This window comes from Mesorhizobium sp. BR1-1-15, assembly GCF_020165475.1.
In the GTDB taxonomy this organism is placed as follows: Bacteria; Pseudomonadota; Alphaproteobacteria; order Rhizobiales; family Rhizobiaceae; genus Mesorhizobium.
The window spans coordinates 54,888-98,723 of the sequence record NZ_JAIUIF010000018.1 but is presented as its reverse complement, the minus strand read 5'-3'; the positions used below and the strand labels follow the sequence as shown (position 1 = coordinate 98,723).

At 63.8% G+C, this 43,836-nt stretch carries 40 protein-coding genes, 1 tRNA gene and 2 riboswitches (1 of these 43 cut by a window edge); of the genes, 11 read left to right on the top strand and 30 right to left on the bottom strand.

Annotated elements, in window-relative coordinates; genetic code table 11:
• Positions 1 to 78: 78 nt before the first annotated feature.
• On the bottom strand, positions 79 to 876 hold the full coding sequence (locus LB541_RS24730) for a CbtA family protein (protein ID WP_140516394.1): 798 nt from the start codon (positions 874 to 876) through the stop codon (positions 79 to 81).
• A gap of 15 nt (positions 877 to 891) precedes the next feature.
• Positions 892 to 1,071, bottom strand: a complete 180-nt coding sequence (locus tag LB541_RS24725; RefSeq protein ID WP_140495602.1) for a CbtB domain-containing protein — start codon at positions 1,069 to 1,071, stop codon at positions 892 to 894.
• A 35-nt stretch (positions 1,072 to 1,106) separates the two neighbouring features.
• Positions 1,107 to 1,303: riboswitch (cobalamin riboswitch) on the bottom strand.
• A 134-nt stretch (positions 1,304 to 1,437) separates the two neighbouring features.
• Here LB541_RS24725 and LB541_RS24720 point away from each other — a divergent pair.
• Positions 1,438 to 2,607: an aromatic ring-hydroxylating oxygenase subunit alpha gene (locus tag LB541_RS24720; protein ID WP_140555009.1), complete on the top strand. Its 1,170-nt coding sequence runs from the start codon at positions 1,438 to 1,440 to the stop codon at positions 2,605 to 2,607.
• A 3-nt stretch (positions 2,608 to 2,610) separates the two neighbouring features.
• Here LB541_RS24720 and LB541_RS24715 read toward each other — a convergent pair whose 3' ends face one another.
• Positions 2,611 to 3,810: an MFS transporter gene (locus LB541_RS24715; RefSeq protein ID WP_140648775.1), complete on the bottom strand. Its 1,200-nt coding sequence runs from the start codon at positions 3,808 to 3,810 to the stop codon at positions 2,611 to 2,613.
• 232 nt (positions 3,811 to 4,042) lie between these two features.
• On the opposite strand from LB541_RS24715, the gene LB541_RS24710 reads away from it, so the two are divergent.
• Entirely contained in the window at positions 4,043 to 5,047 is a 1,005-nt protein-coding gene (locus LB541_RS24710) for a DUF1624 domain-containing protein (protein WP_140648773.1), read from the top strand.
• Positions 5,044 to 5,520, top strand: a complete 477-nt coding sequence (locus tag LB541_RS24705; RefSeq protein WP_140555006.1) for a methyltransferase family protein — start codon at positions 5,044 to 5,046, stop codon at positions 5,518 to 5,520. Before LB541_RS24710 ends, LB541_RS24705 begins: the two co-directional genes overlap by 4 nt.
• 299 nt (positions 5,521 to 5,819) lie before the next feature.
• On the opposite strand, the gene LB541_RS24700 is transcribed toward LB541_RS24705, so the two are convergent.
• The 3 genes from LB541_RS24700 to LB541_RS24690 all read right to left on the bottom strand — a co-directional run bounded on the left by LB541_RS24700 (position 5,820) and on the right by LB541_RS24690 (position 8,030).
• Positions 5,820 to 6,206, bottom strand: a complete 387-nt coding sequence (locus LB541_RS24700; RefSeq protein WP_006203215.1) for a MerR family transcriptional regulator — start codon at positions 6,204 to 6,206, stop codon at positions 5,820 to 5,822.
• 125 nt (positions 6,207 to 6,331) lie between these two features.
• The gene (mgtE, locus tag LB541_RS24695) at positions 6,332 to 7,750 is read right to left on the bottom strand and encodes a magnesium transporter (protein ID WP_140521139.1); all 1,419 of its coding nucleotides are present in this window, start codon (positions 7,748 to 7,750) and stop codon (positions 6,332 to 6,334) included.
• A 195-nt stretch (positions 7,751 to 7,945) separates the two neighbouring features.
• Positions 7,946 to 8,030: transfer RNA gene (locus tag LB541_RS24690), tRNA-Leu, on the bottom strand.
• A gap of 180 nt (positions 8,031 to 8,210) precedes the next feature.
• Here LB541_RS24690 and lipB point away from each other — a divergent pair.
• Positions 8,211 to 8,954, top strand: a complete 744-nt coding sequence (gene lipB / locus LB541_RS24685) for a lipoyl(octanoyl) transferase LipB (protein ID WP_140516401.1) — start codon at positions 8,211 to 8,213, stop codon at positions 8,952 to 8,954.
• Positions 8,955 to 8,970: 16 nt separating this feature from the next.
• On the opposite strand, the gene LB541_RS24680 is transcribed toward lipB, so the two are convergent.
• The 24 genes from LB541_RS24680 to LB541_RS24565 all read right to left on the bottom strand — a co-directional run bounded on the left by LB541_RS24680 (position 8,971) and on the right by LB541_RS24565 (position 34,399).
• Complete coding sequence (locus LB541_RS24680) at positions 8,971 to 10,218, bottom strand: site-2 protease family protein (protein ID WP_140516403.1); 1,248 nt, start codon at positions 10,216 to 10,218, stop codon at positions 8,971 to 8,973.
• A 717-nt stretch (positions 10,219 to 10,935) separates the two neighbouring features.
• On the bottom strand, positions 10,936 to 11,616 hold the full coding sequence (locus LB541_RS24675) for an ABC transporter ATP-binding protein (RefSeq protein WP_140495870.1): 681 nt from the start codon (positions 11,614 to 11,616) through the stop codon (positions 10,936 to 10,938).
• Entirely contained in the window at positions 11,616 to 12,902 is a 1,287-nt protein-coding gene (locus LB541_RS24670) for a lipoprotein-releasing ABC transporter permease subunit (protein ID WP_140516404.1), read from the bottom strand. The genes LB541_RS24675 and LB541_RS24670 overlap by 1 nt, the downstream gene beginning before the upstream one ends.
• A complete protein-coding gene (gene proS, locus LB541_RS24665; RefSeq protein ID WP_140495593.1) occupies positions 12,899 to 14,227 on the bottom strand; it encodes a proline--tRNA ligase in 1,329 nt (442 codons plus the stop codon). The genes LB541_RS24670 and proS overlap by 4 nt, the downstream gene beginning before the upstream one ends.
• A gap of 631 nt (positions 14,228 to 14,858) precedes the next feature.
• Positions 14,859 to 15,143, bottom strand: a complete 285-nt coding sequence (locus tag LB541_RS24660) for a DUF1467 family protein (RefSeq protein ID WP_140495592.1) — start codon at positions 15,141 to 15,143, stop codon at positions 14,859 to 14,861.
• Positions 15,140 to 15,544, bottom strand: a complete 405-nt coding sequence (gene mce, locus LB541_RS24655) for a methylmalonyl-CoA epimerase (RefSeq protein ID WP_224619842.1) — start codon at positions 15,542 to 15,544, stop codon at positions 15,140 to 15,142. The genes LB541_RS24660 and mce overlap by 4 nt, the downstream gene beginning before the upstream one ends.
• Before the next feature lie 102 nt (positions 15,545 to 15,646).
• Positions 15,647 to 17,317, bottom strand: a complete 1,671-nt coding sequence (locus LB541_RS24650) for a ribonuclease J (protein WP_224619841.1) — start codon at positions 17,315 to 17,317, stop codon at positions 15,647 to 15,649.
• A gap of 94 nt (positions 17,318 to 17,411) precedes the next feature.
• A complete protein-coding gene (locus LB541_RS24645) occupies positions 17,412 to 18,233 on the bottom strand; it encodes a biotin--[acetyl-CoA-carboxylase] ligase (RefSeq protein ID WP_224619840.1) in 822 nt (273 codons plus the stop codon).
• Positions 18,234 to 18,237: 4 nt separating this feature from the next.
• Positions 18,238 to 19,683 carry an NADH-quinone oxidoreductase subunit NuoN gene (gene nuoN, locus LB541_RS24640; RefSeq protein ID WP_224619839.1) on the bottom strand — a complete coding sequence of 482 codons (1,446 nt, stop codon included), beginning with the start codon at positions 19,681 to 19,683 and terminating at the stop codon, positions 18,238 to 18,240.
• A 19-nt stretch (positions 19,684 to 19,702) separates the two neighbouring features.
• A complete protein-coding gene (locus LB541_RS24635) occupies positions 19,703 to 21,208 on the bottom strand; it encodes an NADH-quinone oxidoreductase subunit M (RefSeq protein WP_140521140.1) in 1,506 nt (501 codons plus the stop codon).
• A complete protein-coding gene (gene nuoL, locus LB541_RS24630; protein WP_140579847.1) occupies positions 21,208 to 23,181 on the bottom strand; it encodes an NADH-quinone oxidoreductase subunit L in 1,974 nt (657 codons plus the stop codon). The genes LB541_RS24635 and nuoL overlap by 1 nt, the downstream gene beginning before the upstream one ends.
• Before the next feature lie 10 nt (positions 23,182 to 23,191).
• Positions 23,192 to 23,500, bottom strand: a complete 309-nt coding sequence (nuoK, locus tag LB541_RS24625) for an NADH-quinone oxidoreductase subunit NuoK (RefSeq protein WP_019858930.1) — start codon at positions 23,498 to 23,500, stop codon at positions 23,192 to 23,194.
• Position 23,501: 1 nt separating this feature from the next.
• Positions 23,502 to 24,122, bottom strand: a complete 621-nt coding sequence (locus tag LB541_RS24620) for an NADH-quinone oxidoreductase subunit J (RefSeq protein ID WP_140495585.1) — start codon at positions 24,120 to 24,122, stop codon at positions 23,502 to 23,504.
• 226 nt (positions 24,123 to 24,348) lie between these two features.
• On the bottom strand, positions 24,349 to 24,840 hold the full coding sequence (nuoI, locus tag LB541_RS24615; RefSeq protein WP_140495584.1) for an NADH-quinone oxidoreductase subunit NuoI: 492 nt from the start codon (positions 24,838 to 24,840) through the stop codon (positions 24,349 to 24,351).
• Entirely contained in the window at positions 24,840 to 25,883 is a 1,044-nt protein-coding gene (gene nuoH, locus LB541_RS24610) for an NADH-quinone oxidoreductase subunit NuoH (protein ID WP_140553632.1), read from the bottom strand. Before nuoH ends, nuoI begins: the two co-directional genes overlap by 1 nt.
• Before the next feature lie 2 nt (positions 25,884 to 25,885).
• A complete protein-coding gene (nuoG, locus tag LB541_RS24605; RefSeq protein ID WP_140675286.1) occupies positions 25,886 to 27,967 on the bottom strand; it encodes an NADH-quinone oxidoreductase subunit NuoG in 2,082 nt (693 codons plus the stop codon).
• Positions 27,967 to 28,278: a pentapeptide repeat-containing protein gene (locus LB541_RS24600; protein ID WP_140516410.1), complete on the bottom strand. Its 312-nt coding sequence runs from the start codon at positions 28,276 to 28,278 to the stop codon at positions 27,967 to 27,969. The genes nuoG and LB541_RS24600 overlap by 1 nt, the downstream gene beginning before the upstream one ends.
• A 9-nt stretch (positions 28,279 to 28,287) precedes the next feature.
• Positions 28,288 to 28,995, bottom strand: coding sequence for an NADH-ubiquinone dehydrogenase (locus tag LB541_RS24595; protein ID WP_224619838.1), 708 nt, complete (start codon positions 28,993 to 28,995; stop codon positions 28,288 to 28,290).
• Between the two features lie 76 nt (positions 28,996 to 29,071).
• Positions 29,072 to 30,376 carry an NADH-quinone oxidoreductase subunit NuoF gene (gene nuoF / locus LB541_RS24590; RefSeq protein ID WP_140521143.1) on the bottom strand — a complete coding sequence of 435 codons (1,305 nt, stop codon included), beginning with the start codon at positions 30,374 to 30,376 and terminating at the stop codon, positions 29,072 to 29,074.
• Positions 30,377 to 30,386: 10 nt separating this feature from the next.
• A complete protein-coding gene (locus LB541_RS24585; protein ID WP_224619837.1) occupies positions 30,387 to 31,664 on the bottom strand; it encodes an NADH-quinone oxidoreductase subunit E in 1,278 nt (425 codons plus the stop codon).
• A complete protein-coding gene (locus LB541_RS24580; protein ID WP_140639102.1) occupies positions 31,665 to 32,855 on the bottom strand; it encodes an NADH-quinone oxidoreductase subunit D in 1,191 nt (396 codons plus the stop codon).
• Positions 32,855 to 33,457, bottom strand: a complete 603-nt coding sequence (locus LB541_RS24575; RefSeq protein WP_140495577.1) for an NADH-quinone oxidoreductase subunit C — start codon at positions 33,455 to 33,457, stop codon at positions 32,855 to 32,857. Before LB541_RS24575 ends, LB541_RS24580 begins: the two co-directional genes overlap by 1 nt.
• A 4-nt stretch (positions 33,458 to 33,461) precedes the next feature.
• Positions 33,462 to 34,043, bottom strand: coding sequence for a NuoB/complex I 20 kDa subunit family protein (locus tag LB541_RS24570; RefSeq protein ID WP_140495576.1), 582 nt, complete (start codon positions 34,041 to 34,043; stop codon positions 33,462 to 33,464).
• Entirely contained in the window at positions 34,034 to 34,399 is a 366-nt protein-coding gene (locus LB541_RS24565; RefSeq protein WP_140495575.1) for an NADH-quinone oxidoreductase subunit A, read from the bottom strand. The genes LB541_RS24570 and LB541_RS24565 overlap by 10 nt, the downstream gene beginning before the upstream one ends.
• A gap of 333 nt (positions 34,400 to 34,732) precedes the next feature.
• Here LB541_RS24565 and LB541_RS24560 point away from each other — a divergent pair, with 333 nt between their 5' ends.
• From LB541_RS24560 to LB541_RS24530, 7 genes are all read left to right on the top strand, one after another.
• The gene (locus tag LB541_RS24560; protein WP_140664623.1) at positions 34,733 to 35,932 is read left to right on the top strand and encodes a winged helix-turn-helix domain-containing protein; all 1,200 of its coding nucleotides are present in this window, start codon (positions 34,733 to 34,735) and stop codon (positions 35,930 to 35,932) included.
• A 29-nt stretch (positions 35,933 to 35,961) separates the two neighbouring features.
• A riboswitch (cobalamin riboswitch) is annotated at positions 35,962 to 36,166 on the top strand.
• A gap of 37 nt (positions 36,167 to 36,203) precedes the next feature.
• A complete protein-coding gene (locus LB541_RS24555; RefSeq protein WP_140495573.1) occupies positions 36,204 to 36,650 on the top strand; it encodes a DUF1636 family protein in 447 nt (148 codons plus the stop codon).
• 2 nt (positions 36,651 to 36,652) lie between these two features.
• Positions 36,653 to 37,705: a cobalamin biosynthesis protein CobW gene (gene cobW / locus LB541_RS24550; protein WP_140495572.1), complete on the top strand. Its 1,053-nt coding sequence runs from the start codon at positions 36,653 to 36,655 to the stop codon at positions 37,703 to 37,705.
• 16 nt (positions 37,706 to 37,721) lie between these two features.
• Positions 37,722 to 41,465, top strand: coding sequence for a cobaltochelatase subunit CobN (locus LB541_RS24545; RefSeq protein WP_224619836.1), 3,744 nt, complete (start codon positions 37,722 to 37,724; stop codon positions 41,463 to 41,465).
• Entirely contained in the window at positions 41,462 to 42,943 is a 1,482-nt protein-coding gene (gene cobG, locus LB541_RS24540; protein ID WP_224619835.1) for a precorrin-3B synthase, read from the top strand. Before LB541_RS24545 ends, cobG begins: the two co-directional genes overlap by 4 nt.
• A gap of 2 nt (positions 42,944 to 42,945) precedes the next feature.
• Positions 42,946 to 43,578 carry a precorrin-8X methylmutase gene (locus LB541_RS24535; protein WP_140495569.1) on the top strand — a complete coding sequence of 211 codons (633 nt, stop codon included), beginning with the start codon at positions 42,946 to 42,948 and terminating at the stop codon, positions 43,576 to 43,578.
• Positions 43,575 to 43,836, top strand: partial view of a precorrin-2 C(20)-methyltransferase gene (locus LB541_RS24530; protein WP_140521148.1) — the 5' portion only. 509 nt of this gene lie beyond the right edge of the window; the window shows 262 of its 771 coding nt (coding positions 1-262); it begins with the start codon at positions 43,575 to 43,577; its stop codon lies beyond the right edge, outside the window. Before LB541_RS24535 ends, LB541_RS24530 begins: the two co-directional genes overlap by 4 nt.

Sequence of the window (43,836 nt, the reverse complement as noted above, 5' to 3'; positions counted from 1 at the left end):
AAGGCGGTCATCAGGGTTGCGGGGTGCGCGCTCTTGCCGGAGCGCGCACCGCCGATGATGAAGGTCAGTCTTCCGCGATCAGGCAAAGCTGTCGCGCAGGCTCGTCGCGCTGCCGGTGAAGCGTCCACGCACCACGCCGACGGCAGCGCCGAGCACGAGCCAGAACACCAGGTTCGTCACTGTCACCGCCACCACGAACTGATGGTGCAGGCCTTCCGGGATCGGCGTCTCGAAACTGTCGGGCTGCGGCGCGCCGACGATATGCGGCGCGACGATCAACACCACACCCAGAATCGCCAGCGGCAGTGATTTGCGGAAGGCGATCAGGGCAAGGCCGATCGCCGTCGCCGCCACCGTCGCCGTCCACCAGATCTGGCGTGGCAGAAGCTCGGCGGCAGGCATGGCCGGCAGTTCCGGCGGCAGGCCGAGGCCCGGCGCCAGCGTGAACACGGCAAAGCCGGCCAGTCCCCAGAACACGCCCTGGCGCCAGTTGCCGATGCCGCCGGCGAATTCCGAAACCGCGACCAGGACCAGCGCGAAGCCGATGCCGGTGACGATGTTGGCAAGCACGCTGAAAGCGAAACGCTCGAAGCCGTCGGCCGGCGCCCAGCCTTCCTCTTCAGCCGGAACAGCTTCAGCGGCTGCCGGCGCGGCGGAGCTCATGGCATTGCCCGCCGGGGCGGCAGAGTTCATGGCGTTGTTGTCGGTCGGGGCCGGTGCGGTATGGTCGTGGTGGTGGCCGCCGCCGGCCTGTTCGTAGACTTCCGCCTTCAGGATCAACGGCACGGTGGCATAGGCCTGCATGCAGGCGAGAACGACACCGGCCACGAGCCCTGCGATCGCCGCGATGAACACGACGTTGCGAAACAGGTTCATGATGTCAAATCCCTATCAGTGGCAGGGAAACGCCATCGAGTGGCGATAGTCGTGCGCGGCATTGTGGACCGCGTCGATATGCGAGAAACCGACAAAGCCTACGACGAAAACGCCGAGCAGCGCCGCGAGCGCGAGCTGCAGGAGGCGCGACTGCGAGGAGATGGAGGCGCCGAGGGAGACGGAAGCGGTATTCATGTCTTGTCCTTTCACCCTCCACCCGAGGGCATCGAAGTCAGTTTCCTGTCGCCGGCAGGTCTCCTGGCTCGCGGATCAGCGCCCTTCCCCACCTTCCCGAAGAAAATCTTCAGTGGCATATGGAGAGGACTACCGCACACAGTTGCGGGGGCAGCCACGGCATTGGGCAACAAATCTGCCCGCACCGCATTCCCTCTTGGCTCCAATCGGAACCGACGACGAAGGTGACTATAGGGAAAATCGCCGCATCCGGCAAACCAAATTCCGACGGCGACAAGCGCTTTAGCGCCGTCCGGCCGCTTGCTCCGCTGCAATTGACAATTTCCGTGGCCGGGTGTCGGCTGCCATCCTCACAGGAGGCCAGCCATGCAGCCCGTCCAGAGCCAGCACGCCCCCTATAACGGCCTCACCCGGGCCGAGCCGACATTGCCGTCCTCGGCCTATTGGGATGCGGCGGCCTACCAGCGCGACCTCGACGCCATCTGGTACAGGAACTGGCTGCTCGTCTGCCGTGAAGCTGATCTCGCCCAACCGCTGGCTTTCCGCACCTTCCGTGTCGGCAGCCAGGAGATCGTCGTGCTGCGTGACGATACCGGCGAACTGCGCGCCTTCCACAACACCTGCCGGCATCGCGGCTCGCAGCTTTGCCAGGAACGCGAGGGGCGGCTGAAGGCGCGGCTGATCACCTGCCCCTACCACGCATGGTCCTATTCGCTGCGCGGCGAGCTCGTGCGCGTGCCATCGAAAACGCTGCCCGAAGGTTTCGACAAGGCGGACCATCCGCTCTATCGCGTCGCGCTGTCGGTCTGGCGCGGCTTCGTCTTCGTCAATCTCGCGGAAGATGCCGCCGGCTCGGCGCACTCATCCTTCGACCCGGCCTCCGGCGATCTCGGCAACTGGCCGCTGGAATCGCTGGTATCGGGCCATGTGCTGCGCAAGGTGATGAACTGCAACTGGAAGATCTTCTGGGAAAACTTCAACGAATGCCTGCATTGCCCCGGCGTCCACAAGGACCTGTCGCGGCTGGTGCCGATCTACGGCCGCGGCCTGATGGGCCGGCATGACGACCCCGAATGGACCCGCCATGCCGACAATGACGCGCCGGAATTTTCCGGCGGGCTGCGGGCGGGTGCCGAAACATGGTCACGTGACGGCCAGGCGCATGGGCCGGTCTTTTCGGGCCTGACGCCGGCCGAGCACGCCGCCGGCCAGACCTACGCCACCAGCCTGCCCTCGATGTTCATCGTCGGCCACGTCGACTATGTCAGGTCCGTACGGCTGGTGCCGCTTGGCCCCGAGCAGACCGAATTGACCGCCGAATGGCTGTTCGCGCCCGACGCGCTCGCCGCCACCGACATCGACAACATCGTCGGATTCGGCACCCAGGTGCTGGAGGAGGATGCCGCGATCTGCGAGGTCAACCAGAAAGGGCTGCGCTCCATGCGCCATAAGGCCGGCGTGCTGATGCCGGAGGAGTACGACCTCCACCGCTTCCACGATTGGGTACGCGAACGACATGCTGCGCTTGTGCCGTAAGCTTCACAGCGACTTCGGCAGATACCGCCAGGTGACATAACCGCAGACCGCCGCAAGCAGGCCGAGCGTGACGAAAACCGAGCCCAGTCCGAAAAAGGCCAGCACCACCGAGTAGACCAGCGGCGGCGTCAGTTCGGAAAAGTCGAGATAAGTGCGGTAGACCGCAGCCATCTGAGCCCGCTCATAAGAGCGGACCGAGCGCATGAAGGCGGTCGAGCCCAGCGCGTCGAGCGCGATGGTGAAGAAGGCGCCGCACAGCAGGAAGGCGCCGGTGACGAGCGGCGCGCTTTCGCCGACGGCACCCGCCGCCAGCAGCACCACCGACATGGCGAAATAGGCAAAAGTCATGGTCCTGCGGCCGCCGAAGCGCTTGCCGGCCTTGCCCCAGAAAATCGCCATGAACAAAAGCGCGTTGCCTGCCGAAACCAGAATGCCGCCGGCAAGTTCGCCCTCACCGGTGATGACCATGAACAGCGGGCCATAGACGAAAAATGTCGTCCAGAAGCAGGAGCGGCCGAAGGCGATCAGCCAGGCCAGCCTCAGCCTCGGCTGCGCGACGAAGCGGCCGATATTGGCCAGCGGGTTGACCGGGCGCGTCTTGCCCGGCCGGATCGAGGCATTGTCGCCGAGCCGGTAGGTCCAGAACAACGCCAGCAGGGCCAAGGCGAATACGGCGACCGCGCCATGCGCGGCATAGATGCCGAAGCGCGTGTAGAGAAAGATGCCGAGCGTCGGCCCACCCGTCCAGGCAAACATCGACCACGCCATGCGCAGCGATTCGGCCTGCATGAAATCGGTCTTGCGGATGTGGTCCATGATGTAGAGGTTGAGCGTGATCGACAGCGCACTGGCGCCCATGACACGGCACAGCATGCCGGCCAATTGCCCTGCGAGCGTATGCGTGACGAAGAACAACGAGCCGATCGCCAGCAGGCAGGCGCCCGCCGTGTAGACCCAGCGCCGTGCGAAGCGCTGGATCAGCATCGGCATGAACAGGGTCACCGACAGGCCGAGCATCGCCACTATGGTGTAGAGGATCGAGACGATCTGCTCGTTGTGGAGGATCTCGTAGGCCTGGATCGGGATGACGCTCGACACCGTGGCGCGAGCGAAGGATTCGACCGCGTAGAGCGAGGCGAAGGTGCGGGCATCCGCGGCCTTGAGGGCCGGTAGCCAGATCGGATGGCGCACATGCGTGGACATTGCTTCCCCAAAGCAGAATCAGCAGCCAAATCTGCGGCCATCAGTTCGCGACCGGTAACAGGAAACCGACGTGCCCCGGATAAAAACGAAGCCGGTCAAAGGCTTTCCGGTGCTGGCCTAAAGGGGTGCCTGATGCAGCGCCGGCTGACTGTCTGTATCGAAGCTCACGGCCTTCTTTTGTCCGGCGTAACCGTGATAGTCCTCGTACGGGGCTGAATCAGATCGCGAGACCATGAGCATCCAGACGCCGACCATGCCCGCCGCGGAGTTGCCGAAGACCAAGCGCATCGTCGCCATCGACATGCTGCGCGGCATCGCGCTGATCGCCATGGCGAGCTACCATTTCACCTGGGACCTGGAATTCTTCGGCTACACCGATCCCGGCCTGACCGCCTTCGGCTGGTGGAAGTTCTATGCTCGCTGCATCGCCTCGACCTTCCTGTTCCTGGTCGGCGTCAGCCTGTATCTCGCCCATGGCAAAGAGATCCGCTGGAACGGCTTCTGGAGACGCTTCGCCATGGTCGCCGGAGCGGCGATCGCCATTTCGGTCGCCACCCGTATCGCCACGCCGGACGGGTGGATCTTCTTCGGCATCCTGCACCAGATCGCGCTGGCGAGCCTGCTCGGGCTGGCATTCCTGCGCCTGCCGGCGCTGCTCACACTGCCGATCGCCGCGGCGGTCATCGCCGTTCCCTTCTATTTTCGGCTGGAATCGTTCGATCACCCCTGGCTGTGGTGGGTCGGCCTTTCCGCGGTCAACCCACACTCCAACGACTATGTCCCGCTGTTCCCGTGGTTCGGTGCGGTGCTTGTGGGCCTCGGAGCGACCAAGCTTGCCTCCGGCTTCGGCGCCTTGGCGCGCCTGGCGGATGTGGCACCCGGGCGCTGGTCCAACCCGCTGGGCTTCATCGGCCGGCACAGCCTGGCCTTCTACCTGATTCACCAGCCGCTGCTGATCGGCAGTGTCTGGTTGTTCTCGCAAGTAATGCCGGCCAAGGTCGAAACCCCGCAGGTGAACTTTCTCAATACCTGCCAGATCTCGTGCGAGCAGCAGCGCGACAGCAAGTTCTGTTCGAGCTATTGTGGGTGCATGCTGGACACGCTGGAGGGCGAGGCAACGCTTGATCGGCTCTACAAGAACGACCAGACCGCCGAATGGAGAGCGCATCTGGCGGATCTCGCCGGCACCTGCACGGCCCAGACCGACAGCAAGATGACGGAGGAAGGTGTCGAATGACCGAGACCCCGCCCAAACCTGGGCTGATACCGTGGCCGCCGCTGATCTACATCGCCGCCATCGCCATCAGTATCGCGCTCGGCCTGCTCTTTCCCCTGCCCTGGATCGGCGACCTCCTGGGCGACCTCCTCTACGCGGCCGGCTGGGTGGCGCTGTTCGGCGTCGCCGCACTCTGGTTCACCGCCATCCGCACCATGACGCGGGCCAAGACCACGCTCAACCCCAACGCCGTGCCGGACCATTTGGTCACCACGGGTCCTTTCGGCATCACCCGCAATCCGATGTACCTCGCCAACACGCTGCTGTTGATCGGCGTTGCCTTCATCTCCGGGATGGTCTGGTTCCTGCCGCTCGCCTTCGTCGCCGCCTTCGTCACGCAGAAGGTCGCGGTGGAAAAGGAAGAAAAGATGCTGTCGGCAAAGTTCGGCAAAAAATACCGCGACTATGCCAAAAGAGTGCGGCGCTGGATTTGAGCATCTGAACGCCGGCTGCCAGAGCCATATCGGGAAGATAACGGTTTCCGATTTGTGGCGGAGACCAACAATTTGTCGATGTCGGCGCCGCCCCTCACCTGCCTGCCGGCATCCTCTCCCCGTATAGTGACGGGGAGAGGGGCGCTGTCATCAGCGGTTTCGCCAGCCACCAGCGTTGCAGGAAAGAGACCGAGATCACGGTCAGCCCCCTTCTCCCCGTCACTATACGGGGAGAAGTGCCCGGCAGGGCGATGAGGGGCGGCGCCGACTCTAAAGCGATTGTCCTGCCTGGAAGGCCGCTACGTATTAACCCCGAGCTCGACCAGCCGCTCAACGCAGGATTCCTCGGCCTGGTCGAGTTCGGCCAATGTCTCCTCGAGGTCGCGGCGCTTTTGCCTCAGATCCTCGCGCTTTTCCTCGATGCGCTTGATCATCAGCTTGAGCTGGCCGACCTCGCCGGGCGGTTCCTTGTACATCTGGATGATTTCGCGGATCTCGTTGATCGAGAAGCCGAGCCGTTTTCCGCGCATGATCTGCCGGATCAAGTGTCGGTCGGATGGACGAAACAGCCGCGTGCGGCCCCGCCGCACCGGCTGCACCAGTCCCTCGTCCTCGTAGAACCGCAGCGTCCGCGTCGACACGTCGAATTCGCGCGTCAGCTCGGTGATCGAATAATATTCCCGCATTCTCGCCCCATAGCCGGAGATTGGCGACTGCTGCTCTCCGTCCGCGGCAGACCTGCCGGAATCGGCCGCAGTCTGCCTGTCGCCGAGCCTCGCACGGCATTTACGTAAAAGTCAATTGAGCCGGATCAATGGACGCCGAACCACCACGTGGCAAGGCCCAGAAAAGCGAAGAAACCAACGACGTCGGTGACCGTGGTGACAAAGACCGCCGAAGCGACCGCGGGATCGACCTTGAAGCGGTCGAGCAGCAGCGGGATCAGGATGCCGGCAAGGGCCGCAACGAACATGTTGATGATCATGGCCGCGGCGATGATGCCGCCCAGATTGGCATCGCGGAACCAGACGGCGGCTACGATGCCGATCAATATGGCGAAAACGATGCCGTTGATGAAGCCCACGCCTATCTCGCGGCGAATGATGCGGCCGGCATTGTAGATGTCGAGATCCCTTGTCGCCAGCGCCCGCACGGTGACGGTCATGGTCTGCGAACCGGCATTGCCGCCCATCCCGGCCACGATCGGCATCAGCACGGCGAGCGCCACAATGCGCTCGATCGTGTGGTCGAACAGGCCGATCACCGATGCCGCGAGGAAGGCGGTCAGGAGATTGACAAGCAGCCATGGCACACGCGAACGCGAGGTCGAAAAGATGCTGTCGGAAAGCTCTTCGTCGCCGACGCCGCCCATGCGCAGGAGATCTTCCTCGGCTTCCTGCTGGATGACGTCGACGACGTCGTCGATGGTCAGCACGCCGACCAGCCGCTCGTTCTCGTCGACGACGGCGGCCGACAGAAGGTCATATTGCTCGAACTCCCGCGCGGCCTCTTCCTGGTCCATCGTGGCCGGAATGGCGTGCCGCGTCTCATGCATGACCTCCTCGACCTTGACCGAGCGCTTGGTGCGCAGGATCTGGTCGAGGTCTATGGCGCCAAGCAGCTTGAAGCTCGGGTCGATGACGAAGATCTGGCTGAAGCGGTCGGGAAGGTTCTTGTCCTCGCGCATGTAGTCGATGGTCTGGCCGACCGTCCAGAACGGCGGCACCGCGACGAACTCCGTCTGCATGCGCCGCCCGGCGGTCTCCTCGGGGTAGTCGAGCGAGCGACGTAGCCTGATGCGCTCGGTAAACGGCAGCTGCGACAGGATCTCGTCCTGGTCCTCCGGTTCGAGATCCTCGAGGATGTAGACCGCGTCGTCGGAATCGAGTTCCTGCACCGCCTGGGCAATCTGCGCGTTGGGCAGATTGTCGACGATGTCCATCCGGATCGCCTCGTCGACCTCGGTCAGCGCGGAAAAATCGAAGTCGGCCCCCAAAAGCTCGACAAGGGCGCGCCGCTGGTCGGGATGCAGCGCCTCGATCAGGTCGCCCATTTCAGACTGGTGCAGGTCGTCGACCTCACGCTTGAGCGTGAGCGTATCGCGGTCGGCGATCGCCGCGCCGATCTGGGCGAGAAAGGACGAAAGGACAGCGCCGTCCTCACCGTAGATGTCGGCGCGGTGTTCGTCAGCGCCCCCAGCGCCGGTCGTCCGTTCGTCCTGGCCTTCCACCAGCGCCTCCCGCCATTGCAATCCTGGAAAAGGTGCGTCTCAGGTCTAGAACATCGGACCCGAAAGTGGAAACCGGTTTCGGGAAAATCCGACGCCCAAAAAGAAACTGGCGTAACGCGCGGGAATATCAAACGAAATGCGCGGTGCCCGTAGGGCTGGAGGTGCCGCTACAAATCAGATTCTGGGGAGAGAGAATGGTGCGGTCGAGAAGACTCGAACTTCCACGGGTTGCCCCACAGCGACCTCAACGCTGCGCGTCTACCAATTCCGCCACGACCGCACGTGGTAGGAGCCGGAACCGACCGGCTCGCGGCGTGTAGCAAATCGTTTCCGGCGAAACAAGTGCGCCCCGAGCATTTAATCGCTGGGAATTGCCATAACGGATCAAAGCGCCAAAATGCGCCGCGAACTGGACGTTTCGGCCCGATATCGCCATATGGAGTACAACAAGGGACACCCCATGCCAGAACGCAGCCAGATCGCCACGTCGTTCCTGCCTTTGCCCGGTTCGGCGCCCGTCGAATGGGCGATCGAGCCCGGCCTCACCGCCTATCCCGAGGCGCTTGCCTTCATGGAGGCGCGCGCCGAAGCGATCCGCAGCGGGGCCGCCGGCGAGATGGTCTGGCTGGTCGAGCATCCGCCGCTCTATACCGCCGGCACCAGTGCGCGCAGCGAGGACCTGATCGACGCCAACCGGTTCCCGGTGTTTTCGGCCGGCCGCGGCGGCGAATACACCTATCATGGGCCGGGCCAGCGCGTCGCCTACGTCATGCTCGACCTGAAACGCCGCCGCGAGGATGTGCGCGCCTTCGTCGCCGCCCTCGAACAGTGGATCATCGGCACGCTCGCCGCCTTCAACGTCAATGGCGAGCGCCGTGAGGATCGCGTCGGCGTCTGGGTGGTGCGGCCCGATCGCCCTGCCCTGCCGGACGGCTCTGCCGCGGAGGACAAGATCGCGGCAATAGGTATTCGGCTCAGGCGCTGGGTGAGTTTTCACGGCATCGCCATCAATGTCGAGCCGGACCTCGGCCATTTCAGTGGTATCGTGCCGTGCGGCGTGCAGGACCACGGCGTCACCAGCCTTGTCGATCTCGGGCTGCCGGTGACGATGGCCGATCTCGATCTGGCGCTGAAATCAGCGTTCGAGGATGTCTTCGGCCCGGCTACGGCCTTGCCCTTGGAAACAGCCCGCGAGGCCGGCTGAACGCTTCCCGGACAGCTCAGATCAGCCGTGCCGACGCCCAGAGCACTCCATAACCGTGGATGACGAACACCGCCAGCAGCGCGCCGGCGATGACGAAACGGTCGGCCGTGCGGATCGGCTTCAGTTCGTGGCGCGGCCTCACCCCGCTGCCCGCTGTCAGAAGGCTGAGGATTGCAAAGACCGCGCCGGCCGCGAGCAGAAAGCCGATGGAAAAGCCGGCCCGCCAGCCAAGCGCCAGGAACGCCGAGAGCAGGAAGAAGGAGGCCAGCGCCAGCGCGACCGGCCCCGGGCAGATCTGGCGCAGCACCTGGCCGCCATCGAATTTCCACACCGGCACCAGATTGGCGATGTTGAACAGGGCAGCACAGCCCGCCAGTGTCGCCAGCAATGTCGCGGCAAGCCAGTGCCCTTCCGCGCTTGCAAACGTGCTGCCCATCATCGCCAACGGCACCAGGAAAGCAGAGAACCCGGCGCCCATCAGCGCCACGAACGCAACTTCGAAACGGCTGTCATAGGGCCGGCCGCCAATGGCGAGGCCGCCGAGCAGCGGGATGAAGATCATGCGCGCCCTGCGGTGGCCCATCAGGCGGAATGCCGCCATGTGGCCGAGCTCGTGCAGGGCGACAACGGAAGTCAGGATCGCGGCCAGAGCAAGCCCGCCGCGGTGAAGCCCGAAGAACGGCCACAGGATGAATGCCGAGAGAGCGGCGAAGCCGAGCTGACTCAGCGGATGTTCGAACCAGCCGCCCTTGCGATACCGCCCTGTCCTGGCCCAGCCATCCAGCTTGGCGAGTTCGCGGCGCATGGCGAAATAGCGGAACGCCAGGAAGGCCACGCCGCGGTAACGGTCGGTCTGGGTGAGCGTAACCCGGGTGGCCTCGCCAATCGAGACCAACTGCGCGGTTTCCCGATAATGCGCCCAGAAAGACGGATCGAGCGCCGTGTCCTCGATGACGCGCATCGAAAAGCACCTGCCATGCACGACATTCTCGAGCAGGGCCTTGCGTTCGATCGGCAGGCCGTCCCGGCCCTCCCAGGACATTCTGGTGCGGACCACTCCCTCGCCCAGCATCTCCGCCGAGAGGATTTCGCCGGACCAGCCGGCATTGCTCCCGAGCGGCCACAGCGCCTGCCACAGACGCTGCCGGTCGGCCGCGACCGTGCGGCTGAGCCTGATTGTGCGCAAACCAAGCGGCACGCTCATCAGGAGAAAAATCAGCCCTAGATTGCTGGCCACGAGGAAGGCGGCGACGATGGGCGACACGCGGCGCTCCTGCTTTCAGGAGCGACACCCTAGCGCCATGGGCGGCAAGAAAGGCTTAACGGCAAAGCGGACTTTCGTCCGCCGGAACAGCGACGGCAGACACTGTCACCTCACATGGCTCCGATCCAGATCGCCATGGAAATGAGGAAGGTGCTCATGCAAACCAGCGAGATGACATCCTGAACCAGATCGGTCATAACTCTCTCCTGTTGTTGATATGTTCGCAATTTGTTCTAATTTTGTTTCAAAGTCAACGAGCGGAATCCGTCCGCTGCCGGAATTTTCGAGCGATCAAACCGGCAGGGTTAAGAAAAGGTTGACGGCGCGGGACCTATCAACAGGTCAGGAAGATGTCGGCGACGCTATCGTCAGTTAGCGTATGGGATGAGCGCCTGCTTGCACTCAACGTCAGTCGAGACAATAGTGGGTAAGCTAAGACTGCCGAGTGATGGACGTGAGGCAACACCAAGGCGCCAATCAAGCTGATCGCTGGCGAAAGCGCATGAGGCAAGGCCACCGGTGGCGCCTCTCGCGCAGCTTGTAACCTGGCTGCTCATCCTGGTGATGATCGCGATCTCTTCCACCCTGATCGCACTGAAGGCTCATTGGCGGTTCTGATCCCGGAGGGATCAGTATCCCCGACGGGAAACTAAACCCGCGGAAATCTCGCTGGACGTTGTTAAGGTTGGACCCAATCTCGCAGCGGACATCAGAGTTCTACAGCGGCACCACCTTGCCCTCGGCCAGGGTGACGCGCCGGTCCATGCGCGCTGCCAGCTGGTGATTGTGGGTGGCGATCAGCGCCGCGAGGCCCGATTGCCGCACCAATGCCTCCAGCGCCTCGAACACATAGGAAGCAGTGACCGGGTCGAGATTGCCGGTCGGCTCGTCCGCCAGCAGCACCAGCGGCGCATTGGCGACCGCACGCGCGATTGCCACGCGCTGCTGCTCGCCGCCCGACAGTTCGGACGGCCGGTGCGATGCACGCTTGCCGATCTGCATGTAGTCGAGCAGCTGCGCCGCGCGCTCGGCCGCCTCCTTGCGCGGCAGACCTTTGATGAGCTGCGGCATCATGATGTTTTCCAGCGCCGAAAACTCCGGCAGCAGATGGTGGAACTGGTAGACGAAGCCGACATCGTTGCGGCGGATCGAGGTGCGCTCGTCATCGGATAGCCGGCCGCAGGCCCGGCCGGAGAGAATCACGTCGCCGGCGTCGGGCCGTTCCAAGAGCCCTGCCGTATGCAGCAGCGTCGATTTGCCGGTGCCGGACGGCGCCACCAGCGCCACCATCTCGCCGCGCTTCAGCGAGAAGTCCGCACCGTTCAGAATGGTGAGCTTGCGCGGCCCCTGGACATAATGCCGCTCGACGCTCTTCAACTCGATAATGGCCTGCGCCATCATTCGTACCTCAGCGCTTCGACCGGATCAAGGCGGGCCGCCCGCCATGCCGGAAACAACGTCGCCAGGAAGGACAGGCCGAGCGCCATGATGACGACATAGGTCGTCTCGCGCGGATCCATCTTCGCCGGCAACTGGCTGAGGAAATAGAGCTCCGGATTGAACAGCACCTTGCCGGTCATCCAGGAGAAGAACTCGCGGATCGATTCGATGTTGAGGCAGATGATCACGCCGAGCAGCACGCCGGCGATGGTGCCGGTGACGCCGATCGCCGCGCCCGTCATCAGGAATATGCGCAGGATGGCGCCGCGCGAGGCGCCCATGGTGCGCAGGATGGCGATGTCGTGCCCCTTGTCCTTCACCAGCATGACCAACCCGGAGATGATGTTGAGCGCCGCCACCAGCACGATCAGCGTCAGGATCATGAACATGACGTTGCGCTCCACCTGCAGGGCGGAAAAGAAGGTCTCGTTGCGTTGCCGCCAGTCGACGAGGTCGATGGGTCGCTGCGCCGCTTCTTCCACCTTCGGCTTCAGCGCGTCGACATCATCGGGATTGTCGACATAGATCTCGATCGTCTGCGCCCGTCCGTCCATGTTGAAATAAAGCTGCGCTTCCGAGAACGGCATGTAGACGATGGAGGCGTCATATTCCGACATGCCGACTTCGAAGATCGCCGCGATCTTGTAGCCCTTCATGCGCGGCGTCGTGCCGAGCGGCGTCACGTCGCCGTCCGGCGAGATGAGCGTGATCGTGTCGCCGAGCGCCAGGCCGAGATTCTCCGCCATGCGCTTGCCGATGGCGACGCCCTCGCCCGTGTCGAAATCGGCGATCGAGCCCTGCTTGATGTTGCTGGCGACGATGGCGATCTTGCCCAGGTCCTCGCCCCTGATACCGCGCACCAGCGCGCCGGAGCCGCCGCCGACATTGCCTTGCGCCAGCACTTGGCCGTCGATCAGCGGAATGGCGTATTTGACGCCGGCCACGCCGTTGATGCGGCCGGCGACCTGCGCATAGTCCTCAAGCGGCGAATCCAGCGGCTGCACGATCAGATGGCCGTTTACGCCGAGAATGCGGGTGAGCAGCTCGGCCCTGAACCCGTTCATGACGGCCATCACCACGATCAGCGTCGCCACCCCCAGCATGATGCCGAGGAAGGAGATCGAGGCGATGACCGAGATCACCGTCTCCTTGCGTCGCGAGCGCAGATAGCGCCACGCCACCGTGCGTTCGAAGATGGAAAACGGTCCGGCGCCTGCCGGTCTCGCTGCCGCCGCCTCGCTCATGCGGCGGCACCGAAGCGTTTTTTCGCATCGGCGATCGGCAGCGTCACGCGCTCGCCGGTCTTGCGGTTCTTGATCTCGACCTCGCCGGCGGCCACGCCGCGCGGTCCGACGATCACCTGCCAGGGCAGGCCGATCAGGTCGGCGGTGGCGAACTTGCCGCCCGGCCGCTGGTCGGTGTCGTCATAGAGCACATCCTTGCCGGCGGCAGTGAAAGCTGCGTTGAGTTCATCGCAGACACGGTCGCAATCGGCATCGCCGGCTTTCATGTTGATCAGGCCGATGTCGAACGGCGCCACCGCTTCCGGCCAGATGATGCCGTTCTCGTCATGGCTGGCTTCGATGATCGCCGCAACCAGCCGCGACGGGCCGATGCCGTAGGAACCGCCGGAAGCGAAATGATCCTTGCCGTCGGGCCCGGTCACCTTGGCGCCCATCGGCTTGGAGTATTTCTCGCCGAAATGGAAGATATGGCCGACTTCGATGCCGCGCGCCGAAACCTTGTCGCTGTCGGGAACCTCAGCCCAGGCCGCTTCGTCATGCATTTCGTCGGTCGCGGCGTAAGGCGTCGTCCAGGTCTTGACGATGCCTGATATCTCGGCGTCGTTGGAGAAATCGGTGTTGGCTCCGGGCACGCCGAGCGACAGATAATCGCGATGGCAGAACACCTGGCTCTCGCCGGTGTCGGCCAGGATGATGAATTCATGGCTGAGATCGCCGCCGATCGGACCGGTGTCGGCCCGCATCGGGATCGCCTGTAGGCCCATGCGGGTGAAGGTCCGGAGATAGGACACGAACATCCTGTTGTAGGCGGCTCTCGCGCCTTCGAAGTCGAGATCGAAGGAGTAGGCATCCTTCATCAGGAATTCCCGGCTGCGCATGACGCCGAAGCGCGGCCGCACCTCGTCGCGGAACTTCCACTGGATGTGGTAGAGGTTGAGCGGCAAGTCCTTGTAGGACTTTACATAGGCGCGGAAGATCTCGGTGACCATTTCCTCGTTGGTCGGGCCGTAAAGCATGTCGCGGTCCTGGCGGTCCTTGATGCGCAACATCTCCTTGCCGTAGTCGTTATAGCGGCCGCTTTCGCGCCAAAGGTCGGCCGACTGGATGGTCGGCATCAGGATTTCCAGCGCGCCGGCGCGGTTCTGTTCCTCGCGGATGATCTGGCAGACCTTGTCCAGGACCCGTTTGCCCAGCGGCAGCCAGGAAAAACTGCCCTGCCCCTGCTGGCGGATCATGCCGGCGCGCAGCATCAGCCGATGCGAGACGATCTCCGCCTCGCGCGGATTCTCTTTGAGGATGGGCAGGAAATAGCGCGACAAACGCATGGACTGGTCCGTGAATGAGGAGGCCGCGCCAGAATCGGTGCGACGCAGGCTTGCTTGCCCCGGCTTCATAGCCATTTCATGGCGCAATGGGAACCCGGACGCATCGACCCGGAAATCGGAAATTCAGCTTACGAACGGCGTGGCGCGCGGAATGAAAACGTTTTGAGCACCCCTCGCGCGCGCCGCGAATGCTGGACGATCGAAGGAGCCACGGTTGCATAAAACGCCCGGCTGGTGGTTTCCCAAGCAAAGCCTGCCGTACTATTGTGCAGTGCAGCACGAGAATGCCCGTTTCAAGGCAAAATTCTTCGTGACATTTTCATTTCCGTTGGGCTAATGTGCCCCGATAACCGAGAGAGCAGAGAAAAATCTGTTCTCCTACGCGGTCAAAGTCTTGGGAGGATGCGATCTAGGCGCGGTTACTCGCTGCCGCCGGAAACCGGAAACAGATCGGACGCGTTTAAATTGCAAGGCCTTGTGCCTTGCATTTTTTTTGTGCAATCACCTGCTTAGCGCAATGCGTTGCCAAACCACCTTACCCCACGTCATGATTTTTGAAGCCTGAACAGATGAGCCGGCGCCGAATGGCGGCGTGACCTCGCCCGAAGCGCAAGAGCCGGTTTGAATGCTGCTATTTTGCCGTGGCCTGGCCGAATTCCGGCACGATGTGCGGGATGTCGTTGAGGCTATATCCCAGCCCGTGCGTCAGGCCGTAGAAAATGCCCATGAGCACCGCCGTGGCGACGGTGGTGCGGATCACCGCACGCAGCATATGTGGTCCGCGCGGCGCGCTAGGCACCGTGCCCAGCGTCACGTCACGGTCGTCATCCTGCGTCCTGACGCTGAACGGCAGAACGGCAAACAGCACCACCCACCAGGTCGCGAAAAATAGTGCGGTGAACGAAACCCAGCTCATGATTGCTCCAGTTCGATCAGCGTGCCGAAGAAATCCTTCGGATGCAGGAACAGCACAGGTTTGCCATGCGCGCCGGTCTTCGGCTTGCCGTCGCCCAGAACCCGGGCGCCGGCTGCCTGGAGCCGGTCCCGCGCGGTAAGGATATCGTCGACCTCGTAGCAGAGATGGTGCATGCCGCCCGACGGGTTCTTCTCGAGGAAAGCCGCGATCGGCGAGCCCTCGCCGAGCGGCTCCAGCAACTCGATCTTGGTGTTGCCGACACTGACGAACACCACGGTGACGCCATGCCCGGGCAGCGCCTGTGGTTCGCTCACTTCGGCGCCTAGCGTGTCGCGATAACAAGCGACAGCCGCAGCCAGATCCGGCACCGCAAGCGCGACATGGTTCAGGCGTCCAAGCATAGAGCGCTCCGCTTTAGGGGAGTAGGGAAACAAGACAGAAGAAAAGCAACGGCTCATTCTCCCCTACTCCCCTACTGCCTTATTCCCCTATTCCCCTATTCGTCACCGCGTGACGAATACAGTCACCAGCGGTTTCTTGCCCCAGGCTTCGTTGGCGGCGCCACGTACGGCACGGCGTACCGCCTCCTGCACCATATCGAGATCTTTTCGGCGCTGACGGGGGATGGAGTCCACCGCGCCGATTGCCGCATCGATCATCAGGTCCTCCAGCGTGTCGCCCCTGGCGTCGGCCTCGGCGACGCCGATTGCGACGAGATCGGGATCGCCGGCGAGCTCATACTTCTCGTCCAGCACCACATTGACCGCGACATGGCCGGCAAAGGACAGTTTGCGACGGTCGCGAATGCCCATCGCCTGGTCGGTGCCGATCAACCTGCCGTCCTTGTAGATGCGGCCGAACGGCACCTGGTCGATGATCGTGGCAGGCCCGGGAGCAAGCCGCAGCATGTCGCCGTCGCGCACCTGCGCCACCTGGCCGATGCCCGACGTCGACATCAGCGAGCCCTGGGCCACCAGATGCGCGGCCTCGCCATGCACTGGAACGCCGATCTGCGGCCGTACCCATTCATACATCTTGCGCAATTCGCTGCGCCGCGGATGGCCGGAGACATGCACCAGCGCATCGCCGTCCTCGATGATCTTGATGCCGAGATCGACGAGGCGGTTCTTGATTTCGAGGATCGCCTTCTCGTTGCCGGGAATGGTGCGCGAGGAAAACACCACCGTGTCGCCGGCCGTCAGCGACACCGACTTCATCTCGTCGCGCGACAGCTTGGCCAACGCCGCCAGCGGCTCGCCCTGGCTGCCGGTGCAGATGACGACCAGGTTTTCGCGCGGAATGAAGCCGAAATCCTCCTCGGCTATGAACTCCGGCAGACCGTCCATGTAGCCGAGTTCGCCGGCGACATCGATGACGCGCTTCAGCGAACGACCGAGCACCAGGCACTGACGGCCGGCATCGCGCGCCGCCTTGGCGATGGAAACGATACGGCCGACATTGGACGAGAAGGTGGTAACGGCGACGCGGCCCTTGGCGGCCTGGATAACCCCTTTCAGCCCCTCGCCGACCGCGACTTCCGATGGCGATTCGCCTTCGCGCATAGCATTGGTCGAATCGCAGACCAGCGCCAGAACGCCCTTGTCGCCATAGGCGCGGAACCGTGCTTCGTCGGTCTTGGGTCCGATCGTCGGCGCCGGGTCGATCTTCCAGTCGCCGGTGTGGATGACGGTGCCTGCCGGCGAGGTGATGGCCAGCGACATCGGCTCGGGAATCGAATGCGCGACCGGGATCGCCTCGATTTCGAACGGACCGACGGTGAATTTTTCGCCCGCGCGGTAGATGGTCAGCGGGATCTTCGGCGCGCCCTGCTCGCCCTGGCGCTTGGCTTCCAGCAGCCCGGCGCTGAACGGCGTCATCCACACCGGCGCCTTGAGCCTCGGCCAGATATCCAGCAGCGCGCCATAGTGGTCCTCATGCGCGTGGGTGATCACGATACCGCGCAAATTGGCGATGTTCTCTTCGATGAAGCGCGTGTCGGGCAGGATCAGGTCGACGCCCGGATGCGCCGCGTCGGGAAAGGTGACGCCGACGTCGATGACGATCCATTCGCGCGCGCTCGGCGGACCATAGCCGTAGAGAGCGAAGTTCATACCGATCTCGCCGACGCCACCCAGCGGCACGAAGACGAGTTCGGCGTTTTCCGCTTTCGCCATGATTTTTTCCTTCCTGGCCCTCAGGCCAAGCCATTGAAGCAATTCCGGGAAAAGTCTGTAACGGTTTTCCGTCTGGAATTGCGCAAAAACAAAACTATACCCGGGCGGATGCGACCGCGCCGAAATGCACATCGCCGGCGGCGATCGTCAAAACCGAGCCCTCATCGTCGCGGATCACGAAACGGCAGTCCTCGTCAATGGTCTCGAACACCCCGCGCACCACATTACCGTCAATTCTGACAGCAACCTCGCCGCCAAGCCCTGCCGCGCGTGCCAGCCAGCGCCGCCTGACGGCGGCAAGTCCGCGCCCGTCGTCCCACAGGCGGGCATTCTCGCTCCAGGCATCCGACAGCGCCAGGAACAGCGTTTCGGCATCGCATGCCGCACCCAATGCATGAAGCGACGTCGCGGGATACGGCAAATCCTCAGGGTATGCCACAACATTGACGCCGATGCCGACCGCCACCGCGAAACGGCCGCCGTCCAGCATGGCCGATTCCAGCAGGATGCCGGCAAGCTTGGCGCCGGAGGCGAGCACGTCGTTCGGCCATTTCAGCTCGAAACGGTTCTTGCCTTCACTGCCGCCGTCGAGGCCGATGGCGATCCGGCCCGCCGGCACCACGGCATCGAGCGCATCGGCCAGCGCCAGGCCGGCGACGAAACCGAGCGTCGCGGCGAGTCGAAGCTCGCCCCCGGTGAGGACGAGCAGCGTCGCCGCCAGATTTCCCTCGGGTGTCGCCCAGACGCGGCCGCGCCGTCCGCGCCCGCTTTCCTGCTTCTTGGAAACGACCCACAATCTGCCGGGATCGCCCGCCCGGGCGTGATCCAGCGCCAGCGCGTTGGTGGAGCCGACGCTGTCATGCGCCTCCAGCCGGAATCCTTCCGACGCCGAGGTTGGAGCCAGCCGAAATGCCATCCCGTCAGAAGAATGTCTTGGCGGCGGCTTCGGCATAGGTGCCGATCGGACCGCCGATCAGCACATAGAACAGCACGAAAGCGCCAGAGACACCGAGTACGAGGCGCAATTCACTGGCCATCGGCACGAAGCCGCCGACCGGTTCGTCGAACCACATGATCTTGATGATGCGCAGGTAATAATAGGCGCCCACCACCGAGGCCAGCACGCCGATGATCGCCAGCGCGTAGAGGTTGGCATTGATGGCGGCGAGGAAGACGTACCACTTCCCCCAGAAACCGGCGAGCGGCGGGATGCCGGCCAGCGAGAACATCAGGATGGTCAGGATCGTCGCCATGATCGGGTTGGTCGAGGACAGGCCTGCCAGGTCGCTGATCTGCTCGACATTGCCTTCCTTGCGCCGCATGGCGAGAATGAAGGCGAAGGTGCCGAGCGTCATCACCAGATAGATCAGCATGTAGATCGCGACGCCGCGCACGCCGGCCTGGCTGTTGGCGGCAAGGCCAACCAGCGCGTAGCCCATGTGGCCGATCGAGGAGTAGGCCATCAGGCGCTTGATGTTGGTCTGGCCGATCGCCGCGAAAGAGCCGAGCGCCATCGAGGCGATGGAGATGAAGACGATGATCTGCTGCCAGTCGGAAGCGATCGGCTTGAACGCGCCCATGGTGACGCGCACGATCAGCGCCATAGCCGCCATTTTGGGTGCCGCCGCCAGGAAAGCCGTCACCGGTGTCGGCGCACCCTCATAGACATCGGGCGTCCACATGTGGAACGGCACCGCCGAGATCTTGAAGGCGAGGCCGGCCAGCACGAAGACCAGGCCGAAGACGAGGCCAAGCTGGCGCTCGCCGCCGCCCAGCGCCGTCGCGATCTCCTGGAACCCGGTGTTGCCGGTATAGCCATAGACCAGGCTGATGCCGTAGAGCAGCATGCCCGACGACAGCGCGCCGAGGACGAAGTACTTCAGGCCCGCCTCGGTCGAGCGCAGGTTCTCGCGGTTGATCGCGCACAAGACATAGATCGCCAGCGACTGAAGCTCGAGGCCGAGATAGAGCCCGATCATGCCGTTGGCCGAGATCATCAGCATCATGCCGAGCGTGCACAGAAGGATCAGCACCGGATATTCGAACTTGTCGAACCGCTCCGCCTTGGCGAAGCGCATCGACATGATCAGCGTCACCGCCGAGCCCACCAGCGCCAGCAGCTTCATGAAGCGGGCAAAGGAATCCTGGATGAAGGCATTGCCGTAGGCACTGCCCTGCCCGGTGGAAAAGATCAGCCAGGCGCCCGATATCACCAGCACGGCGACGGCAAGGCCGGTTACGGTGTTGGCGGTGTTGGCGGTGTTGGCGCGCGAATAGGCCCCGACCATCAGCAGCGCGAGCGCGCCGATGGCAAGGATCAGCTCGGGCGTCGAGAGCGACAGGCTGGAGAGAAGGTCCGGCGTCATGGTTCGCAAAACCCCTGGGTCAGTTCGCCGCCGCGGTCTGCGCGGCGCCGATGGATGCGGTGACATTGGTGACGAGCGACTTGACCGACTGGGCCGTCGCGTCGAAGACGGGAGCGGGATAGACGCCGAAGAAGATGACCAGCACAACCAGCGGATAGATGATCGCCTTCTCGCGTGTCGACAGGTCGAGCAGGCCCTTGAGGCTGTCCTTGGTCAGCGCGCCGAAGATCACCCGGCGGTAGAGCCAAAGCGCGTAGGCGGCCGACAGGATGACGCCGGTGGCAGCGAAGAACGCCACCCAGGTATTGACCCGGAACACGCCGAGCATGGTCAGGAACTCGCCGACGAAGCCTGACGTGCCCGGCAGGCCGACATTGGCCATGGTGAAGATCAGGAACACGGTGGCGTATTTCGGCATGTTGTTGACCAGGCCGCCATAGGCGGCGATCTCACGCGTGTGCATGCGGTCATAGATGACGCCGACGCACAGGAACAGCGCGCCCGAGACCAGTCCGTGGCTGAGCATCTGGAAGATCGCGCCCTGCACGCCTTCCTGGTTCATGGCGAAAATGCCCATGGTCACGAAGCCCATATGGGCGACCGACGAATAGGCGATCAGCTTCTTCATATCCTCCTGCATCAGCGCCACCAGCGAGGTGTAGATGATGGCGACGACCGAAAGTGCGAAGACCAGCGGCGCGAACATCTCGGACGCCAGCGGGAACATCGGCAAAGAGAACCGCAGGAAGCCGTATCCGCCCATCTTCAGCAGAATGGCGGCCAGGATCACCGAACCGGCTGTCGGCGCCTCGACATGCGCATCCGGCAGCCAGGTGTGCACCGGCCACATCGGCATCTTCACCGCGAAGGAGGCGAAGAAGGCGAGCCACAGCCATGTCTGCATGTTGGCGGGGAAATTGTGCGTCAACAGCGTCGGGATATCGGTCGTGCCGGACTGGTAGAACATCGCCATGATGGCGAGCAGCATCAGCACCGAGCCGGCGAGCGTGTAGAGGAAGAACTTGAAGGAGGCATAGACGCGGCGCTTGCCGCCCCAGACGCCGATGATGATGAACATCGGGATCAGGCCAGCTTCGAAGAAGACGTAGAACAGCACGATGTCGAGCGCGCAGAACACGCCGATCATCAGCGTCTCGAGCAGCAGGAAGGCGATCATGTAGGCCTTGACGCGCTTTTCGATCGCCTCCCACGACGCCAGGATGCAGAGCGGCATCAGGAATGTCGTCAGGATGACGAACAGCATCGAAATGCCGTCCACGCCCATATGGTAGGAGATGCCGGAATCGAGCCAGGCGACCTTCTCGACGAACTGGAAGCCGGCTTGCGAATTGTCGAAGCCGGTCCAGATGAACAGCGAGATGATGAAGGTGAACGTCGTCGTCAGCAGCGCGATGGCGCGGATGTTGCGGCGTGCGTTTTCGCTGTCGTCGTTGATGAACAGGATGAGCAGCACACCAACCAGCGGCAGGAAGGTGACCAGCGAGAGAATTGGCCAGGCGGTCATCAGAGCATCATCCAGGTGACGAATGCGGCAACGCCGATCAGCATGGCGAAGGCATAGTGATAGAGATAGCCGGTCTGCAGCTTGACGACGCGGTTGGTGACATCGACGACGCGTGCCGAGATGCCGTCAGGCCCGAGACCATCGATGACGGTGCCGTCGCCGGTCTTCCACAGGAAGGAACCGAGGCGTTTGGCCGGCCGCACGAACAGGAAGTCATAGAGCTCGTCGAAATACCATTTGTTGAGCAGGAAGGCATAGAGCCCGCGATGCTGGGCGGCCAGGTTGACCGGCACTTCCGGCGAGCGGATGTAGAACTTCCACGCCAGCGCCAGGCCGATCAGCATTGCGATGAACGGCGACAACTCGACCCATAGCGGCAGTTCGTGGATGTCGTGCAGGATGTGATTGTCCGGCAGCGTGAACAGCGACGCCTTCCAGAATTCGGCATAGCCTTCGCCGATGAAGGCACCGTGGAAGATGATGCCGGCAAACAGCGCGCCCGCCGCCAGCACGAACAGCGGCACCAGCATCACCGGCGGCGATTCATGGACATGGTGCATCACCTCATGGCTCGCCCGCGGCCTGCCGTGGAAGGTCATGAAGATCAGCCGCCAGGAATAGAAGGAGGTGAAGCCGGCGGCGATCACCAGCAGCACGAAGGCGAGGCCCGCCACGGAATTATGCCCGGCAAAGGCCGTCTCGATTATGGCATCCTTGGAGAAGAACCCGGCGGTGCCGATAACGGTGACCGGAATGCCGACGCCGGTCAGCGCCAGGGTGCCGATTACCATCATCCAGTAGGTCGTCGGGATCAGCGTCCTCAGGCCGCCCATCTTGCGCATGTCCTGCTCGTCGGAAACCGCATGGATGACCGAGCCCGAGCCGAGGAACAGCAGCGCCTTGAAGAAGGCATGCGTGAACAGGTGGAAGATCGCCGCGCCATAGGCGCCGACGCCGAGCGCCACGAACATGTAGCCAAGTTGCGAGCAGGTCGAATAGGCGATGACGCGCTTGATGTCGTTCTGGACCAGGCCGACGGTCGCCGCGAAGAAGGCGGTGAAGGCGCCGATGAAGGTCACCACCGTCAGCGCCGAATGCGACAGCTCGAACAGCGGCGACAGCCGCGCCAGCATGAACACGCCGGCCGTCACCATGGTGGCGGCATGGATGAGCGCCGAGACCGGCGTCGGGCCTTCCATGGCGTCCGGCAGCCAGGTGTGCAGCGGCACCTGCGCCGACTTGCCCATGGCACCCATGAACAGCAGCAGGCAGACGATCGTCATCGCTGCCTGCTTATCCAGCGCATAACCGAGGAAGGTCAGCACCGCAGCACCTTGCGGGGCGCCTTCAGCCGGGATGAACGTCGCCGCATTGGCGAAGATGGTGCCGAGATTGACCGAGCCGAACAGCACGAACACGCCGAAGATGCCGAGCGCGAAGCCGAAATCGCCGACGCGGTTGACGACGAAGGCCTTGATGGCCGCGGCGTTGGCCGAGGGCTTCTTGTACCAGAAGCCGATCAGCAGGTAGGACGCCAGGCCCACCCCTTCCCAACCGAAGAACATCTGCACGAGGTTGTCGGCCGTCACCAGCATCAGCATGGCGAAGGTGAACAGCGACAGATAGGCAAAGAAACGCGGCCGGTTCGGATCGTGGTGCATGTAGCCGATCGAGTAGATATGGACCAGCGCCGACACGGTGTTGACCACCACCAGCATGACCACCGTCAGAGTGTCGATCCTGAGCGCCCAGGACGCCTCCAGTCCGCCGGACTGGATCCAGCGCAGCACCGGCACGGTGAACACCTCGCCATGGCCGAAGCCGACGGTGAAGAAAGCAACCCACGACAGCACCGCCGCGATCACCAGGAAGCCGGAGGTGATGTATTCGGACGCCTTGGCGCCGAGCGACGTGCCGAACAGGCCGACGATCAGGAAGCCGAGCAGCGGAAGGAAGACGATGGCCTGGTACATGGTGGTTCCGTCAACCCTTCATCATGTTCACGTCTTCGACCGCGATCGAGCCGCGGTTGCGGAAGAAGACGACGAGAATGGCAAGTCCGATGGCGGCCTCCGCCGCCGCGACCGTCAGCACGAACAGCGCGAACACCTGGCCGACGAGGTCGCCGAGAGCCGCCGAAAAGGCGACGAAATTGATATTGACCGCAAGCAGGATCAACTCGACCGACATCAGGATGACGATCACGTTCTTACGGTTCAGGAAGATGCCGAACACGCCGAGCGTGAAAAGGATCGCCGATACGGTCAGATAATGTGCGATGCCGACGACCATCTCAGACTCCTTCGCCCGACTTGACCTTGCGGATTTCCATGCCCGTCGCCGCCGTGCGGGCGACCTGGGCTGCGATCGACTGCCGCTTGACCCCTTCCTTGTGGCGCAGCGTCAAAACGATGGCACCGATCATGGCCACCAGCAGCACGAGGCCCGAGATCTGGAAGTAGTAGAGGTAGTCCGTATAGAGGATGTCGCCGAGCGCTGCCGTATTCGAGCGCGCCGCGAGATCGGGAATCGGCTTCGATACCGTCGAGGCGAGCTGCGGCGCGAAGGTATAGCCGCCGAGCACCACGATCAGTTCCGCCGCCAGGATCAGTCCGACCAGCGCGCCGATCGGCGCATATTGCAGAGCGCCCTCCTTCATCTCGGCGAAGTCGACGTCGAGCATCATGACGACGAACAGGAACAGCACCATGACAGCGCCGACATAGACGACGAGCAGGATCATCGCCAGGAACTCGGCGCCTGTCAGCATGAACAGGCCGGCGGCGTTGAAGAAGGTCAGGATCAGGAACAGCACCGAATGCACGGGGTTGCGCGACGAAATGACCATGAACGCCGACGCCACGGCGACAAAGGCGAAGAGGTAGAAAAAGGCCGCCTCTAGTCCACTCAGCATTGGGGTTCCCCCGGGTTCCTGTCCAAACAGGACGTTCGTCCTGTTTGTTGTCTGTGACTTCGTTCCGCCTCCGGTGCGAAGCGGCGTTGTCCTAGCCCATGTTCCAACCGAGTTGAAAGACCCGGCGCAAAGAAACATGGGCAACTCTGAAGTCCTGAGGGATGACCTTGCCTGAAATGCTTCGGGTCATCCCCGGACAAGGGCCCTTGCCCCTGTCCATGCGATATCAGCGGTACGGTGCGTCCAGCGAGATGTTGCGCGCCAGTTCGCGCTCCCACCGGTCGCCATTCGCCAGCAGCCTATCCTTGTCGTAGTAGAGTTCCTCGCGCGTCTCGGTCGCGAATTCGAAATTCGGCCCCTCGACGATGGCGTCGACCGGGCAGGCTTCCTGGCAGAAGCCGCAATAGATGCACTTCACCATATCGATGTCGTAGCGCACGGTACGGCGCGTGCCGTCGTTGCGGCGCGGGCCGGCCTCGATGGTGATGGCCTGCGCCGGACAGATCGCCTCGCACAATTTGCAGGCGATGCAGCGTTCCTCGCCATTGGGATAACGGCGCAAGGCATGCTCGCCCCGGAAGCGTGGGCTCACCGGCCCTTTCTCGTGCGGATAATTGATCGTCTCCTTCGGCGCGAAGAACTGGCGCATCGACAAGAAGAAGGCGCTGACGAAATCCTTCAGCAGCAGCGATTTGGCGGCCTGGGACAGAGCGGACATCACGCAAACCCCGTGATCTTGAGGAAGGCGGCGGTCAGCACCACCATGAACAGCGAGATCGGCAGGAACACCTTCCAGCCAAGCCGCATCAGCTGATCGTAGCGGTAACGCGGCACGAACGCTTTCACCATGGAGAACATGAAGAACATCAGGCAGATCTTGAGCACGAACCAGATCACCCCCGGCACCCAGGTGAAGGGCGCGAAGTCGAACGGCGGCAGCCAGCCGCCGAGGAACAGGATGGTGGCCAGCGCGCACATCAGCACGACGGCGACATATTCGCCGAGGAAGAACAGAAGGAACGGCGTCGACGAATATTCGACCATGTGGCCGGCGACCAGTTCCGATTCGGCTTCGACGAGGTCGAAAGGCGGGCGATTCGTCTCGGCCAGCGCCGAGATGAAGAAGATGACGAACATCGGCAACAGCGACAGCCAGTGCCAGTCGAGGAACGTGTTGGGCAGGCCGAGCTTGGTGCCGAGCCCATCCTGCTGCGACAGCACGATGTCGGACAGATTGAGCGAACCGACGCAAAGCAGCACGGTGACGATGACGAAGCCGATCGAGACCTCGTAGGACACCATTTGTGCGGCCGAACGCAGCGCCCCGAGGAACGGATATTTCGAATTGGACGCCCAGCCGCCCATGATCACGCCATAAACCTCGAGCGAGGAGATGGCGAAGACATAGAGGATACCGACATTGACGTTGGCGACGGCCCAGCCCTGGCTGACCGGAATGACCGCCCAGGCCGAGATCGCCAGAACCGCCGATACCAATGGCGCCAAAAGGAACACGCCCTTGTTGGCGCCGGACGGGATCACCGGCTCCTTGAAGACGAACTTCAACAGGTCGGCGAAAGCCTGCAGCGTGCCCCAGGGGCCGACGACGTTCGGGCCGCGGCGCAGTTGCACCGCCGCCCAAATCTTGCGGTCTGCATAGAGCAGGTAGGCGACGGCGATGAGAAGCACGACGATCAGTACGACCGACTTCAACACGATGATCAGCGCCGGCAGCACGTAAAAGGAGAAGAAGGTGTCCATGCTTATTCCGCCGCCTGCTTGAAGCCGCTCTTGGCAAGCGCCGAGCATTCCGCCATCACGGCAGAGGCCCGCGCGATCGGGTTGGTCAGGTAGAAGTCCTGGACCGGCGACGTGAACGTGCCCTTGTTCAGCCGTCCGCCAAGCTTCGCCACATTGGCGATATCCTCGGCATTGCCCGCAGCAACCTGGTCGATGCGCGCAAGATGCGGGTATTCGCCGTAGAGTTTAGCGCGCAGCTGCGGCAGCGAATCGAACGGCAACTTCTTGCCCAGTACATCCGACAATGCCCTGACGATGGCCCAATCCTCGCGCGCGTCGCCCGGCGCGAAGCCGGCGCGGTTGGTCTGCTGCACGCGCCCTTCCGTGTTGACATAGGTGCCCGACTTCTCGGTGTAGGCAGCGCCCGGCAGGATGACGTTGGCGCGGTGCGCGCCGGCATCGCCATGGGTGCCCACATAGACCACGAAAGCGCCGCCGGTCTTTGCCATGTCGATCTCGTCGGCACCCAGCAAGAACAGCACGTCCGTCTCGCCCAGCATGCCGGCGACGTTCCTGCCGCCCTCGCTCGGCACGAAGCCAAGGTCGAGGCCGCCGACGCGTCCAGCCGCATTGTGCAGCACGGCAAAGCCGTTCCAGTCCGCGCGCGCGGCGTTCACGGCCATGGCGAGCTTCGCTGCCTGGCCGAGCACCGCCGCGCCATCGGGGCGTGCCAGCGCGCCCTGGCCGACGATGATGAGCGGATGCGTGGCCTTCTTCAGCACCTGGAAGAACTTGCCATCGCCGTCGGCCAGATCCTTGAGCGATTCCGGTCCTGCGCCCAGCAGTTCGTAGTCATAGCGTGTATCCCCGACATCGCCGATGACGCCGACCGGCAGATTGCCGACCCGCCAGCGCTTGCGGATGCGGGCGTTGAGCACCGAGGCTTCGAAGCGCGGATTGGCGCCGATGATCAGCACCGCGTCCGCCTGTTCGATGCCTTCGATGGTGGGGTTGAAAATGTAGCTTGCCCGGCCAAGCGACGGGTCGAGCGCGGCGCCGTCCTGGCGGCAATCCATGTTCTTCGAACCGAGTGCGGCCATCAGGAGCTTCAGCGCGTAGATTTCCTCGACCGCGGCAAGATCGCCCGCTATGGCGCCGATCTTCTCGGGCGTAGTCTTCGACACGGCGTCCTTGATCGCCGTGAAGGCCTCGGCCCAGCTCGCCGGGACCAGCTTACCGTCCTTGCGTACATAGGGCCGGTCGAGACGCTGCGTGCGCAGGCCGTCCCAGATGAAGCGGGTCTTGTCGGAGATCCACTCCTCGTTCACCGCCTCGTTGACGCGCGGCAGGATGCGCATCACCTCGCGGCCGCGGCTGTCGACGCGGATCGCCGAGCCGACGGCATCCATGACGTCGATGGATTCGGTCTTGGTCAGTTCCCACGGCCGTGCCTGGAAGGCGAAAGGCTTGGAGGTCAGCGCGCCGACGGGGCACAGGTCGATGACATTGCCCTGCAGCTCCGAGGTCATCGCCTGCTCGAGATAGGTGGTGATCTCGGCATCCTCGCCGCGGCCGATCAGGCCGAGTTCGGAAATGCCGGCAACCTCGGTGGTGAAGCGAACGCAGCGCGTGCAGTGGATGCAGCGGTTCATCACCGTCTTGACCAGCGGGCCGATATACTTGTCTTCGACCGCGCGCTTGTTCTCGTGATAGCGCGAGGAATCAACGCCGAAGGCCATCGCCTGGTCCTGCAGGTCGCATTCGCCGCCCTGGTCGCAGATCGGGCAATCCAGCGGATGGTTGATCAGCAGGAATTCCATCACGCCTTCCCTGGCCTTCTTGACCATCGGCGTGTTGGTGAAGATTTCCGGCGCTTCTCCGTTAGGACCGGGACGCAGGTCGCGCACGCCCATGGCGCAGGACGCTTGCGGCTTGGGCGGCCCGCCCTTCACCTCGATCAGGCACATGCGGCAATTGCCGGCGATCGACAACCGCTCGTGGAAGCAGAAGCGCGGCACTTCCGCGCCCGCGTCCTCTGCCGCCTGCAGCAGCGTGTAATGGTCGGGTACAGTGATTTCTTTCCCGTCGACCTTGAGCTTTGCCATCAATTGCCCCCGGCGGTCTTCGCCGTCTCATATGCATGGAACAGGTCGCCGAGGCTGATGCCATTGATCATCATGCCGGCGACCTGCGCGTTTTCTATCTTCACATTGCTCATATTCACATTGGTGAAATGCGCATTCGAAAGGTTTGCGTCTTCCACCTTGGCGTTGCTCAGGTTGGCGCGCAGGATCATCGCCACCGACAGGTTCACATTGTGCAACCGCGTGTTGGACATGGTCACGTCATCGAAACTCGAATTCATAAGGATGGCGCTGCGCACATCAAGGACATCGCGCTGGTCGTGAACCTGCATCGCCGCCCCCTATTTCCTGGCCTTGCCGGCAGGCGCGAGCGCGGCTGCCTGGGCAATCCAGTCGTCGCGCACGATACGGCCGTTGAACGACAGGTAGTCGTCGACCCAGGCGATCTCTTCGGGCGACCAGTCGGCGATCTGGCGGAACGTCCATATGCCGAGCCCGTTGAGCACCGTCTCCAGCTTCGGGCCGATGCCCGATATCTTCTTGAGATCCGAAGGCTTCGCCGGCCTCTCGATAGCCTTGGGCTGCCGGAAATCCTCGGGCAGCAGCACATCCGAAAGCTCGTCCGCTGACCGCCCCGCCTGTGCCGCCGGCACCGTGGTGGCGGCCTCCCTGGCGGCAATGTCGGTGACTTCCTGCGCGAAGGACTGCGCCTCCGCAATCAGGGTCTTGGCCGTCGCCCGCGCTCTGGTGGATGAAAGGCTCGCATCCTCGAATTGTTCCACGCGCGCCTCGAAATCCTCGATGAGCGGCTGCATGAGGCGTTGCGACGCCTCGGCTGCGCCCGACAGCGCGCCCAACCAGACGCCGAAAGCGTGGTTGGCGAGCCCAAGTCCCAGAGCCGACATCGCCGCCGCGCCCGCGACAGGGTGCGCCAGAAGGTTGACGGCGCCGGCCATCTCCTTCGGCATCATCCTGGTCAGGTCCTGGTTCATCTTCTCGATCTGGTCCAAATTGGGCATCAACGGGTGGGGTGTCGAATACGGCGCCATAGAATTCTCCTGGTCGTTTCTTCGTTCGCCCCGCCCCGTTCTTCTCGCTCCGGGCTATCGCCCATTCAATGCTTCTCTATTCCGCCGCCACCAACACCGGCTCGGCCCGGTGCGCGTTGCGCGAAAATTCGTCGATGCGCCGCTCCACCTCGCCGCGGAAGTGCCGCATCAGGCCCTGGATCGGCCAAGCGGCCGCGTCGCCCAGCGCGCAGATCGTGTGGCCTTCGACCTGCTTGGTCACGTCGAGCAGCATGTCGATCTCGCGCTTCTGCGCCTCGCCGCGCACCAGCCGCTCCATCACCCGCCACATCCAGCCGGTGCCTTCACGGCACGGCGTGCATTGGCCGCAGCTCTCATGCTTGTAGAAGTAGGACAGCCGCGCGATGGCTTTGACGACATCGGTCGACTTGTCCATGACGATGACGGCCGCCGTGCCGAGGCCGGATTTGAGGTCGCGCAGCGCGTCGAAATCCATCGGCGTATCGATGATCTGCTCGGCCGGCACCAGCGGCACCGAGGCGCCGCCAGGAATGACCGCCAGAAGATTGTCCCAGCCGCCACGGATGCCGCCGCAATGCGTCTCGATCAGCTCGCGGAATGGGATCGACATCGCCTCTTCGACGGTGCACGGATTGTTGACGTGGCCGGAGACGCAGAACAGCTTGGTGCCGACGTTGTTGGGCCGGCCGAAGGATGAGAACCAGGCCGCGCCCCGGCGCAGGATCGTCGGCGCCACCGCGATCGATTCGACGTTGTTGACGGTGGTCGGGCAGCCATAAAGGCCGACATTGGCCGGAAATGGTGGCTTCAGCCTGGGCTGGCCCTTCTTTCCCTCGAGGCTTTCGAGCAGCGCCGTCTCCTCGCCGCAGATATAAGCCCCGGCGCCATGGTGCATATAGACGTCGAAATCGTAGCCTGAAGTGTTGCCCTTGCCGATCAGCTTGGCCTCATAGGCCTCGTCGATGGCACGCTGCAGCGCCTCGCGCTCGCGGATGAACTCGCCGCGCACATAGATGTAGGCCGCGACCGCGCCCATGGCGAAGCCGGCGAGCAAGGCGCCTTCGACCAGCGTGTGCGGATCGTTGCGCAGAATGTCGCGGTCCTTGCAGGTACCGGGCTCGGATTCGTCGGCATTGATGACGAGATAGCTCGGCCGGCCGTCACTCTGCTTGGGCATGAACGACCATTTCAAGCCGGTCGGGAAACCGGCGCCGCCGCGGCCGCGCAGGCCCGACGCCTTCATCTCGTTGACGATCCACTCGCGCCCCTTGGCGACGATGCCGGGCGTGTTGTCCCAGGCGCCGCGCGCCATTGCGCCGGCCAGCGACTTGTCGAAGAGGCCGTAGATGTTGGTGAAGATGCGGTCTTTGTCCTGAAGCATTGTTCGTCCCTCAGACCGGCTTCTTGCCGAAGACGCGGATATATTCGGCGACGCCGCCCTTGGCGAGCGCCTTGGCCTGCTTGACCCAGTCGTCTCGCTCGATGCGGCCGCGGAAGGAGAGATAGCTGTCCACCCACTCCCGTTCGGCCTTCTTCCAAGACGCAACCTGGGCGAAGGTGAAGATGCCGAGCGAATGCAGGATGCTCTCGGTCCTCGGGCCGACGCCGGAGATCAGCTTGAGATCGTCGACCAGCACCGGCCTGGCGATGCCGGCCGGCCGGTTCTTGTCTTCCAACGAAGGCTTGGCCGCTTTGGCGGGAAGCTTGGTTTCCGGCGACTTGAACGCGGAAGCCGGCTCAGCCTTGTTCAGGGGGCCGCTGCGCGGCTTCAAAACTTTCTCGACCTCGGGCGCCGCCTTGTTGGCGTTTGTCGCCGAGTGGCGGGGAGCCGCGACGCTCGCCGCTTTTTCCGTTGCCGACGCGACCTTGGCCGGCGACGGCGTTTTCAGCGCCGGGCTGGTTTCAGCCGCATCGGTTTTCGGCTTGCTGGCATTGGACGGCGCGACAGGGGTGGCGGCCGGCGTTGGCACCGGCGCCGCGATGATCGCGTCGGGTGCCGCCTTGGCGGCCTTGGCGGCTTCCCTGGCCTCCCTGTCACGGGTCGACTTGAGGATCGCCTTCTCGCTTTTCAGCGTCGTGAGGCCGGCGGCCGGCTCCGAGCCGGTGCGGCCGTTCTGCGGCCCCGGCGTCACCGAGGCCCCCTTGCCCGCATCGTAGAGATCAATGATTTCGGCCAGCCGTTCCGGCGTCAGGTCTTCGAACGTGTCCTTGAAGATCATGACCATCGGCGCGTTGACGCAGGCGCCGAGGCATTCGACCTCTTCCCACGACAGCGTTCCCTTGTCGTTGGTGTGGAACTGGTCATGGTGGATCTTGGAGCGGCACACGTCCATCAGCGCTTCCGAGCCGCGCAGCATGCAGGGCGTGGTGCCGCAAACCTGGATGTGCGCCCGCGTGCCGACAGGATTCAGCTGGTACTGCGTGTAGAAGGTCGCGACCTCGAGCCCGCGGATGCGCGGCATGCCGAGCATGTCCGAAATCGTCTCGATCGCGGCCTTGGTGACCCAGCCTTCCTGTTCCTGCGCCAGCATCAGCAGTGGAATGATCGCAGACTGTTCCCGGCCCTTCGGGTACTTCTTGATCCATTGCTTGGCCGCGGCCGCGTTCGCCCGGTTGAAGGCGAAGGATGCTGGCTGGACGCTGGCTTCTGCGAGACGACGGACTGACATTTAGCGATCGACCTCACCAAACACGATGTCGAGGGAGCCGAGGACGGCGGTGACGTCGGCCAGCATGTGACCGCGGCACAGGAAATCCATGGCCTGGAGATGCGCGAAACCGGGCGCGCGCAGCTTGCAGCGATAAGGCTTGTTGGTGCCGTCGGAGACCAGATAGACGCCGAACTCGCCCTTGGGCGCCTCGACCGCCGCATAGACCTCGCCGGCCGGCACGCGGTAGCCCTCGGTGTAGAGCTTGAAATGATGGATCAGCGCTTCCATCGAGCGCTTCATCGCCTGGCGCTTCGGCGGCACGACCTTGCCGTCGAGGTTCGACACCGGCCCTGAGCTTTCCTTGCCGAGCAGGAGATCGATGCACTGGCGCATGATCTTCGCCGACTGGCGCATCTCTTCCATGCGCACGAGGTAGCGGTCGAAACAGTCGCCGTTCTTGCCGATCGGAATATCGAAATCGAGCTCCGAATAGCATTCATAGGGCTGCGATCTGCGCAGGTCCCAGGCAGCGCCCGAGCCGCGCACCATGACGCCGGAAAAGCCCCAGGCCCAGGCGTCGGCCAGCGAAACCGTGCCGATATCGACATTGCGCTGCTTGAAGATGCGATTGCCGGTCAGCAACTGATCGAGGTCGTCGATCGATTTCAGGAACGGATCGATCCACTTGCCGATGTCCTCGAGCAGCTTCTGCGGCAGGTCCTGGTGGACGCCGCCCGGACGGAAATAGGCGGCATGCATGCGCGAGCCCGAGGCGCGCTCGTAGAACACCATCAGTTTTTCGCGCTCGACGAAGCCCCACAGAGGCGGCGTCAGCGCGCCGACGTCCAGCGCCTGCGTCGTCACATTGAGGATGTGCGACATGATGCGGCCGATCTCGCAGTAGAGCACGCGGATCAGCTGGCCGCGCTTCGGCACCTCAATGCCGAGCAGGCGCTCGGCGGCCAGCGCGAAGGCATGCTCCTGGTTCATCGGCGCGCAATAATCGAGCCGGTCGAGGTAAGGCACTGCCTGCAGGTAGGTCTTGTGCTCGATCAGCTTCTCGGTGCCGCGATGCAAGAGCCCGATATGCGGATCGACACGATCGACCACTTCGCCGTCCAACTCCAGAACCAATCTCAAAACACCATGCGCGGCAGGGTGTTGCGGTCCGAAGTTGATGTTAAAATTGCGGACGGAAGTTTCGGCCATTACTGCTTTGCCTTCTCATCCCCTGGCAGCACGTAATCGGTGCCTTCCCACGGGGACAGAAAATCGAAATTGCGGAATTCCTGCTTCAGTTCCACCGGCTCGTAGATGACGCGCTTGGCTTCGTCGTCGTAACGCACCTCGACGAAGCCGGTCAGCGGGAAATCCTTGCGCAGCGGGTGACCGTCGAAACCGTAATCGGTGAGAATGCGCCGCAGATCGGGGTGACCCGAAAACAGCACGCCATAGAGATCGTAGGTCTCGCGCTCGAACCAGTCGGCGCCGGGATAGACGCCGGTGATCGACGGCACCATCGTCTCCTCGTCGGCCTGCACCTTGATGCGGATACGCACGTTCTGCTTCGGCGACAACAGGTGATAGACGACGTCGAAGCGCTTGGCCCGTGACGGATAATCGGCGCCGCAGACATCGATGACCGAGATGAATTGGCAGCGCGGATCGTCGCGCAGGAAAGTCACCACTTCGATCAGATCGCGCGGCTCGACATGGATGGTGAGTTCGCCATAGGCGAACACTGCTTCATTGACGCGGCCAATCAATTTTTCGCCGAGATAGGTCGACAGTTCGCTCAGGGATGCGGCCATGGATTTACCGTTCGATCGTGCCGGTGCGGCGGATCTTCTTCTGCAGCAGAAGAATGCCATAGAGCAGCGCTTCGGCGCTCGGCGGACAGCCGGGCACATAGATGTCGACCGGCACGATGCGGTCGCAGCCGCGCACCACCGAATAGGAATAGTGGTAATAGCCGCCGCCATTGGCGCAGGAGCCCATCGAGATGACGTAGCGCGGCTCCGGCATCTGGTCGTAGACCTTGCGCAGCGCCGGGGCCATCTTGTTGGTCAGCGTGCCGGCAACGATCATGATGTCGGACTGGCGCGGAGACGCGCGAGGAGCAACACCGAACCGCTCCGAATCGTAGCGCGGCATCGAGGTGTGGATCATCTCGACGGCGCAGCAGGCGAGGCCGAAGGTCATGAACATCAGCGAGCCGCTGCGCGCCCAGGTGATCAGCGCCTCGGTCGAGGTGACGAGAAAGCCCTTGTCGGCGAGTTCATTGTTGATTTCGAGGAAGAACGGATCATCGGACCCAACCGGCCTGCCGGTATTGGGATCGATCAGACCCTTGGGCTTCGGCGCGACGAGCGTGCCGGAACTGTCGCTCAATCCCATTCGAGCGCTCCTTTTTTCCATTCATAGGCAAAGCCGATGGTCAGCACCGCCAAAAACACCATCATCGACCAGAAACCGAGCATGCCGATTTTCGAGAACGACACCGCCCACGGAAACAGGAAGGCCACTTCCAGGTCGAAGATGATGAACAGGATCGACACCAGGTAGAAGCGGATGTCGAACTTCATACGGGCGTCATCGAACGAGTTGAACCCGCATTCGTAGGCGGAAAGCTTTTCCGGGTCGGGATTGCGATAGGCCACCAGGAACGGCGCCACGATAAGCGCGACGCCGACAGCCGCCGCCACTGCGATAAACAGGACGATGGGCAGGTACGAACTGAGAAGTGCGTTCATGCTGCGGCTTTCCGTTGGCGCCAATCCATTTTGATTACAGCACCAGACCCTATTGCGGAAGCGTGACAGTTTAACCGCTGAACCGTTTTAAGGGGCCTTTGCTGCAACGCGGCGAGGGTTAGCGCAGCGCTTCCGGCGAAGCAAGTCAAACCTTGTTCAAAACACTGGCCTGGACGGCATAAGGGAAGAAACTGGTCCGATCCGCTCCTGTTTGATTTCCTTCGCTTTTTACTCCACTTTTCTCTCCTGACAGAGTTGCCGCCAAAACCCTGCTAGCATGGCCGGAATCAACTGTCCGAACGACGCTCAACAAGCCATCAGAGTCGCATCCGAATGAAGGAAAAGATCTCGCTTGCCACGGCCCGGCGTATCGCGCTCGCCGCCCAAGGGTTCACTGATCCCCGCCCCGCCGGCACGCCCGACCGACGCCACTTCGCCCGCGTGCTCTCGCGTACCGGCCTGCTGCAGATCGATTCCGTCAGCGCGGTGGTGCGCGCTCATTACATGCCGCTCTATTCGCGCCTTGGTCCCTACCCGTTCGCCTTGCTCGACAACGCCGCCGTCACGCGCAAGCGCACGGTTTTCGAATACTGGGCGCACGAGGCTTCCTTCCTGCCGGTCGAGACCTATCCGTTGATGCGTTGGCGCATGCAGCGCGCCGAGCGTGGCGATGAAATGTATCTGGGCCTGGCCAAATGGGGCCGTGAGCACGCCGCCTATATAGAAGAGATCTACCGCGAGGTCGCGGAGCGCGGCCCGATCGCCGCTTCCGCGCTCGAAGGCCAGAAAGGATCCGGCGGCTGGTGGGGCTGGAGCCACGCCAAGCATGCCTTCGAATGGCTGTTCTGGGCAGGACGCATCACCACCGCGCACCGCCGTGGCTTCGAACGCTTCTATGATTTGCCCGAGCGCGTACTGCCGCGGGCGATCCTCGATCTGCCGGTGCCGTCTGCCGAGGACGCGCATCGGGAATTGCTGCGGATATCCGCCCGCGCTCATGGCGTCGCGACAGCAAGCGACCTGCGCGACTATTTCCGCCTGTCGCCGGCCGACATGAAGGGCCGGCTGGAGGAGCTGGTTGAAACAGGCGAGCTGGTGCCGGTGCGTGTCGAGGGCTGGGACAAACCGGCTTACCTCCATAAGGAGGCCCGTATTCCACGAAAAATCGAGGCCCGCGCCTTGCTGGCGCCGTTCGATCCGGTCGTTTTCGAGCGCTCGCGCACGGAGCGGCTGTTCGATTTCCACTACCGCATAGAAATCTACACCCCTGCCGAAAAACGGCAATACGGCTATTACGTCCTGCCGTTCCTGCTCGGCGACAGGATCGTGGCGCGCGTCGACCTCAAGGCCGACCGGCCGGCCAGCGTGCTACGCGTCCACGCGGCCTATGCCGAGCCCAGCGCGCCGCCTGAAACCGCCGCGCAACTCTTCCAGGAATTGACGCAGATGCAGGGCTGGCTCGGCCTCGAACGGATCGAGGTTACGCCCGCCGGCGACCTTGGGCAGCCGCTCGCCGACATTGCCGTGTCGTAGACGCGCGTTGACACCGCCGCCTGCAAGAGCCTAAATCCATTCCAGACGGTCTCCTCTCGGCAAAGGGAGGAGCCAAGAGGGAATGCGGTGCGAAATCTCGATTTCAAATCCGCGGCTGTCCCCGCAACTGTAAGCGACGAGCCAAGGCCGAAAACCACTGGGACGGTCCCGGGAAGGCGGCACGAAGGCGATGACCCGCGAGCCAGGAGACCTGCCGTCTGAGACATAAGAATCCGATCGCCCGGCGGGTTTTCCGGGCAAGGAGCCCGATTTGGAACGCGACAGCAGTTTCCCGGCTGAAACAGCGGACATTTTGTCTGGCGATAGCGACTTGTCTGGCGATAGCGACGCCTTGGCCGGCGTCACTGTTATCATCTGCGCTTCCTGCCGCGACGAGACCGGTTCCGATGCCCATCCCCGCGCCGGCGAAGTTTTGGCTCAAGATACGCGCCAAGCCGCAACGGCCGACAATGTCCGTGTCCGCACCGTCGAATGCCTCGGCAACTGCAAGCGCCGTCTCAGTGCGGCGATTCTTCGCGACGGCTGCTGGAGTTATGTCTTCGGCGACCTGAACATCGCCAGCGGCGCCGATCTCGTCACCGGCGCGAAACTCTTCGCCGCTTCGACCAACGGCCTCATTCCGTGGCGTGGTCGCCCGGATTCCCTCAAGCGCGGCCTCGTCGCCCGCATTCCTCCCCTCGACATGCTGAAGGACTGATCATGACCGCCGCAGTTTCCGCCGCCACTCTCTCCCGCGTCCCCTGTACCGTGGTCACCGGCTTCCTGGGTGCCGGCAAGACCACGCTGGTCCGCCATCTCCTGGAGAACGCGGGCGGCAAGCGGATCGCCATCATCGTCAACGAATTCGGCGACATCGGAATCGACGGCGAGATCCTCAAGGGCTGCGGCATCGACACCTGCCCGGAGGAAAACATCGTCGAACTGGCCAATGGCTGCATCTGCTGCACCGTCGCCGACGATTTCGTCCCGGCGCTCGACCAGATCCTGTCGCTGACGCCGAAGGTCGACCACATCCTGATCGAGACCTCAGGCTTGGCTCTGCCCAAGCCGCTGGTCCAGGCCTTCCAGTGGCCGACAGTGAAGAGCCGGGTGACAGTCGACGGCGTAATCGCCGTGGTCGACGGTCCGGCATTGGCCGAGGGGCGCGTCGCCAACGACATGGACGCCCTGCAGGCGCAACGCGCGCAGGACCAGACACTGGACCACGACGACCCCGTCGAGGAGGTGTTCGAGGACCAGATCGCCTGCGCCGACCTCATCATCCTGTCGAAGAGCGACCTGATGGATGCCGCAGGTTCGGCTCGCGCCAACGCCATCATTGGCGAACACTCCGCCCGCGCCGTGAAGGTCGTGCCGACGGCTCATGGCAAGGTCGATCCGTCCGTGCTGCTCGGGCTAGGCCTCGCCGTCGAGGACGACATCGAGAACCGCAAGTCCCATCATGACGGCGCCTTCGACCACGAGCACGACGACTTCGATACGTTCATCGTCGACATCCCCTCGATCGCCAACCCGGACGACCTGGCAAAGCGCGTCGCGACCGCCGCCGAACAGGAGAACGTGCTGCGGGTGAAAGGCTTCGTCGAGGTCGGCGGCAAGCCGATGCGGCTGTTGCTGCAGGCGGTCGGTCCGCGCGTCAATCATTATTATGACCGCGCCTGGACGGCTGACGACGACCGCCGCTCGCGCCTGGTCGTCATCGGCCTCAAGGGGCTGAACCGCCCGGCGATCGAGCATATCCTCGCCGGCTGAGGCAACACCGACCGCGATGCACATCCTCACCACCACATCCGCCTCGCTCGACGATCTCGCCGAGCCGGTCGATCTGCGGCAGACGCCGGCGGAAATGGTGGCGCTGTCCTTCACGGACAGCGACCTGGCCGGACTGGCAGCGGCCTGGAAAGGCGACGCCGATCGGCTGCCCACGATGCGGCTGGCCGCGCTGCGCGACCTGCGCCACCCCATGTCCGTCGACCTCTGGATCGACAGCGTCGCCCGTCACGCCAAAGTCATTCTGGTGCGTATTCTCGGCGGTTACGAGTGGTGGCGCTACGGCTGCGACCAGTTGGCCGTGGTTGCCCGTGAGCGCGGCATAAAGCTGGCACTACTTCCCGGTGAAAGCCACGACGAGGATATCAGGCTGATCGAAGCCTCGACGCTGCCGCGCGAGGAACTGGACGGGCTGCTCAATTATTTCCGCCAGGGCGGCCCGGCCAATATGAGCGCGCTGGTGCGCAGGCTGGCGCGGTTGGCGGGGTCTGATGGCGAGATTGCCGAGCCGGTAAGCGTGCCGAAAGCCGGGTTTTATGAGCCGGGGCGCGGAGTCGTGGAGAAGCCGTACTTATCGAATGTTGACGATCCTTCACACCCCCCTCTGTCCGGCAGGACATCTCCTCCGCAAGGGGGGAGATCGGCTGTCATCAAGGCCGGCTCCTCTTCTGTCCCCTTGGACAGGGATTTATCTCGACCATCCGCGATAGGCGAAATCGTCGATGAAAGAGCAATCTCCCCCCTTGCGGGGGAGATGTCCGGTAGGACAGAGGGGGGTGTGACGGAACTCGACGCCGGCAACGTCAACCCACCCGTGATTCCCATCCTCTTCTACCGCTCGATGCTGCTCGCCGCCGATGTCGCGCCGATCGACGCGCTTTTCGAGGCGCTACGGCAGCGCGACATGCTCCCCGTCCCCATCTTCGTCTCCAGCCTGAAAGACCCGGAATCTCTGGCTTTTGTTGAAACCGCGATTGCCCAGCTCAAGCCCGCCGCCATCATCACCGCGACCGCTTTCGCGTCCGGCGCCGAACCCGGCGTCGAAACCCTGTTCGACCGCGCCGGCGTTCCCGTCTTCCAGGTCATCGTCGCCACCACCCGCCGCGACGTATGGGAGAAGAACCAGCGCGGGCTGGCGCCCGCCGACCTCGCCATGCATGTCGTTCTGCCCGAACTGGACGGCCGCATCCTCGCCGGCGCCGTTTCGTTCAAGGGCGAAAGCGAGACCGACCCGGCGCTCGGCCACCGCGCCTTTGCCAACCGGCCGGAGCCCGATCGCGTCGAACAGGTGGCGGACCGGGTCGCGGCCTTCATCAGGCTTCGGGAAACGCCGCGCGCCGAGCGCAAGCTCGCCATTCTGATCCCCGATTACCCAAGCGCTCCCGGCCGCACCGGCTATGCGGTCGGGTTGGACGTGCCGTCCAGCGTGCTGGCGATGCTGCACGACCTCAAGGAACAGGGCTATGCGGTTGAGGGAATTCCCCAAACGTCGCGTGCGTTGGTGGATGCGCTGGAGCGCGGCAAGGCTGGGTTGGAGTTGGATGAGTACCTTGCCTTCTTAACGGAATTGCCGGGCGCAGCAATTGCTGCCGTAGAAGCAGCTTGGGGCAAAGCCGAAGGCGAGACAGGTTTGCGCGAGGCACCCCCCTCTGTCCTGCCGGACATCTCCCCCGCAAGGGGGAAGAGTACGCCGTCATCTCTGTCTTCGCCAATCTCCAACGTTGCAAGAGTAGCTCCAGCGTCGAAACTGCCAATCTCCCCCCTTGCGGGGGAGATCTCCGGCAGGACAGATGGGGGTGTTCAAGCGCTGCCCGCCGCCAAATTCCCCTTCCGCGCCGCGACCTTCGGCAACATCACCGTGGCGCTGGCTCCAGACCGCGGCCGCTCGGCCGACCGCCGCGCCGACTATCACGACCCGACGCTGCCGCCGCGCCATGCATTGCTCGCCTTCGGCCTGTGGCTGCGCAAATTGCTCGGCGTCCATGCGCTCATCCATGTTGGCGCGCATGGCACGCTGGAATGGCTGCCGGGCAAGACGGTTGCGCTTTCGCAAAGCTGCTTCCCCGAGATCGTCACCGGTCCCCTGCCCGTCATCTATCCCTTTATCGTCTCCAATCCCGGCGAGGCGGCGCAGGCGAAGCGGCGGATCGCCGCCGTCACGCTCGGCCATCTGCCGCCGCCGCTCACCGGCGCCGGATTGGACAAGAACCAGCACAGGCTCGAACGGCTGGTCGACGAATACGCCCAGGCTGACGGTCTCGACCGCCGCCGCCGCGACCGTCTGGCCAGTCTGATCGTCGAAACCGCGCAGACGACGGGCCTCGCCGCGGAGGCCGGCGTTGCCCGCACCGACGCGCCGGACGAGGCCCTGCGCCGCATCGATGCCTGGCTCTGCGACCTGAAGGATTTCGCTATCAAGGATGGGCTGCATGTCTACGGCCGCGCGCCCGACGAAGAGCCCGACCTTATGCGCCGGCAAAGCGCCGAGGCCGAAAAGGCCGCCCTTCTTGCCGCGCTCGACGGTCGTCATGTCACCGCGGGCCCGGCCGGCGCGCCCGCGCGCGGGCGTTCCGACGTTCTGCCCACCGGCCGCAACCTGTTCACGTCGGACCCGCGCGCCATGCCGACGCCGACGGCTTACGACATCGGCAAGGCTGCCGCCGAGGAAGTGGTGCGCGCCTATATGCAATCGCATGGCGACTGGCCGCGCTCGCTGATCATCGACCTCTGGGGTTCGGCGTCTTTGCGCACCGGCGGCGAGGAGATCGCGCAGGGGCTTTCGCTGATGGGCTGCCGCCCGCAATGGGATGCCGCCACAGGCCGCGTCACCGGCATCGAGGTGTTGGCGCCGGCAGCGCTTGGCCACCCGCGCGTCGACGTCACCTGGCGCATATCGGGCCTGTTCCGCGACATGTTCCCGACCCAGATCGCGCTGATCGATGCCGCTGCCAACGCCGTTGCCGCGCGCGACGAGGACGATTCGGAAAATCCGCTCGCCGCAAGGACCCGCGCCGAGGGCAAGATCAGCCCGCGCATCTTTGGCACCTCGCCTGGCACTTACGGCGCTGGCGTCGAGGAAATCCTGTCGAGCGGCGACTGGGCGGCGCGCGAGGAAATCGGCCGCGCCTATCTCGATGCCACATCGCATGCCTATGGCGGCGCCGGCGGTGAAGGGATCGCCGCGCCCGGCGCTTTCGAGAACCGCATCGCCGAGGCCGATCTTCTCGTCCACACCGGCGACGATCCCGGCCGCGACATCCTCGAAGGCTCCGCCGATGTCGCCTTTATCGGCGGCTTTTCGGCCGCCCTTGCAGCGCTTGGCAGGAATGCCGACGTTATCGTGCTGGACACGACGGACCCGCAGAGGCCGAAGCCGCGTTCACTTAGTGAGGCTGTGACGCGCGTCGTGCGCGCCCGCGCTGTCAACGCCCGCTTCATAGCGGGCCAGATGCGCCACGGCCCGCGCGGCGCCTCGGAATTCGCCGAAACCGTCGACCGGCTGGTTGGCTTCGCCGAAACCACGCAGGCCATACCGGGCGCGCTGATAGACGCCGTGCACGATGCCTATCTCGGCGATGCGGGCGTCCGCGCCTTCATCCTGCGCGAAAACCCGGCCGCCGCGAAAGCCATTGCCGAACGCCTCCTGTCGGCGCGACGGCGAGGCCTCTGGCATCCCTTGCGCAATTCGATCGACGACGACCTCGCGGCACTGATTGCCGAGGCACGGGAGTTGGCGGCATGAACGCCTACTCCCGCCGCGGCGCCTGCCCGGCCCTTTCGGCGCCGATGCAGACCGGCGACGGCCTGCTGGTGCGGCTCAACCCGGTCGCCGGAGGCCCATCTTCTGGCGGATTGTCGCCGAAGCTTCTGATCGGGCTGGCAGAATCCGCCCTGCGGCACGGCAACGGCATCATGGAAGTGACAGCGCGCGGCAGCTTGCAAATACGCGGATTGACCACGCAAAGTGCAACCCTGCTGGCGAAGGAAGTCGATGCGCTGGGCATTGTGGTCCGCACTGGCGTACCAGTGGAGACCGGACCACTGGCCGGCATCGATCCGCAGGAGATCGCCGACCCCAGGCCGCTGGCTGATCGGATCAGGGAAGCGGTCGAGGACGCCGGGCTGTCGCAGCGGCTCGGGCCGAAGGTTTCGGTCGTTGTCGACGGTGGCGGGCAACTCACGATGGATGCTGTGACGGCCGACGTGCGGCTGAAGGCGGCGAGCACCGAGGCGGGAATCCGCTGGCGGGTGTCGGTGGCCGGTGAGGGGCGGAATGCGAAAGTGTTGGCAAAGGTCAACGCGCATGCCGCTAGAGACATGGCCGTCGCAGCGCTTAGGATGGTGGCTGAAAAAGGCCGCGAAGCGCACACACGGGATTTATCGGAGAGGCAAATAGCGTCTCTCGCAAGTTGGCATTCTACGGCGCCCCCCTCTGTCCTGCCGGACATCTCCCCCACAAGGGGGGAGATTGCTCATTCACGCTCGCCTTTGCCAATTTCCTGGGATGCAGAAGGAGAGCCGGCGCCCGAACCGCCAATCTCCCCCCTTGTGGGGGAGATGTCCGGCAGGACAGAGGGGGGCGCCGTAGAGCACCCTCGCTCGCCGATTGGCGTTTTCGACTTGAACACTGGCCACGCCCTCGGCATCGGTCTCCCCTACGGCAGCATGCCCACCGAAAGGCTCATCGCCCTCGCTCAAAGCGCCGTCACTCTCGGCACGTCAGAAATCCGCCTCGCCCCGGGCCGCGCCCTGCTCTTCCTCGGCCAGCCACCAGCCGCCAATCCTTCCCTCCAGCAAACAGCCGCCACCCTCGGCTTCGTCACCGCCCCCACCGACCCGCGCACGCGCATCGCTGCTTGTCCCGGCGCGCCGGCTTGCGCCTCGGGCCGCATCGCCACGCGCGACATTGCCGAGGCGATCGCCACCGAAAACGCCGATAGTCTTGACTTCACCTTGCATGTTTCTGGCTGCGCCAAGGGTTGCGCGCATCCCGGCCCAGCGGCGCTGACCGTGGTCGGCGGCGAAAATGGAGCCGGACTTGTCGTGAACGCGACGGCAAAGGCCCTTCCTGCCGGTTACAGGCCGGGCTATGACGCCGCGCGCGGCATCGGCCGCGTCGCGGCGGCAATCCGCAGCGCACGCTATCAGGGCGAGACCGCCGCCGCCTGCCTGACGAGGCTGGGGCCGGCCGGCATCGCAGAGGCTTATCGACAGGAATGACAATGGTCGCCTACGACTACATCCACGACGGCACGGCGATCTACGAACGCTCCTTTGCCATCATCCGCGCCGAGGCTGATCTCGCGCGCTTTTCCGAAGCAGAGGCCGATGTCGCGGTCCGCATGATCCATGCCTGCGGCCAAGTGGAAGCCGCCAAGAATTTTGTCTTCTCCAGCGATTTCGTTTCCGCCGCACGGGCCGCGCTTGCCGCCGGCGCGCCGATCTTCTGCGACGCCGAAATGGTCTCGCACGGCGTCACCCGCGCCCGTCTGCCTGCCGGCAACGAGGTGATCTGCACCTTGCGCGACCCGCGCACGCATGAAATCGCCAGGACGATCGGCAACACACGTTCTGCCGCCGCGATCGACCTGTGGGGCGAGCGCATCGCCGGTTCGGTGGTGGCCATCGGCAATGCGCCGACCGCACTCTTCTATCTTCTGGAGAAGCTGCGCGACGGTGCGCCGAAACCGGCCGCCATCATCGGCATGCCGGTGGGCTTCGTTGGTGCCGCCGAATCGAAGGACGCGCTGGCGCAGAATTCCTACGGCGTACCCTATGCAATCGTGCGCGGCAGGCTTGGCGGCAGCGCCATGACCGCGGCAGCCCTCAATTCTCTCGCGAGGCCCGGCCTGTGAACGCGCTCCCCAAAACCGGCTCGAGGGGCCGCCTGGTCGGCGTCGGTACCGGTCCCGGCGACCCGGAACTGTTGACGCTGAAGGCCGCGCGTGCGCTGGCCGAGGCCGATGTGGTGGCGTATTTCGCCAAGCGCGGCAACAACAGCAATGCGCGCGCCATCGTCGAAACGCGCTTCCGGCCCGACATGCTGGAACTGCCGTTGCTCTATCCCGTGACCACGGAGATCGACAAGGATCACGACGATTACCGCGCGCAGA

Excerpts from the sequence above, each read along its gene's own strand:
- LB541_RS24730 (WP_140516394.1), bottom strand. The coding sequence starts at position 876 with ATGAACCTGTTTCGCAACGTCGTGTTCATCGCGGCGATCGCAGGGCTC.
- LB541_RS24725 (WP_140495602.1), bottom strand. The coding sequence starts at position 1,071 with ATGAATACCGCTTCCGTCTCCCTCGGCGCCTCCATCTCCTCGCAGTCG.
- LB541_RS24720 (WP_140555009.1), top strand. The coding sequence starts at position 1,438 with ATGCAGCCCGTCCAGAGCCAGCACGCCCCCTATAACGGCCTCACCCGG.
- LB541_RS24715 (WP_140648775.1), bottom strand. The coding sequence starts at position 3,810 with ATGTCCACGCATGTGCGCCATCCGATCTGGCTACCGGCCCTCAAGGCC.
- LB541_RS24710 (WP_140648773.1), top strand. The coding sequence starts at position 4,043 with ATGAGCATCCAGACGCCGACCATGCCCGCCGCGGAGTTGCCGAAGACC.
- LB541_RS24705 (WP_140555006.1), top strand. The coding sequence starts at position 5,044 with ATGACCGAGACCCCGCCCAAACCTGGGCTGATACCGTGGCCGCCGCTG.
- LB541_RS24700 (WP_006203215.1), bottom strand. The coding sequence starts at position 6,206 with ATGCGGGAATATTATTCGATCACCGAGCTGACGCGCGAATTCGACGTG.
- lipB (WP_140516401.1), top strand. The coding sequence starts at position 8,211 with ATGCCAGAACGCAGCCAGATCGCCACGTCGTTCCTGCCTTTGCCCGGT.
- LB541_RS24675 (WP_140495870.1), bottom strand. The coding sequence starts at position 11,616 with ATGGCGCAGGCCATTATCGAGTTGAAGAGCGTCGAGCGGCATTATGTC.
- LB541_RS24670 (WP_140516404.1), bottom strand. The coding sequence starts at position 12,902 with ATGAGCGAGGCGGCGGCAGCGAGACCGGCAGGCGCCGGACCGTTTTCC.
- proS (WP_140495593.1), bottom strand. The coding sequence starts at position 14,227 with ATGCGTTTGTCGCGCTATTTCCTGCCCATCCTCAAAGAGAATCCGCGC.
- LB541_RS24660 (WP_140495592.1), bottom strand. The coding sequence starts at position 15,143 with ATGAGCTGGGTTTCGTTCACCGCACTATTTTTCGCGACCTGGTGGGTG.
- mce (WP_224619842.1), bottom strand. The coding sequence starts at position 15,544 with ATGCTTGGACGCCTGAACCATGTCGCGCTTGCGGTGCCGGATCTGGCT.
- LB541_RS24650 (WP_224619841.1), bottom strand. The coding sequence starts at position 17,317 with ATGGCGAAAGCGGAAAACGCCGAACTCGTCTTCGTGCCGCTGGGTGGC.
- LB541_RS24645 (WP_224619840.1), bottom strand. The coding sequence starts at position 18,233 with ATGGCATTTCGGCTGGCTCCAACCTCGGCGTCGGAAGGATTCCGGCTG.
- nuoN (WP_224619839.1), bottom strand. The coding sequence starts at position 19,683 with ATGACGCCGGACCTTCTCTCCAGCCTGTCGCTCTCGACGCCCGAGCTG.
- LB541_RS24635 (WP_140521140.1), bottom strand. The coding sequence starts at position 21,208 with ATGACCGCCTGGCCAATTCTCTCGCTGGTCACCTTCCTGCCGCTGGTT.
- nuoL (WP_140579847.1), bottom strand. The coding sequence starts at position 23,181 with ATGTACCAGGCCATCGTCTTCCTTCCGCTGCTCGGCTTCCTGATCGTC.
- nuoK (WP_019858930.1), bottom strand. The coding sequence starts at position 23,500 with ATGGTCGTCGGCATCGCACATTATCTGACCGTATCGGCGATCCTTTTC.
- LB541_RS24620 (WP_140495585.1), bottom strand. The coding sequence starts at position 24,122 with ATGCTGAGTGGACTAGAGGCGGCCTTTTTCTACCTCTTCGCCTTTGTC.
- nuoI (WP_140495584.1), bottom strand. The coding sequence starts at position 24,840 with ATGTCCGCTCTGTCCCAGGCCGCCAAATCGCTGCTGCTGAAGGATTTC.
- nuoH (WP_140553632.1), bottom strand. The coding sequence starts at position 25,883 with ATGGACACCTTCTTCTCCTTTTACGTGCTGCCGGCGCTGATCATCGTG.
- nuoG (WP_140675286.1), bottom strand. The coding sequence starts at position 27,967 with ATGGCAAAGCTCAAGGTCGACGGGAAAGAAATCACTGTACCCGACCAT.
- LB541_RS24600 (WP_140516410.1), bottom strand. The coding sequence starts at position 28,278 with ATGCAGGTTCACGACCAGCGCGATGTCCTTGATGTGCGCAGCGCCATC.
- LB541_RS24595 (WP_224619838.1), bottom strand. The coding sequence starts at position 28,995 with ATGGCGCCGTATTCGACACCCCACCCGTTGATGCCCAATTTGGACCAG.
- nuoF (WP_140521143.1), bottom strand. The coding sequence starts at position 30,376 with ATGCTTCAGGACAAAGACCGCATCTTCACCAACATCTACGGCCTCTTC.
- LB541_RS24585 (WP_224619837.1), bottom strand. The coding sequence starts at position 31,664 with ATGTCAGTCCGTCGTCTCGCAGAAGCCAGCGTCCAGCCAGCATCCTTC.
- LB541_RS24580 (WP_140639102.1), bottom strand. The coding sequence starts at position 32,855 with ATGGCCGAAACTTCCGTCCGCAATTTTAACATCAACTTCGGACCGCAA.
- LB541_RS24575 (WP_140495577.1), bottom strand. The coding sequence starts at position 33,457 with ATGGCCGCATCCCTGAGCGAACTGTCGACCTATCTCGGCGAAAAATTG.
- LB541_RS24570 (WP_140495576.1), bottom strand. The coding sequence starts at position 34,043 with ATGGGATTGAGCGACAGTTCCGGCACGCTCGTCGCGCCGAAGCCCAAG.
- LB541_RS24565 (WP_140495575.1), bottom strand. The coding sequence starts at position 34,399 with ATGAACGCACTTCTCAGTTCGTACCTGCCCATCGTCCTGTTTATCGCA.
- LB541_RS24560 (WP_140664623.1), top strand. The coding sequence starts at position 34,733 with ATGAAGGAAAAGATCTCGCTTGCCACGGCCCGGCGTATCGCGCTCGCC.
- cobW (WP_140495572.1), top strand. The coding sequence starts at position 36,653 with ATGACCGCCGCAGTTTCCGCCGCCACTCTCTCCCGCGTCCCCTGTACC.
- LB541_RS24545 (WP_224619836.1), top strand. The coding sequence starts at position 37,722 with ATGCACATCCTCACCACCACATCCGCCTCGCTCGACGATCTCGCCGAG.
- cobG (WP_224619835.1), top strand. The coding sequence starts at position 41,462 with ATGAACGCCTACTCCCGCCGCGGCGCCTGCCCGGCCCTTTCGGCGCCG.
- LB541_RS24535 (WP_140495569.1), top strand. The coding sequence starts at position 42,946 with ATGGTCGCCTACGACTACATCCACGACGGCACGGCGATCTACGAACGC.